Consider the following 56,523-nt stretch of genomic DNA (forward strand, 5'->3'; position numbering starts at 1 on the left):
CGCGCGGGTAGTCGTGGTGGCCCGCGTCGTGATGCTGCGCGTCGCGGTGGTGCGCGGCGCCGGTGCATCAGCCGCGGCGGCACCGCGCTGCTGCTCCTCGACCGAGGGGACCGACTGGACCACCGGAGCCGAGGGCTGGATCACCACCTGCGGCTGGGCAGCCGGAGCGGGTGCCGGGGCCGGCGTCACCATGATCGGCGGCGGCGTCACCTGCTGCGGGGCATCCTGCGCGAAGGCAGGCGTGGAAAGGATCGCGGCGCCGATGAACAGCGCGGCACGGGTGGTACGCATTACGGGTCTCTCCTTCATGTCGCAGGTTCAACAAATGGAACCCGTATTTCGTCGCGATGGAGGCTCTAAACTGCGGTGAACGGTTGGCCGAAGGCGATGAACGACGGTGTTCACCTGCGGTTAATTGCAGGTCTACGCGACACTTACGTCACCGGAAAAGGTTCCGCCCTCCTGTTTGACAGGATCCAACACGCTACCTATATCGCGCTCTCCACCACGGCTTCGGGAAATGATGCGTCGTCGCGCAACGCATCGGTCGAATTGGAGCTGTGGTCTCATAAGACGCTGAAAGCTGCCGGAACCCGAAATGGGAGTCGCGCGGCCTTTTCGCGTCTTTCCGCACGTCCCGGCCCCGGACAGGGGCACCGAAATCACGGCTGACGAGGCAAAACACAACCATGGCAACCAAAGCGATCGAAGGCGGCACGTTCAAGCGCCGCATCCGCAAGGTGTTCGGCGACATCCACGAAGTGGTGCAGATGCCGAACCTGATCGAGGTTCAGCGCGAATCCTACGAGCAGTTCCTGCGGAGCGATTCCTCGATCGGCTACATCTCGGGGCTGGAGAAGACCCTGCGCTCGGTATTCCCGATCCGCGACTTCGCCGGCACCGCCGAGCTCGACTTCGTCAACTACGAGCTCGAGCATCCCAAGTTCGACGTGGAAGAGTGCCGCCAGCGCGGCATCACCTATGCGGCCCCGATGCGCGTTACGCTGCGCCTCATCGTGTTCGAGGTGGATCCCGATACGGAAGCCCGTTCTGTCCTCGATATCAAGGAGCAGGACGTCTACATGGGCGACATGCCCCTGATGACGGGCAACGGCACCTTCTTCATCAACGGCACCGAGCGCGTCATTGTCAGCCAGATGCACCGTTCGCCGGGCGTGCTGTTCGACCATGACCGCGGCAAGACCCATGCTTCGGGCAAGTATCTGTTCGCGGCGCGCGTGATCCCGTATCGCGGCTCGTGGCTGGACTTCGAGTTCGACGCCAAGGACATCGTCAACGTCCGTATCGACCGTAAGCGCAAGCTGCCGGTGACGACGCTGCTGTACGCCCTCGGGCTGAACGGCGAGGACATCCTCAACTATTTCTACAACCGCGTGACCTTCGTCCGCGGTCCGAACGGCTGGCAGATTCCGTTCGCGCCCGAGAACTGGCGCAGCGCGAAGCCGATGTTTGACATCGTCGACGCCAAGTCCGGCGAGGTCGTGTTCCCGGCCGGCCAGAAGATCAGCCCGCGCGCTGCCAACAAGGCGCAGAAGGACGGTCTCGAGACCCTGCTGATCCCGACCGAGGAAATCTTCGGCCGCTACAGCGCGTTCGACCTGATCAACGAGAAGACCGGCGAGATCTATATCGAAGCCGGTGACGAAGTCTCGGCCGAGAACCTCGAGAAGCTGGACAAGGCCGGCATCGAGAAGCTCGAGCTGCTCGACATCGATCACATCTCGACGGGCCCGTGGATCCGCAACACCCTCGCCGCCGACAAGGCCGAGGAGCGCCAGCAGGCGCTGTCGGACATCTACCGCGTCATGCGCCCCGGCGAGCCGCCGACGCTAGAGACCGCAGAATCGCTGTTCGCCGGCTTGTTCTTCGATCCGGAGCGCTATGACCTCTCGGCCGTCGGCCGCGTGAAGCTCAACATGCGCCTCGACCTCGACGCCGAGGACACCGTCACGACGCTGCGCACCGAGGACATCCTCGCCGTGGTCAAGACCCTGGTCGACCTGAAGGACGGCAAGGGCGAAGTCGACGACATCGACAACCTCGGCAACCGCCGCGTGCGTTCGGTGGGCGAGCTGCTCGAGAACCAGTACCGCGTCGGCCTGCTCCGCATGGAGCGCGCCGTGAAGGAGCGCATGAGCTCGGTCGACGTGTCGACCGTGATGCCGAACGACCTGATCAACGCGAAGCCGGCCGTGGCCGCGGTTCGCGAGTTCTTCGGCTCGTCGCAGCTCTCGCAGTTCATGGACCAGACCAACCCGCTCTCCGAAGTGACGCACAAGCGTCGCGTCTCGGCGCTCGGGCCGGGCGGCCTGACGCGTGAGCGTGCGGGCTTCGAAGTCCGCGACGTTCACCCGACCCATTATGGCCGTATCTGCCCGATCGAGACGCCGGAAGGCCCGAACATCGGCCTGATCAACTCGCTCGCGTCGTTCAGCCGCGTGAACAAGTACGGTTTCATCGAGACGCCGTACCGCAAGGTGAACAACGGCCAGGTGACCAACGAGGTCGTCTACCTGTCGGCAATGGAAGAAGCGAAGCACACGATCGCCCAGGCTTCGGCCGAGGTCGATGGCGAGCACCGCTTCACCGAGGAGCTCGTCTCCGCCCGCCAGGCCGGCGAGTTCCTGATGGCGCTTCCCGAGACGATCACGCTGATGGACGTCAGCCCCAAGCAGCTCGTGTCGGTCGCGGCATCGCTCATTCCGTTCCTGGAAAACGATGACGCCAACCGCGCATTGATGGGCTCGAACATGCAGCGCCAGGCCGTGCCGCTGGTGAAAGCGGAAGCGCCTTTCGTCGGCACCGGCATGGAAGAGACCGTCGCCCGTGACTCGGGTGCCGCGATCGGCGCCCGCCGTGGCGGCATCGTCGACCAGGTCGATGCCTCGCGCATCGTCATCCGCGCGACCGGCGACGTGTCGGCGGAAGAGAGCGGCGTCGACATCTACACGCTGATGAAGTTCCAGCGCTCGAACCAGAACACCTGCATCAACCAGCGTCCGCTGGTGAAGGTCGGTGAGACGGTCAACGCCGGCGACATCATCGCCGATGGCCCGTCGACCGAGTTCGGCGAGCTGGCGCTGGGTCGCAACGCGCTCGTCGCGTTCATGCCCTGGAACGGCTACAACTACGAAGACTCGATCCTGATCTCCGAGCGCATCGTGAAGGACGACGTGTTCACGTCGATCCACATCGAAGAGTTCGAAGTCATGGCCCGCGACACCAAGCTCGGGCCGGAGGACATTACCCGCGACATCCCGAACGTCGGTGAAGAAGCGCTGCGCAACCTCGACGAGGCCGGCATCGTGTACATCGGCGCCGAGGTCGAGCCGGGCGACATCCTGGTCGGCAAGATCACGCCGAAGGGCGAGAGCCCGATGACGCCGGAAGAGAAGCTCCTCCGCGCCATCTTCGGCGAGAAGGCTTCGGACGTCCGCGACACCTCGCTCCGCCTGCCCCCGGGCGTTGCCGGTACCGTGGTCGAAGTCCGTGTCTTCAACCGTCACGGCATCGACAAGGACGAGCGCGCGATGGCGATCGAGCGCGAGGAGATCGAGCGCCTGAAGAAGGACTCGGACGACGAGCGCAACATCCTCAACCGCGCGACCTGGTCGCGTCTGCGCGAGATGCTGCTCGGTCAGGTCGCCACGGCGACGCCGAAGGGCCTGAAGAAAGGCGCGGCGATCGACGCCGATCTGCTCGACAGCGTGGATCGTCACGAATGGTGGAAGTTCGCCGTTCAGGACGACAAGGCCCAGAGCGATCTCGAGGCGGTGAAGGGCCAGTATGACGAGGCCGTGAAGCGCATCAAGGAGAAGTTCGAGGACCGCCGCGAGAAGCTGGAGCGTGGTGACGAGCTGCCGCCGGGCGTGCTCAAGATGGTCAAGGTCTTCGTCGCGGTGAAGCGCAAGCTGCAGCCGGGCGACAAGATGGCCGGCCGTCACGGCAACAAGGGCGTCATCTCGCGCATCCTGCCGGCAGAGGACATGCCGTTCCTCGAGGACGGCACGCCGGTCGACCTGGTGCTGAACCCGCTGGGTGTGCCTTCGCGCATGAACGTCGGTCAGATCTTCGAGACTCACCTCGGCTGGGCTGCCCGTAACCTGGGCATGCAGGTCGCGGCGTCGCTGCAGGACTGGCGCGAAGCCAATCCGAACGCAGTCGCGGGCGAAATGCCCTCGGCGGTCAAGGAGCGGCTCAAGGAGGTCTATGGCGACCATTATGCCGACGAGATCGAGGCGCGTAGCCCCGATCAGATCAGCGAGCTGATCCACAATGTCCGCACGGGCATCCCGATGGGCACCCCGGTGTTCGACGGTGCGCGTGAGGCCGATGTTTCGGCGATGCTGGAACTGGCGGGTCTCGACACGTCGGGCCAGTCGACCCTGTTCGACGGCCGCACGGGCGACACGTTCGACCGCAAGGTTACCGTGGGCATCATCTACATGCTGAAGCTCCACCACCTTGTGGACGACAAGATCCACGCCCGTTCGATCGGTCCGTACTCGCTCGTCACGCAGCAGCCGCTGGGTGGCAAGGCGCAGTTCGGCGGCCAGCGCTTCGGCGAAATGGAGGTCTGGGCCCTGCAGGCATACGGCGCTGCCTATACGCTGCAGGAGATGCTGACGGTGAAGTCGGACGACGTGGTCGGCCGCACCAAGGTCTATGAAGCGATCGTCAAGGGTGACGACACCTTCGAGGCCGGCATCCCGGAGAGCTTCAACGTGCTCGTCAAGGAAATGCGCTCGCTGGGCCTCAACGTCGAACTCAAGAACGACGAACCGGGCATCGACGAGGACGGCGTCGCGATCGCGGCAGAGTGAGGGTCCGGGCGCTGCCTGACGGTGGCGCCCTCCCCTTCACCCAGAGAATTTTACCCTCCTGAGGGAAAAAGAAATGAACGAACTGACCAATTTCGCGAACCCGGCCGCCAAGCCGGAGACCTTCGACCAGATCCAGATCGGTATCGCGTCGCCGGACCGCATCCGCAGCTGGTCCTTCGGCGAGATCAAGAAGCCCGAGACGATCAACTACCGCACGTTCAAGCCCGAGCGTGACGGCCTGTTCTGCGCGCGCATCTTCGGTCCGATCAAGGATTACGAGTGCTTGTGCGGCAAGTACAAGCGCATGAAGTACAAGGGCATCGTCTGCGAGAAGTGCGGCGTCGAGGTCACCGTCTCGAAGGTCCGCCGCGAGCGCATGGGCCATATCGAGCTGGCCGCGCCGGTCGCGCACATCTGGTTCCTCAAGAGCCTGCCCTCGCGCATCGGCCTGCTGCTCGACATGCAGCTCAAGCAGCTCGAGCGCGTGCTCTACTTCGAGAGCTACATCGTCACCGAGCCGGGCCTGACCCCGCTCGAGAAGTTCCAGCTCCTCACCGAGGACGAGCTTCTCGACGCGCAGGACGAGTATGGCGAGGACGCGTTCTCGGCCGGCATCGGCGCCGAAGCGGTCAAGATCATGCTCATGGATCTCGACCTGGAAGGCGAGCGCAAGGAGCTGCTGGAAGAACTGGCGGTCACCAAGTCCGAGCTGAAGCCCAAGAAGATCATCAAGCGCCTGAAGGTCGTCGAGAGCTTCATCGACTCGGGCAACCGCCCCGAGTGGATGATCCTGGACGTCGTTCCGGTCATCCCGCCCGAGCTGCGCCCGCTGGTGCCGCTGGACGGCGGCCGCTTCGCGACTTCGGATCTCAACGATCTGTATCGCCGCGTGATCAACCGCAACAACCGCCTGAAGCGCCTGATGGAGCTGCGTGCGCCGGACATCATCGTCCGCAACGAAAAGCGCATGCTGCAGGAAGCCGTCGACGCGCTGTTCGACAATGGCCGCCGCGGCCGTACGATCACGGGCGCCAACAAGCGTCCGCTCAAGTCGCTGTCCGACATGCTCAAGGGCAAGCAGGGCCGCTTCCGCCAGAACCTTCTCGGCAAGCGCGTCGATTATTCGGGCCGCTCGGTCATCGTGACCGGTCCGGAACTCAAGCTGCACCAGTGCGGCCTGCCGAAGAAGATGGCGCTCGAGCTGTTCAAGCCGTTCATCTACGCCCGTCTCGACGCCAAGGGTCTCTCGATGACCCTCAAGCAGGCGAAGAAGTGGGTCGAGAAGGAGCGCAAGGAAGTCTGGGACATCCTGGACGAAGTGATCCGCGAGCACCCGGTTCTGCTGAACCGCGCGCCGACGCTTCACCGTCTCGGCATCCAGGCGTTCGAGCCCGTGCTGATCGAGGGCAAGGCGATCCAGCTGCACCCACTGGTCTGCTCGGCCTTCAACGCCGACTTCGACGGTGACCAGATGGCCGTCCACGTCCCGCTGAGCCTCGAGGCCCAGCTGGAAGCGCGCGTCCTGATGATGTCGACCAACAACATCCTGAGCCCCGCGAACGGCAAGCCGATCATCGTGCCATCGCAGGACATGGTGCTGGGTCTCTATTACCTGTCGATGCTCAAGGAAAACGAGCCCGGCGAAGGCATGCTGCTGGGCGACATGGCCGAAGTGCACCAGGCGCTCGAGGCCGGCGCGGTCACGCTGCATACCAAGGTGATCAGCCGCGTCCCGCAGACCGACGAGGATGGCAAGCAGTACCTCAAGCGCTACGAGACGACCCCGGGCCGCATGCTGCTGGGCGAGACGCTGCCCAAGTCGCACCGCGTGCCGTTCGAGACCGTCAACCGCCTCCTCACCAAGAAGGACGTGGGCGACGTGATCGACGAGGTCTATCGTCACACCGGCCAGAAGGAGACCGTGCTGTTCGCCGACGCGATCATGGCACTGGGCTTCCGCCACGCGTTCAAGGCAGGCATCTCGTTCGGCAAGGACGACATGATCATCCCGGACGCCAAGGTTGGCCTGGTCGACGAGACCCGCGCGCTCGTGAAGGATTACGAGCAGCAGTATCAGGACGGCCTGATCACGCAGCAGGAGAAGTACAACAAGGTGATCGACGCCTGGAGCCGTTGCGGTGACCAGGTGGCGGCGGCCATGATGGACGAGATCAAGGCAGTGAAGAAGCTGCCGAACGGCCGCGAGGCCCCGATCAACTCGATCTACATGATGGCACACTCCGGTGCGCGTGGCTCGCAGGCGCAGATCAAGCAGCTTGCCGGCATGCGCGGCCTGATGGCCAAGCCGTCGGGCGAGATCATCGAGACGCCGATCATCTCGAACTTCAAGGAAGGCCTGACCGTCCTTGAATACTTCAACTCCACCCACGGCGCCCGTAAGGGTCTCGCGGATACGGCGCTCAAGACGGCGAACTCGGGGTACCTGACCCGCCGTCTGGTCGACGTGTCGCAGGATTGCGTGATCATGGAGCTGGACTGCGGCACCGAGCGGGCGCTGGAAATGCGCGCGATCGTGCAGGGCGGCTCGACCATCGCGTCGCTTGGCGAGCGCATCCTGGGCCGCACCACGGCCGAGGACGTTGTCGACACCAAGACCGGCGAGATCGTCATCCCGACGGGCACCCTGCTCGACGAGGCGGCGGTCGCGAAGATCGAGGCGCTCAACATCCCGGGCATGAAGATCCGCTCGCCGCTGGTCTGCGAAGCCAAGATCGGTGTCTGCGGCAAGTGCTACGGGCGTGATCTCGCCCGCGGTACGCCGGTGAACATCGGCGAGGCCGTCGGCGTCATCGCGGCGCAGTCGATCGGTGAGCCGGGCACGCAGCTGACGATGCGTACCTTCCACATCGGCGGCGCGGCGCAGCTCAACGAGCAGTCGAACCTCGAAGCCCCCGTGGACGGCAAGGTCGAGTTCCGCGACGTGCGCATCATCGAAGACCAGCGCGGCCGCCGCGTTGTGCTCAGCCGTTCGGCCGAGCTGGCGATCGTGGACATGGACGGACGCGAGCTCGCCGTGCACAAAATCCCGTACGGCGCGTACGTGCTGTTCGACGACGGCCATATCGTCTCGAAGGGTGACCGGATGGCCGAGTGGGATCCGTTCACCATGCCGGTGATCACGGAAACCGGCGGCGTCGTGAAGTACCAGGACCTGATCGAGGGCAAGACGCTCACCGAGCAGACCGACGAAGCGACGGGCATCGCCCAGCGCGTCGTCACCGAGTACCGTGCGGCGACCAAGTCGAAGGAGGATCTGCGTCCGCGTCTTACCCTGACCGGCGACAACGCCGCCGAAGCTGCCCGCTACATGCTGGCTGCAGGCGCGGTGCTCTCGGTCGATGACGGTGCCACGGTGCGGGGCGGCGACGTGCTTGCCCGTGTTGCCCGCGAGTCTGCCAAGACCCGCGACATCACCGGCGGTCTGCCGCGCGTCGCCGAGCTGTTCGAAGCCCGCAAGCCCAAGGAAAACGCGATCATCGCGAAGGTCTCGGGCCGTGTCGTGTTCGGCAAGGACTACAAGGCCAAGCGCAAGATCGGTATCCAGCCCGAGGACGGCGGCGAGGTCGTGGAGTATCTGGTTCCGAAGTCGAAGGTGATCGACGTCCAGGAAGGCGACTACGTCAAGCGTGGCGACAACCTGATCGGCGGCAGCCCGGATCCGCATGACATTCTCGAGGTGCTCGGCATCGAGCCGCTCGCGGAATATCTCGTGTCGGAAATCCAGGAAGTCTATCGACTGCAGGGCGTGAAGATCAACGACAAGCACATCGAGGTGATCGTTCGCCAGATGCTGCAGAAGGTCGAGATCATCGAGAGCGGCGACACCACCTTGCTGGTGGGCGAGCAACTCGATCGCTCGGAGATGAACGAGGTCAACGAGAAGCTCGCTCCGGGCCAGCTGCCCGCGGCCGGCAAGCCGATCCTGCTCGGCATCACCAAGGCGTCGCTGCAGACCCGCAGCTTCATCTCGGCGGCGTCGTTCCAGGAGACCACCCGCGTCCTCACCGAGGCGGCGGTCCAGGGCAAGCAGGACACGCTGATCGGCCTCAAGGAGAACGTGATCGTCGGCCGTCTCATCCCGGCCGGCACCGGTGCGGGCATGAACCGCCTGCGTGTCGCCGCGACGAGCCGCGACGCCGCCCTCCGCGTTCAGCAGCGTGCGCTGCAGAACGCACTGGTGGCGCCGAACTCGGCCGCCGAAGAGCGCGAAGCCGAGCACGCCCGTTCGGCACGTGACGCAGAAGGCACCGGCAGCGACCCGCTCGCTTCGGTCGTTCCGAGCGGCCACGGCACCGATGCGGACGCCGGCGAGTATCTGAACGAGGCGGAGTGATCCGCGTCGCCAGACGCTCCCAGCGCTGACTGGAAACACCGCCGTCCGGGCAACCGGGCGGCGGTTTTCTTTTGGGCAAGGCGAGCCGGGCGGTTTGCGCGGTCGCCCGGTTGCACCGCGATTGCCAATGTCACGAAGCTCTGGCGACAATGCAGGCGGGGCGGCGGCATTGCTGGAGAGAGACTTGCTGCGACACCTCCCCACCGCGTTGCTCCTGCTCGGCCCCGTGCCGATCGCGGAGGCCCTCCCCGCCCCGGCCACGCAAAAGGCCGGGCGATGCTCGATGGACTCGCTGCCCGAGCCGCAGAAGCGGCGGTTGATCGACGGCTATGTCGCGCGCCACAAGACCCAGGGCAAGGCGCGCGCCGATGCCTGGGCCAAGGCGCAGGAAGATGCGATCTACAGCCAACTCGTGGCGCAAGGCGCCTGCCCCGCCACCCGCGGCCCGGCCCAGGCGGCCAAGGCCCCTGCGCGGACGGCCAGGAAGGCGATCCTCAACAAGCAGGGCCAGCCGTGCCGCAGCATCACGGTGGAGAATCAGGTCTTTCCCGGATTCGGCGGCGAGCCGATGCGGATGGCGCTGGTCCAGGTCTGCAAGGACTGATCCGTCGCAAAGGAAAAGCCGCCGCCCGGATATCGGGCGACGGCTTGCTTCTTGTCCGAAGCGCGAAGGCTTACTTCGCGGCCGCGGATTCGCCGGGTGCCAGGAACTTGATCGCGGTGCCGGTGGCGTTGGTCTTGCCCCAGCTCAGAGCACTAACGTGCGAATCGCCGTACTTGGCGTTGATCACCGCATCGGCACCCAGCTTCTCGGCGCGCTCCCAGAGCTCGCGGTAGATCTTGCCCTGCGACGCTTCCTTGCTGAAGATCGTCGCCTTGCGGATGCCGGCCTTTACCTCGCCGAGCACCTTGTAGGGCCGGTCCGGCAGGTCGGTGGCGAACACCGGCACACCTACGTCCTCGTTGACGACGACATAGTGCTTGTCGCCCTTGTGCTTGTCTTGGGCCGAAACCAGCGACGGCGATGCTGCCAGAACCGCCACGGCAGCCAGTGCCGAGAGACGCGTGAATTTCATGATTCCCCCCTTTGAATAACCCGAATCCCCTTCGGGCGACTCAAATCTGCCTTATGGTTTCGACTTCGACAAGCACTTGCCAAATGCTTCGCGAGAAGGAATATTTTCCGCGGGGGGACTTATCATGATCTTGAGCTTTATCGCCATAACGGGGCTTTCTACTGCCGCGCAGGACGTTCCCGCGACGGGCGACACGCGCGTCTCCGCAGTCTTGACGGCGCCCGCGCCTTCGGTGCTGGTGACTCTGCCGCGCGACACTCCGGTCGAGCTGATCGCGACCCGTGAAGTCAGCACCGCCGATGCCAAGCCGGGCACGCCGATCAAGCTCCAGGTCAGAGCGGCCGTGCGGGTCGGCGACCGGGTGGTGATCCCGGCGGGAACGCCCGCCTGGGGCGAAGTGGTCAGCGCGACGGACGCCGGCGGGCTGGGCAAGTCCGGCAAGATGACCTCGCGGCTGGTGCGTATCCAGCTGGGCGATATCGCGATCCCGATCGAAGGCGATATCAGCAGCAAGGGCCGTACGGGCTCGGTTGCAGGCGCGGTGTTCGCCGGCGGGGTGATGGGCCTGTTCCACCGCGGCAACAATGCCAAGATCAAGGCCGGCGAGGTCGTCAGCAGTTTCGTGGCGGAAGATATCGTCCTCGATTTTTCGGGGCCTGCCGTGCAGCGCGCATCGGCGACGCCGCCTGCGCAGACTGCTGGCACATGATGATCGCCGCGCTGATCCTGGCGCCCTTGCTCGCGGCGGCGCCGCTCGGCAAGTGCGAGCGTGACCTGACGCTCGTCGGAGGCACGCCGATCCGGTTGCTCACCGCCGAGCGGCTGTCGAGCAAGCATGCCGCGACCGGTGACATGGTGGCGCTCGCCGTCGCCGACGACGTCAGGATCGACGGGTTTGTCGCGATCCCGGCAGGCACGCCGGCAAAGGGGCAGATCGCCGACGCAAGCGGCACCGGCGGGCTCGGCACCTCCGGCAAGCTGACGCTGCGCCCGCTCTATCTGCAGTTGGGCGACACGGTCGTCAGACTCGACGGGCAATCCGCGAAGGACGGCGGCATGCCTGTCGGCACGGCGGTGGGCATGATCACGGTGAGCGTGTTGTTCAGCGGGAAGAGCGCGGAGATACAAGCGGGCGCGTCGATTGGATCGTCCGTCCGGCGCACGGTCATGCTGCACGTGGCGCTGCCCGAAGCCTGCTGAACGCATCTCGCGAATTTTCCTCTCCGATGTCGATTCCGCTGATCCTCGTTCGGATGACGGAAAGCGAAGGTGAGGCCTAGTCGCGATCCAGTTTCCACGCCGCATCGAGATAGCGGTCCGCCGCCGCCTTGAGCGCCGGCTCCTTCTCGAATGCCTCGGCGGGCAGCGGCGCGATGCCGAGCCCTTCCATTACCACCCACAAAGCGAATTTGCGCGAAGGCTCCTGCTCCACGCCGAAATCGATGCGTAGCCGCTCCTCGCCGCGCTCGCGCACGGCCGCGTCCAGCGCCTCGGGTTCGTCGGTGTCGAAATAATGCGTGAGCAAAGCGTCGAGGTCCATGCGCCCTACTTCGGCGCATGGACCTCGATCTGCAAGCGGATGGCCGTTACGCCGCCATTCCGCTCGCAAGCCATGCGGCGCATCCGGGGCCGAGCTCGACCCGCGCCATTGCTTCGTAGTTCGCCACGTCCCGTGCGGTCAGCACGTCGCGCCAGCGGCCATTGGTGCCCTTGTTGATGAAGGTCTCGGCACCGCCATCCCAGAACATGCCGCCCAAGGGCGCGGCCTTGGCGGCATTGGCCTTCATCCAGTCGAAGCCGCAGTGGCGCAGGATGCGCGGGAAGCTCCCGGCATCGATTTCGATCTCCAGGAAGTCCGCGATCCTGCGGATCTCGCCGGCCAGGTCGCGCTTCATCGCCTCGAAATGGACGAGATGGACATTCGGCAGCTCGCGCACCGCCCACCAGCTGCGGACATTCTCCCAGAACGACCAGAAGGGCGCACCATCGCCGTCGAGCCATTCGCGGAAATACTCCGCCACGTCCGGATTGGCGCGCGCGATCGGCGGCCCGACCCGGCCTGGGGTGTCGTTGAGCGCGGCGTACCAGGCGCCGGTAGCGTGGAAATGATGGTTGTGCAGGCTCCACGCCACGTCGCGTCCGTCGCGCGCAACATAGAGATACTTGGCCTTGTCGCTGAAGCGCAGCGCGTCGACCGGCAGATGCGTCTTCAGGATGCGGCGATGCGTCTGCGCCTCGAGCGCGGCGAGCTTGCCGAGCACCGGCCCTACACGCAGATCGACCCAGGGCGAGATCTCGGCGACCGACACGTCGGGATCGCCACCGAACACCAGCTGCGCGACGATCTGCTGCGTCCAGGTGGTGCCCGCCTTGGCATAGGTCGATACGATCACGTCGTCGTCGCGAAAGGCCAGGTCGTTCCAGATCGTCGAATCGACATGATGGTTATGCAGCTCGCGCAGCTTGCGCGGCAGCGTCGCCGGAACTGCTGCCGGCGCAAAGGTCACGGGCATTCGTGCTGGTCCTTCAAAGATCGAAGGGCGGTGATCTATGAGCGTAATACACCAGCGTCAATTCTCAATTTACGCCAAGTCTTACGAAGATCAACGCACATCATATCCAAATGTTATGCCGATATATTAGACATTCCGAACCGGCGCGCGGGTGACATCCATATTAAAAATCGGCAATTTATCTTTGAATTCTCACCGTTTTGGATCAGAACTCCAGCGTCGCACGCAGCGTCACCACGGTAACACGCTGCGCACCCGCATCGCCGCCGCGATTCCAGATGAACTGCAGATCCGGCTGCAAACTCAAGAACTTGGTGAGTTTGTCCGAATAGGTCAGCTCGATCGCATTCTCGGCGGCGGCGGTGTGCACGCCGTCGCCGCGCAGCAGGTCGCGATAGCCGGCCGAGAGATAGGCCTGGTTCACGCCGAACGAGAACTGGCTGTCGTCACGCCCCGGCACGACATGGGCGACCCGTAGCCCGCCCTGCCAGCCACCCTTGTACGGCGTGGTCTTGCCCTCGGAGATGCCGGCGCGGACGAAAAGGCTGGTCGCGAACGGCCCATCCTGGTTCCCCAGCGCCTTTTGCGCGATCACATAAGCACCACGTGCATCGCGACGGATGGGGTCGCCGGCGCCGGTCACTTCGGCGATGTCGTCCTGGCGCTGGGTATAGCCCCAGGCGCCGATCGCGAACTTGTTGCCGTCCTTCTCCACGCCCGCTTCACCGATCAGCAACGCGCCGTGATGGAAGTCGAGCGCCGAACCGCGATCGTCTCCCAGCGCACCGGCAGTGGCGTTGAGCACCGCGAAGCGCGCAAAGCCGGCGCCGCCGAAGCGCTGCTCGAGCCGTACCGCCAGCGCAGTCGTCGGGAAGATCGAAGGACCGTTGGGACCCGTCGCCGCGATCTCCGATCCCACGCCGAAGGCGGGTGCGATCAGCAGGCCCGAAGCATCGCTCGCATAGAATTCGCTGTTGAGGTCGTAGAGGCCGGCGCGCAGCGTGGAGCGGCTGCCCAGCTTCTGCTCCACCCAAATCTCGAACAAGCGCAGCTTGGGGTTGGCGACTTCGATATTGTCGATGCCCTGCAGCGTGCCGGCCACGTCATTGGGTCGGTCGCCCAGATTGTTTAGCACGTCGATATGAAAGCTGGCGCCGGTCCAGCCGACCAGCTGCCCGAGATCGCCATTCGCCTCGACGTTCAGATCGTCGAGACCGAAGCTGCGCATGCCGCGCCCGTCCGCCGCGACACCGGACAGATCGACGCGATAGGTCGCAGCCAGGTCGATCGCCGGCTCCTTCGCCTCCTGCGCCTGCGCCGAAGCGGCACAGAGAAACAATCCCAGAGCCGGCAGGCCCCCGCCAAGTGTCGCACGCATGTCGTAAGCCCCAAAACCCGTCATCCCCGAGAAACAATAATAGAGGGCTCGGACCCGATGCGGTTCGGACGCCCTATAATTGGCCTGAAGAGGGGATGCCGGGGCATTCCGTGCGGAGATGCTTGTGAAGATCACCTCGCTCAACAAGGCAACCACCCAGGCGGCTGCGATCCTGATCGGCATCACCGCCGTTTCGGGCGGCACCGGGCTGTTCGTCGCGATGAAGCAGAACAGTGCGATCGCCGAGCAGACGGCCGCCGCCGGTCTTCTCCAGAACCATATGGAAGCCGACATGATGCACGACGCGGTTCGCGCCGATGCACTAAATGCCCTTGTGACCGGTCAGGGCTCGGCGCGCCAGGAAGTGCTCGACGATCTCAAGTCGCACCTCGCCACGCTCTCCAGGAATATCGACGTGGACGCCGCCTTCCAAGGCGAGGATAGCATCGTAGCCGCCACCAGCAAGCTCAAGGCCCCGATGGACGCCTATGCCGCCGCCGCGCAGAAGATCGTCGATGCCGCCGGCACCGATGCGAACGCCGCGCACGCCCAGCTGCCCGCCTTCATGCAGCAGTTCCACGCGCTCGAAGAGTCGATGGAGGCCGCGTCCGAAGCGATCGAGGCGCATGCCACGCAGGTTGCATCCAGCGCGGCGACAATGGGCATGATCGCGATGATCATCCTGACGATCACGCTGCTCGCCGGCATGGGCGCGGCGCTGCTGCTCTCCCGCGCCGCGCGGCGCCTGCTCGTCCAGCCACTGCTCGATCTCGCCGGCACGATGCGCGCGCTCGACGGCGGCGACCTGTCGGTCACGGTGCCGCACACCACCCGCGAGGACGAGCTGGGCGGCATGGCCCAGGCGATCGATGCCTTCCGCGACAAGCTCAAAGCCGCGGAGGCCGCCAAGGAAGCCCAGACCCGCCTGATCGTCGACACCATCGGCACCAGCCTGGACGCGATGGCGCGCGGCGACCTCAGCGTCGAGGTCACTGCCGAGCTGACCGGCCCCTTCGCAGCGCTGAAGCGCAGCTTCAACGATGCCGCGCACGGCCTGCGCGCGCTGATCGGCAATGTCGTCACCGGCACCGAGAATATCCGCACCGGCGCCAACGAGATCGCCTCGGCCTCCGAGGATCTCGCCCACCGTACCGAGCGCAACGCCGCGACGCTGGAAGAGACCAACGCTGCCGTGAACGCCATCGATCACCGCCTGAAGTCGATCGCGCTTTCCGCCAGCGAGACGCTGTCGCGCGCCGACGGCGCCATCGCCGTCGTCGGCAATGGCCGTGCAGTCGCCGACGAAGCAGTGCAGGCAATGGGCCGCGTGAGCGACAGCGCCAAGGGCATCGACAGCGTCATCGAAGGCCTCGACAAGATCGCCTTCCAGACTCGCGTTCTTGCGATGAACGCCGCGGTCGAGGCCGGCCGCGCCGGCGAGGCGGGCCGCGGCTTCGCCGTCGTCGCCGACCTGGTCAGTGCGCTCGCAATGCGTGCCGAGGAAGAAGCCGGCCGCGCCCGCGACCAGCTCACCCACACGCAGGCCGAAGTCGTCACCGCGGTCGAAGCCGTGATGAAGGTCGACAGCGCGCTCGCCGATATCTCGGGCGATGTCGGCCAGGTCCATGCCCTGATCGGCACCATGGCAGAGGACAACAACGCCCAGAGCCACGCGATCAGCCAGGTGAGCGAGGCGATCGGCGACATGGATCGCGGGACGCAGCAGAACGCCGCGATGGTCGAGCAGACCTCGGCCGCCGCGCGCAACCTGACGCAGGAAGTCGATGCGCTGGCCGACAGCGCCGGCAGCTTCACGATCGAAGCGCCGCACGGCCGCAGCACCGCCCCGGCGGCACGCGCGACGGTGACCGGCTCGACGGTCCACTAGGCGAATCGGCTTTCCAGGCTCTTCCTTCCTCTCCCCTTCGGGGAGAGGGCTTATACGCCCGTCGTTGCGCACCCGTTGCGCATGGGCGGCGGCAGGCCTATCTGCGCGCCCATGGCAACCGAACTCTACGATCTCACCGTCCCCGTCTTCCTGCGCGGCTTCAAGGCGATGGCAGCGTTCCTCGACAAGGCGCGCGCCTGGGCCGACGAACAGGGCATTCCGCACGAGGAACTGCTCACTGCGCGGCTGGCCGACGACATGGCGCCGCTCACCGGCCAGATCCAGCGCGTCAGCGATTCCGCCAAGTTCGCGATCGCCCGGCTCGGCCAGGTCGAGGCGCCGGCCATGCCCGATACCGAAGCGAGCTTCGACGAGCTCCAGGCGCGGATTGCCGCCACCGTCGCATTCCTCAAGTCGATCCCGCGCGAGGTGATCGACGGCCGCGAGGACGCCGATGTCGAAGTGAAGACGCCCAGCCGCAGCTTCCACTTCCAGGGCCTGCCCTATGTCACCGGCTTCGTGCTGCCGAACTTCTATTTCCACATGACCGCCGCCTATGGGATCCTGCGCCACAAGGGCGCGCCGGTCGGCAAGATGGACTATCTGGGAGGCATCTGATGATGCGCGTCGCGGTGATCGGCGCGGGGGCGATTGGCGGCACCCTCGCCGCCTGGCTGGCCCAGACGCACGACGTGACGGTCTGCGCGCGTTCGCCGCTCGACGATCTCGAGGTGGAGACGCCCGAGGGTGTGATCCGCGCCGCCCCGACCATCCTGACCGATCCTGCCCAGGCGAGCGAAGTCGATTGGGTGCTCTGCACCACCAAGACCTATGACTGCGCCGGCGCGGCCGCCTGGCTGCCTGGACTGATGGGCCCCACCACGCGGCTCGCGGTGATCCAGAACGGCGTCGAGCAGCGCGATCGCTTCCCACAGGTGCCCGCCCAGCGCACGGTTCCGGTGATCATCGACCTGCCCGCTGAACGAAGTGCCCCCGGCCGCATCGTCCAGCGCCGCAACGGCACCATCCATGTGCCCGAGGGTGAGGCTGGCGAGGCACTGGTCGCATTGTTCGCCGACACGCCGATCGACGCGCAGACCACTCCGGATTTCACCACCGCCGCCTGGCGCAAGCTGGCGATCAACTGCTCGGGGATCGTCAGCGCGATCACGATGCGCCCCGCCGAAGTCGCGAACGACGAAGCCGTGGCGGACGTGATGCGCATGCTGGTGCGCGAGTGCATTGCGGTGGGTCGAGCCGAGGGTGCGGACCTCAAGGAGGGGCTGGCCGACAAGGTCGTCGAGTGGACCAAGCGGGCGCATCCACAATCGGTCAACTCGCTCCACGCCGACTTCGCCGCCGGACGCCTTACCGAAGTCGATGCCCGCAACCGCGTGATCGTGCGTCTGGGCGAGAAGCACGGCATCGACGCGCAGATGAACCGCGCCCTTGCATCCCTGCTGAGCGCGGCGGGCTCGCGCTAGATCTCCACGATCCGTGTGCCCAGCCGCGCGGCTTCCTCACGGTCATGCGTCACCATCAGGATCGGCAGGCCCGCCGTGTCGCGCAGCCGCTCGATCAGCGCCATGATCTCCTCGCGCCGCGCCCGGTCGAGCGATGACAGCGGCTCGTCGAGCAGCAGGAAGCGCGGGTTGGAGAGCAAAGCCCGCCCGATCGCCACGCGCCGCGCCTCCCCGCCCGAAAGCGTCCGCGGCCAGCGGTCGAGCAGATGGGCGATGCCGAGCAGCGCTATCGTCTCGTCCACGTCCAGCCCTTCGCCCTCACGCCAACCGTAAAGCAGGTTCGCGCGCACCCTGAGATGCGGAAACAGCCGCGGCTCCTGGAACACATAGCCGGCGCGGCGCCCCGCCACCGGCACATCGATTCCCGCCGCCGCCTCGAACAGGGTCTCGCCACCCACCCGGACATGCCCGGCATCGGGCTCGACCAGCCCGGCGACCATGTTGAGCATCGTCGTCTTGCCCGCCCCCGACGGCCCGAACAACACGGTCAGTCCGTCGCCCGCCGCGATCCGGCAGGCGATCTCGGCCTCGCCCAGCCGCTTGCTCAGGTCGAGGTCAAAGGACATTCAGCCCCCTGCCGGTCCGCCGCACGATGATCTCCGACGCCAGCAACGCGCCCAGCGACAGCAGCACCGAGATACCCGCCAGCCGCAGCACCTGTCCCTCGCCGCCCGGCATCTGCAGCGCCGCATAGATGGCGAGCGGCAGCGTCTGCGTCTCGCCCGGCACATTCGATACAAATGTGATGGTCGCCCCGAACTCGCCCAGCGCCCGCGCGAATCCCAGCACCACGCCGGCCACCACCCCGGGCAAGCTGAGCGGCAGGGTCACGCTCGCGAACACCCGCCAGCGCCCCGCGCCAAGCGTCGCCGCCGCTTGCTCCAGCCGCCGGTCGACCGCCTCGATCGACAGCCGCATCGCGCGCACCATCAGCGGCAGTGCCATCACCGCGCTCGCAATCGCCGCGCCGGTCCAGCGGAACAGCACGGAGACCCCGAACCAGCTCTCCAGCCAGCCCCCGATCGGCCCGGTCGTTGCAAAGGCGAGCAGCAGCAGCCAGCCCGTCACCACCGGCGGCACCACCAGCGGCAGATGCACCACACCGTCGAGCAGCAATTTCCCCGGAAACCGCCCCCTTGCCAGCAGCCAGGCCAGCGCGAATGCCACCGGCAGGCAGGTGAGCACCGCCACCCCACCGACCTTGAGCGACAGCCAGACGATACCCCACAGCTCCGGCGTCACAGCGCCAGGAACCCAAAGCGCCGGAAGATCGCCCGCCCCTCGCCGCTCAGCAGGAAGCGGCGGAACGGCTCGGCATCGGGGCTGCTCGCCGCCTTCAACCTGGCGAGCGGATAGCGGATCGGCGGATGGCTGCCATCGGGCAGCACCCGCACCACCTCGACCCGCGCAGAGGCCCGTGCATCGGTCGCATAGACGATCCCGAACGGTGCCGCCCCACGCTCGACGAACGCCAGCGCCGCACGCACGCTCTCCCCGCGCACCACCCGCGCCGCCACCGCGTCCCACGCCCCCAGCGCCTGCAGCGACGCCCGGGCATAGCGCCCCGCCGGCACCGCATCCGGATCGGCCAGCGCCAGCGGACCGCCGCCCAGCAGGCGGGCAAGCGGCACCCGCGCGCCCACATCGCCCTTCGCCCCCCTGGGCCGCACCACCACCAGCCGGTTGCCGAGGAACGCCGCGCGCGTGCCCGGCACGATCAGCCCGCGCTTCTCGATATCGTCCATCCACGGCTCGTCGGCCGAGACGAACAGGTCCGCCGCCGCCCCCGCCGTGATCTGCCGCGCCAGCGCCGAGGATGCCGCGAACGAGCAGACCGGCCGCACCCGCCCCTTCGCCGCCCAGGCATCCGCCGCGGCCGTCATCGATTCCTGCAGGCTCGCGGCCGCCAGCACCAGCGGCGCCCGCCCCGCCGGCCCCGCCAGCGCCGCGCGCGGCATCACCGCCGCCGCGCCCATTCCGGCGAGCAGCGCGCGCCGGTCGATCCGCCTGTCCACCGTCATGCCCCCTGCCTGACACTCGCCATGCCGCGAGGCAAGCCGCCTCGCCGGACCGCGCATACCCGAAATCGCGCCTGCGCGCCTTTAAAACTTATCTGGAAAATAATCTCTTTCCTACACGAACCTATTTGGTCATATCCTGAAAGATGCAGAACCGAGTCCCCAGCAATCCGATCGTGCCGGACTTCACGCCGGTACCCCGCAAATATCGCCATGACGGCTGGACCGCCGAGCGACAGCGCGCCTTCATAGACGCGCTCGCCGCCACCGGCTCGGTCAAGCATGCCTGCAAGCGGATCAACATGACCACCGTCGGCGCCTATTCCCTCCGTCGCCAGCCCGGCGCCGACGAGTTCCGCGCCGCCTGGGAAGCCGCGCTCGATCACGGCGTCCAGAACCTGGTCGATGTCGCCATCGAGCGCGCGTTCGAAGGCGTCCCCATCCCGATCTTCTACAAGGGCGAGCAATGCGGCGAGAAGCGCTGGTACAATGACCGGCTGCTAATGTTCATCCTCCAGCACCACCTGCCGGGCAAATACGGCGCCGCGGCCCTTCCCCGCGGCACCCGCCACCCGGACACGATCGCACGGGAAGCCGCCGAGAATTGCCCGGTCTGCCGCGCGCGCGCCGAGGCGGAAGCAGAGGCCGCCAACGCCCCGCCCGGCGAGAGCGCGGAGGATAAGGCCTGGCTCGACCGGGCCCTCATGGGTTATTTCTTCAAGGTCCAGGCCGAACGCCAGCACCGCCTCGCCGGCGAAGTCGTCGCCGCCGACTTCACCCTGCGCCAGCTCACCCATATGGAGCTGATCCTCGATTGCGGCGGCCGCGGCATGGCGCTGATCGACGCCTGGGCGAACCCCGGCCGCGCCGGCGGCAAGCCCGAGGTCTGGGCCAGCTCGACCAGCCGCATGCTCGACGACATCCGCCGCAAGACCTGGGAGGAAATGGGCGAACCGCTACGCCCGGCGCTGCCGCTGGGCGAGGCCGTGCCCTGCGACTCGCAGCAAGGCGGCCCCACCCACGCGGCACGCGAAAAGGCCCGCCGCGCCTGCGAGCGCCGGATCGCCGAGGCGCAGGCGGAATGGGAGGCGGCTGCGACGGAGGAGGGGTGGATGGCGTGGAAGGAGGGGCGTGGGTGATGACGGCTTTTGGGCCGTGAGGCGACCGGCCACTTTCAAGCGGAGCCTATCGGAGTGCTGCCGTTCCAGAGCGGAGCTTGGGTGGCAGCTGTCGCCGACATAGCTAACATCCTCCGGTTAGATCGCCTTCACGGAAGCCGTCATCGATTCATCTTCGAACGAGTCTCAGCAGCGGCGCATGACGGACGTGAAAAGACCTGCAGACAACCAAATGACGATCTATGAAAACAGAAAGTATCGAGGGGCTCGGCATGCCCTCGGTATCGATCAAGCATAAAAGTTCTTTTGTGCTGGCGGGGATGACCATATGGTTGACGCATCGCAGCGCCGGGGAAGGGAGGGGTAATTCGTGTCTGTTCTCGACATTCCGCTTCGCAAAGCTTTGCAGCTGTTCTTCGCAGAGCCGAAGTTACGTCGTTCAATTCTGAAAAATGATATTAGACTCGATATCAAAAAAGGAGCTGGCGGCTCCAGAAGTCAGGGAGGAGATTTCTACCTCCCCTTCTGGTCAGACGTAAAAAAACACATTTCCGATCACGCGGACCTAAGTGACCTCACCGCAGGCCGAATAGCTTCCAATAAGAACTTCGAGAGATTATATCCATTATTAAAAGATGGCGTGCTTAATCTTCTGAATGAAAAGTTGCGTTGGTCGAACGAGCCACTGGAAATCATTCCTCAAAGCGTACACGGTAACCTACGAATTGAGCAACTTGGTGGCTTAATTCGTATACGAGACGCAATCCACGCGCGCGTCCGGAAGAAGTATACGCGCGTCGTATATCCATACTTCAGCGAAGAGCCGGCACTCACAGAAGAAGGGGGAAGGCTGGGATTATGGGTAATGCAGCAAGCCCTCACGAAACTTGACCCAAATGACATGCGTATTATCGACCCGCTTCGTCGGGTATTTTTCTCTCCAGAAACGACGCCGTTGAGAGGTGATGAGGATATGGTCTTTTACGAACGGTATAAGTCGCTCATCAACGAATGGGAGCGTCTCAAACTAGAGTGATCTTTCAGGTCACCTTGCTGACACAGCCATTGTTCTCTGCTTGGGATTATCCTGTAAAGGCACTCTACGTTCAAAGACTCGATTGAGATGGGTTTTGGCCGGTTGCCGACAAGCCGGTTTTGGACTGCCAGAAGCACAAAGCAGCCTTCGGTCGGAAAGTTGAAGCGCCGGTTAGATACACAGCTGGTCGTCTGGACGACCTTAGATGGGGGCCGTAATCTGACGCCCGGTCATCACAGCCCAGCCGACGTTCCGTCAACTTGGGTTCGTCTATAGATCGGCAAATACCGTGCCTTGCGAGACAACGGGCTCCGCGCGAATTAAAATACCTACTCCTGCGGCCCCGGTGTCGGGGTCAGTGGTTGAACAGGCTGGGTGGTCGGCGTCTGCTGAGCGATACTAGCCGCCCTGCCGCTCATTATCGCCAAGCGGTATGCAGCCAAAGCCGCTCCAATCAGGAGCACAACCGCGTACACTGTGAGGAAATATCCGACGAGACCGGCAAATCCGGTTAGGATTCGCTTTAGCGCCGTGGTCCAGTGTGGAGGGAAGGCCAGCATCCCAACGAGATCGACTACAAGCGTCGACTTGTTCATTAGCGCAAATACGATCGCAGCAGTCTGGATTAGAATGAAGTGCAGGAACGTAGCGTTAACCATTCGCAGAACGGTCGGACTGCCGTCGGTAGTCGGCGCATTTAGAGCAGCTAGAAGTCGCTCATCGGCTAAACTAAAAATCAAAGCATAAGCGCCGAGGCTAAACCCTAGGAGGTTGGGCAGAAGACTAAGGGGAAGATCAATCCAGTCAGGTCGAAGCCAAGCCGAGTAAGACGCGCTGGAGACCAAGGCAGAAAAGTGAAACAGCGGCGAAGACAACAGGTCTTTCCACCCGCCGTAGTCAGACCAATATCGTGAAAGGGCGCCCAAGAGACCCTTGTAGCTGGCGGGAAGTCTCATCCTTGATTGGCTTCCATACCGCGACGAAGGCGATCAAACGCTCCCGCTTCGCTCTCCACCTCGGGATCATAGCGTGTCTGATCGATGCGCGGGTTGTCGCGTGTCGAAATCCTTACATGCCCATCGCCATCATATCCCTTGGCCTCAACCTCCCCATTCGCCAGCGCGGCCGTTCCCAGCCGTCGCAGGCTAGGCGTTTCCTGGAGCGCACCGCCAGGTGGCGCCGTGTAAGCTATCTCGATCCGCTGAGCGTGAGCAGCGGCCAATTGATTGTCGATCTCCCTTCAAGATCGTCGTCCCAGATGTCTGGGTTCGGGCGGTCAATGATAAAGCGCACGCTTTTGAGGCGGCGCAATTTAAAGATGCGATCCAGCGATGTCCTATCTTGCAGAATGCTTATCTTGATCGGGCCAAACTGCTCGATAATGAGCCGGTCGTCGGAAAGACCGCGAAATATCGCCTCCGCGCTGTTGGGCGTAAGCTGACGACCGCCGCTATACTGCTCGAACGTCAGAATGTGTTTTCTGACGTTCATCGTGAAGCGAAAAGCTGAGGAGTTCGGATGCGCGTTGGCCGGGATGCTTATCTTTTTCAAAAGATCGGGATCGGCATCCTCAAGGCTGTTTTCATCGAACCATTTGCTGTCTGGGTCGATCTTTGTGAAGGTGCGAAGGAAACCCTTGATCAAGCCCTCCTCAATGTTTCTTCTATCAAGAAGAGTGATCATACCGAACCTATCGCCGCGAATGCGGACCGGCAATCTCAGATCGTAAAGCGCTTGAAGGTATTCATCGTATAGCTCAGGAGAGTGCGGATGCAGCCGAATGTTTAGTGCGCCAACTGCTAGCTTCAGTTCTCTTGCCACAGTGCCCCCGTATTGCCCTTTCTTTTAAGGCTAGGCCACCGCTCCTTTACCGGCAAGCGGTTTGCTAAGTAACCGGTGAAACGCGGACCTTTCCCAAGGTCAGTCGTTCCTTCGCCCCTCGCAAGATGAAAAAAGGCAGCTTTGGGGATCACGATGCGGGCACGCGAACGTCCATATCTAGGGCGCAAAGCAGTCACCGCTCGGCGAGAAGAAATAAGCGCCGCTGCAAAGCCGCGCCGCCGATCGACACGACCGAGTACGCGCTCGGCCGGTCGTCGGCCGGGAGTTCGGCTGATCCTCGTCCAGGGCGGCGATTGCTGCGCAATCCCCGTCCTGGCCTAGGGCCTCACTCCTCCCCCATCCGAAGCGCCGCAATAAACGCCTCCTGCGGGATCTGCACGCTGCCATACTCCCGCATCCGCTTCTTGCCTTCCTTCTGCTTCTCCAGAAGTTTCCGCTTACGCGTGATGTCGCCGCCATAGCATTTGGCGGTCACGTCCTTGCGCATCGCCGCGATCGTCTCGCGGGCGATCACCTTGCCGCCGATCGCGGCCTGGATCGGGATCTTGAACAAATGGCGCGGGATCAGGTCCTTCAGGCGCTCGCACATGCCGCGGCCGCGTGTCTCGGCGGTGCCGCGGTGGACGATCATGCTCAGCGCGTCGACCGGCTCGGCATTGACCATGATCGACATCTTGACCAGGTCGCCCTCGCGATAGCCGATCTGCTCGTAGTCGAAGCTGGCATAGCCGCGCGAGATGCTCTTCAGCCGGTCATAGAAGTCGAACACCACTTCGTTGAGCGGCAGCTCATAGGTGAGCTGGGCGCGGCCGCCGACATAGGTCAGGTCGCGCTGGATGCCGCGCCGGTCCTGGCAGAGCTTGAGGATCGAGCCGAGATATTCGTCGGGGACGTAGATCACCGCCTTGATCCACGGCTCCTCGATCTCGTCGATGCGGTTGGGATCGGGCATGTCGGCGGGGTTGTGCAGCTCGATCGTGCGCGCCTCGGCCTCGCCGGCGGCCTTGGACAGCTTGAGGCGGTAGACCACGCTCGGGGCAGTGGTGATCAGGTCGAGGTCGTATTCGCGGGTCAGGCGCTCCTGGATGATCTCCAGGTGGAGCAGGCCGAGGAAGCCGCAGCGGAAGCCGAAGCCGAGCGCGGCGCTGGTCTCCATCTCGAACGAGAAGCTGGCGTCGTTGAGGCGCAGCTTGGAGATGCTCTCGCGCAGCTTCTCGAAGTCGGCGGCGTCGACCGGGAACAGGCCGCAGAAGACGACCGGCTGAACTTCCTTGAAGCCCGGCAGCGCCTCGAGCGCGGGGCGCTTGGCGTCGGTCAGCGTGTCGCCGACGCGCGCCTGGGCGACTTCCTTGATCTGCGCGGTGATGAAGCCGATCTCGCCGGGGCCGAGGTCGGGGAGTTGCTCGATCTTGGGGCGGAAGGCGCCGACGCGGTCGATCAGATGGGTGGTGCCGGCGGCCATGAACTTGATCTGCTGGCCCTTCTTGATCGTGCCGTCGATCACGCGGACCAGGATGACGACGCCGAGATAGGGGTCGTACCAGCTGTCGACGAGCATCGCCTTGAGCGGGGCCTCGGCATCGCCGGTGGGCGCGGGGATGCGCTCGACGATCGCGTCGAGGATCTCGTCGATGCCGATGCCGGACTTGGCGCTGGCGAGGACGGCGTTCGAGGCGTCGATGCCGATGATCTCCTCGATCTCGTGGCGCACCTTTTCGGGCTCGGCCGAGGGGAGATCGATCTTGTTGATGACCGGGATGATCTCATGGTCATGCTCGATCGACTGGTAGACGTTCGCGAGCGTCTGGGCTTCCACGCCCTGCGCGGCGTCGACGACCAGGAGGGCGCCCTCGCACGCGGCGAGGCTGCGGCTCACCTCATAGGCGAAGTCGACATGGCCGGGGGTGTCCATCAGGTTGAGGACATGCCCCTTCCACTCAAGGCGCACGGTCTGCGCCTTGATGGTGATGCCCCGCTCCTTCTCGATGTCCATGTTGTCGAGGACCTGGGCCGACATCTCGCGCTCGGAGAGTCCCCCGGTGCGCTGGATCAGCCGGTCGGCCAGGGTCGACTTGCCATGGTCGATGTGCGCGATGATGGAGAAGTTGCGGATCTTGGAAAGTTCGGTCGCCATAATCCGCGCCCGTTAGCAGCTTGCACGCGAAAGCCAAAGCGCTCGAAATGCAGCGCTTGCGCCTTCTGCAATTCCGTCGGCGCGCTTTTGCCGCTATCGGGGCCGCTGTTGCAAAGAGAGAGGGGAATAATGGTCTCCAAGACTTCGTTCGTCGTGAAGGCACTCATGGCTTCGGCCGCGTTGCTCGGTGCCAGCCAGGCCTATGCCCAGAGGCAGGCCAAGCCAACCAAGGGCCAGAAGATGCAGGACGCTGCCGTCAACGACGTGCCGCACTGCACGCGCAAGCTCGGCACGCTTTCGATCGTCGATGGCGACGATCCCCGCGGCTGGACGCAGTATCAGCTCGCCCCGCCTGCCAAACTGCTGCGGGTGCTCGTCCAGCGCTCGGGATGCTTCAACATCGTCGATCGCGGTACCGGCCTGCAGGCCGCGGCGCGCGAGCGTGACATCGGGGGTGGCCTGGGGCTGCAGCGCGGCTCGAACGTCGGCCAGGGCCAGATCAAGGCGGCCGATTATGTACTCGTCGCCGAAGTCGCAGGCGCCAACAGCAATGCGAGCGGCAGCGGCGTGGGCAGCGCGATCGGCGGCCTGATCGGCGGCCGTACCGGCGCAGCGATCGGCGGCGGCATCAAGTCGCGCAAGCTCGAGGCGAACACCGTGCTCTCGCTGACCAATGTCCGCACTACCGAGACGATCGCGGTGGAGGACGGCTATGCCGCCAAGAACGACATCTCGTTCGGCGTGGGCGGCGGCCTAGGCTTCTTGGGCGGTGCGGCCGGCGCAGTCGGCGGCGGCTATGAGAACACCGATATCGGCAGGATCGTCACGCTGTCCTTCATCCAGGCCTATTCCAAGATGGTCACGGAGCTCGGCCTGGTCCGGCCGGGCGACGCAGGCACGGCCCAGGCCGCGCCGATGAAGACCTTCACCGCGCAGGCTCCCGTTGCGATGCGCACCACGCCGGCTGCCACCGGCAAGATCGTCCGCACGATCCCGGTGGGCGGGATCGTCTACCCAACGGGCAACAAGAACGGCCTGTGGTGGGAAGTCGCCGACGAAAACGACAATGTCGGCTGGGTGCTGAACACCAAGCTGGCTCCCTCGAACTGAGGCGGGAGGCGGGCGCCGAGCGCGTCCGCCCCCCTTCCCTGCGGTTCGCAGGGAGCGATGCAGGAACCGCCGGCGTCGCGGCGGATTGCATGCACATGACTCTCCGCATCGGCACAGCCGCTTGGGCCCTGCCGCGCGACGTGCGCGACGGCTTCCCGGCAGGCGCGAGCAATCTGGAGCGCTATGCCCAGCGCCTGAACGCAACCGAGATCAACTCAAGCTTCTACCGCCCGCACCGCCGCGCGACCTATGAACGCTGGGCGGAAAGCGTGCCGGAGCATTTTCGCTTCGCGGTGAAGCTGCCCAAGGCGATCACGCACGAGGCCCGGCTGGTGGATTGCGAGGCGCTGCTCACGCGCTTTGCAGAAGAAATCGGTGGACTCGGCGAGAAGCGCGGGCCGGTGCTGATGCAACTGCCGCCAAGCTTCGCCTTCGACCCGGTGCCAGCGGACCGGTTCTTCCTGCAACTGGGCGAGATCGTCGGTGGCGCCACGGTGATCGAGCCGCGCCATCCGAGCTGGTTCACCCCCGACGCAGAAGCCTTGCTGGTCGAACGGCGCATTGCCCGGGTCGCCGCAGATCCCGCACCGGTGCCTGAAGCGGCGGAACCACGCGGTTGGCCGGGCCTCGCCTATTTCCGCCTGCACGGCAGCCCGCGCATCTATTGGTCGAGCTATGATGCCGAAGCGCAGGTGCGCTGGCTGGCCCGCGTTCGCACTGCCGAAGCCCCGGAAAGCTGGGTGATCTTCGACAACACCGCAAGCGGCGCGGCCACGGCCGACGCCCTCGACTTCGCAAAGGGGACGGGCCCGGCGGGGTTGCAATCCGCCAGGCCCGACTGACTTGCCGGTAAGCGAGGGTGCTTAGCGGGTCCGGCCGGTCAGCGACACGCCGATGACGCGCGGCTCGTTGAGCACGGCAGCCATATAGTTTTCGATCACGCCCTTGAGGTTCTTCTCGTTCGTGATGTTGCGGGCAAAAGCCGCGACTTCCCAGGTGCCGTTGCCACCCGTGTAGCCGAGCTTCAGACCGCCTTCGAAATTGCCGTTCGAGTAGAACTCGTCGGTCTTGTAGAGCACGTAGTTGGTGTAGCCCTGCAGGTTCCAGTCGGTGGCGATGAACACCTTGCCGCTGTCGCTGATCGGCACGTCGTACCGCGCCGTGGCGTTGAGGTTATATTCCGGCGCGTTCGGCAGCGGGTTGCCGTCGATCTGGGCGAAATAGGCCGGCGAACCGAACACGGTGCGGGTCACGATCGGATCGTTGACCGTGCAGACCAGAACGCCGTTCAGCGCGCAGGCCTGGGCATAGACGCGCTTGTCCTTGATCTCGGTGTGGAGCCAGCTGGCGCCCAGCGAGATCGCCAGGTTGCGCACCGGATGCAGGTTCAGCTCGGCCTCGACGCCGTACGCTTCGGCCTTGTCGGCATTGAACAGCACGCCGTTGCCGTTCGAGTCATTGCCGTTCAGCTGGATGTCGTCGACCGTGTAGTAGAAGCCAGTCAGGTTGAAGCGGACCTTGTTGTTGAACAGGCTCGACTTGAGGCCGGCCTCATATGACAGGATCGTCTCCGAGTTCGCAGTGGTGAAGTCCGAGTTGAACACCGCCGAGCGGCCTTGGATGGTCGGGCCACGGAAGCCGCGGGCGACACGGGCATAGAGGCTCAGATCGTCACTCGCCTCATAGAGTGCGCTCACGTCCCAGCTGGGCTGCGTGTCCGACATACGGACATGGCGGCGACCCGGATACGTCACGGCGCCCGTCGCGCTATCAGCGATCTTGAGCAGGTCGGTGGTCTTGGTGTCCTCGGTCACGCGCGCGCCGGCGGTGAGGCGGAAGCGCGGCGTCACCTGGTAGCTCACCTGGCCGAACAATGCCCAGCTGGTGTTGACGTCGTGCAGGCGCACCCAGTTGTTCGGATTGCGGGCCGGCGTCGTCAGGAACCAGGCGCGCTGGTAGAACTCGGTGATGTCGCGGCTGTCGAAATACATGCCGCCGACCTGCCACTTGAAGGCGCTGTCGCCGTTGCTGGCGAGGCGGACTTCTTGCGTCCACTGATCGAGATCGGCCAGACGGCCCATCGACTGGCCATAGCCATTGGCCACGCCACCGACCGGGAAGTCGGCTGCTGCGCCGCCATCGGTGTCGCCGCGGCTATAGCCCGAGCTGGTCTCGTACGCAGTGATCGAAGTCAGCGTGGCGAAGCCCAGGTCGAAGGCGTTGTTCCACGACATGCCGTAGGTGTCATAGTCCTGCGGATTGTCCATCGCCTCGTCGAAGCGGACCGTTGTGCGCGAGACGTTGCTGACGTCGTTCGAGCCCTTCTTGAGCGCCTGGCGCAGGAACAGGGTCGAGGTGCCGTTATAGTTGCGCATGTGCGCCGAGAAGAGCGAGGTCCAATCCTCGGTCGGCTTCACCAGCAGCTGGATGCGGGCGTCGCGCTCGTCGAAGCCGCCCATCGCGTTCTTGCGCGGGCCGACGGTGCCGTCGGCGCTGGGGCCGGCATAGGCATTGTCGACATAGTCGTCGCGGTGCTGGATCAGGCCGGAAACGCGAACCGCGACATTGTCGGCGATCGGGCCGCCGATGCCGGCATCGAGGTTGATGCTGTTGTAGCTGCCGTAGGACAGCGTGCCGCGCGCATCGAGGCCGTCCAGCGTCGGGCGGACGGTGTCGAACTTGACGATGCCGGCAGTGGTGTTGCGGCCGAACAGCGATCCCTGCGGGCCGCGCAGCACTTCGACGTGATCGAGGTCATAGACCGGGTTCGACTTGAGCACGACATGCTCGAGCACCACGTCGTCCTGGATGATCGACACGGGCTGCGAGGCGCCCAGGTAGAAGTCGATATTGCCGAGGCCGCGGATGTAGAAGCGCGGGAAGATGCGACCGGTGGTCGTCTCGGCATAGAAGCTCGGGACCTTGCCCGACAGGGCGAGCAGCGTGTCGTCGCCGGCTGCGGTGAAGTCACGCGCGTCCTGGCCGCTGATCACGCCGACCGAGACCGGGGTGTTCTGCAGGCTTTCCGGGCGGCGCTCGGCGGTGACGACGATCTCGGTCTCGGGACCATCGTTCGCGGCGGTGGTGGCGGTGTCCTGCGCCTGGGCGGTGCCGCCGATCGTCAGCGCGCTGAACGCGGCGCCGAGGAAAAGGGCCGTCTTCTGGATTTTCATCTTGGTGTTCCCTGGTCGGTATCCGGCGCACGGCAGCGGCCACGATCCCGCATTCGGAGCCGCGCCGTCACCTCGCCTGATATTCTGGTTTTTGAGGGCTTATCACGCCCTCTGCAGGGGCGCGGTTAGGATCGGATTGTGTACGAGTTGTGACAAGATTGCGGAATTTTTCGCACCTGCAACATCAAACTGTGGACAAGTCGTCCGTCAGATCCACCTGAGCTGCCTTGATCGCTGCGATCGCATTGGCATAGCGCGCCTCGCCCGCGCCCGAGACGAGCGCCCAGCGCAGGCCGCGGCGCTCCAGTTCGGCCTTGCTCAGGTCGAAGAACCGCTGGCGCAACTCGGGCGTGCCGAACATGCGCGTGCCGTCGGCGATCCAGGGCAGATCGATGTCGAATAGAAGATAGAGGTCCGCCGTGCCCTGCCACGCGTCGAACCAGGGATCGCGGCGGCCGAACAGCATGTCGGCCCAAACCGCGGTCATCAGCGGATCGGTATCGAGCACCAGCGGCTTGAGGCCGGCGGCGACCATCGTGCGGGTACCGGCATCATGCGTCTTGGCGATCTCGAGCAGGTCCTGCATCGAGAAGACGATGCCGCGCGCCTCGGCATATTCCCGGCCATATTCCTCCACCACTTCGCCCCCGAGATGCTCGGCGATACGCGGGGCGAGCGTGGACTTGCCGGTGCTCTCGGGCCCGTGGAGGCAGATCGTGCGCAGTTTCATGCAGTCTTCTTGATCCAGTCGAGGAGGCCCCGGATCGCAAGGACCAGGAGAATCGCATAGAGGATGGCGGTAGGCCAAATATCCTTAACGGCGAACAAAGGCACCGCGAGCAGGTCGGCCGCGATCCACAACACCCAGCTTTCCCATTTGCGGCGCGATTGCAGGATTTGCGCGGCGATGCTGATCACCGCGATGCTGCCGTCCCACCAGGGATAGGCCGCATCGGTGTGGCTGTGCATCAGCCAGCCCCAGCCGGCAGTGGCGACCACGCAGGCGATCGCCCAGATCAGCCGCTCGCGTGCGGCAAGCCGCTCGACCCGCACTTCGCCGGTATCGGCTTGCGAGCGGGCCCAGTTCCACCAGCCATAGAGGTTGAGCGCAAGGTAGAAGAGCTGGAGCAGCGCATCGCTGTAGAGCTTCTCGCCGAAGAATATCCAGGCGTAGAGCGACACCGCCACCAGCGCGAAGGGGTAGTTCCACATGCTTCGGCGGACCACGAGCGCCACGTTCACGAGCACAAGGACAGCGGCGACAATCTCGATAGGGCTCACCATCCCCGCCTAGCAACAACCCGAGGCATCCGTCGAGAGGGAGGCTTGCCCTCCCCGTCCCTGCCGCTAGGTTGAGGGCTTGGATCACGGGAGGAGAGGCCCATGCGTCATGTCGCGGTGATCGGTTCAGGTCCGGCCGGCTATTATACTGCCGAAGCCTGCCAGAAGGTGTTTGGCGACGAAGTACGGGTCGATATCCTCGACCGGCTGCCGGTGCCCTTCGGGCTGATCCGCACCGGGGTGGCGCCCGATCACCAGTCGATCAAGGGCGTCTCGCGGCGCTATGAAGCGGTGGCGCTGACCGACAATGTCCGCTTCGTCGGCAATGTGACGCTGGGCAAGGACGTGTCGCTCGACGAATTGCGCGACCTCTATGATGCAGTGGTGCTCGCCACCGGCGCACCGCATGACCGCAAGCTTGAGATTCCGGGCGCCGAACTGCCCGGCGTGGTCGGATCCGCCGCCTTTGTCGGCTGGTATAACGGCCATCCCGATTATGCCCGCCTCAACCCGCCGCTCGACGGGGCCGCGGTGGTGATCGGCAACGGCAATGTCGCACTCGATGTCGCGCGGGTGCTCGCCAAGGCCGAGGACGAGCTGGAGGGGTCGGACATCGTCGCCCATGCGCTCGACGCGCTGCACGGCTCGCATGCCCATACGATCACCCTGCTAGGTCGCCGCGGGCCGCAGCAGATTGCGATGACGCCCAAGGAACTGGGCGAACTCGGCGACCTGGCGCATGCCACGCCGGTGGTCGATCCCGCCGACTTCCCGCCGGTGGAGGATGACGGCGTGCTCGATCCCGGGCAGCGCAAGGCCGTGGGACATCTGCGCCGCTATGCCCAGGGCATGCCCGAGAAGCAGATCCGCATCGTCTTCGACTTCTTCGCCATGCCCGTGGCGATCGAAGGCGCCGGCAAGGTCGAGCGGGTGATCGTCGAGCGCACCGCGCTGGGCCTGGACGGCAGCTCGCACGGCACCGGCGAGACCTATGCCATCCCCGCCAGCCTGGTGATCAGCTGCATCGGCTATCGCACCCCGCCGATCGAAGGCGTGCCCTATGACGACAAGGCGGGGCGATTCGCCAATGTCGATGGGCGGGTGCTGCCGGGCCTCTATGCCGTGGGCTGGGCGCGCCGAGGGCCGACGGGGACGATCGGCACCAACCGGCCCGACGGCTTCGCCATTGCCGAGAAGATCGCCGAGGATATCGGGGACAGCTCGGGCAAGGCCGGGCGGCCGGGGCTCGATGCGCTCCTCGCCCAGCGCGGGACCGATGTGGTCACATTCCGCGACTGGCAGAAGATCGACACCGCCGAGATCGCCGCCGCGCGTGTCGGCTCTCCGCGCGAGAAGTTCGTTTCGGTCGATGCGATGCTGGGCGCGCTGAAAAGCTGATTCAGCGGTTGCGCGGCGTGATTTGCGTGGTTATAGGCGCCCCCTCGCAGTCGGGGTTCGCCTCGGAGGCGCCGGTCGGGGAATAGCTCAGCCTGGTAGAGCACTGTCTTCGGGAGGCAGGGGCCGGAGGTTCGAATCCTCTTTCCCCGACCAATTTCTTTCCCGCTACATCAGCACTTTACGTGATGTGACCACCAGGGGTCACAGAGCACTTGGGTGCGCCTCCATCAGCTGCTAGGCGCCCGCCCATGCTTTCCTTCCGCGACATCACCATCCGGCTTGGCGGCCGTGCGATCATCGAGAACGCCTCTGCGGCGATCCCGCCCAAGGCGCGAGTCGGCTTCATCGGCCGCAACGGCGCCGGCAAGTCGACGCTGATGAAGGCGATCGCCGGGATGATCGAGACCGACAACGGCTCGGTCGACATCCCGCGCAGCGCCCGCTTCGGCTATCTCCGCCAGGACGCGCCGAGCGGCACCACCAGCGCCTTCGACACCGTGCTGGAGGCCGATACCGAGCGCGCCGCGCTGCTGCTCGAAGCCGAGACGCAGACCGATCCCGACCGCCTGGGCGAGATCTATGAGCGGCTCGACCAGATCGACGCGTACGAGGCCCCTGCCCGCGCCGGGCGCATCCTCAAGGGCCTGGGCTTCGACGAAGCGATGCAGGCGCGGCCGATGGACAGCTTCTCGGGCGGCTGGCGGATGCGCGTGGCGCTGGCGAGCCTGTTGTTCCTCAACCCCGACATCCTGTTGCTCGACGAGCCTTCGAACCACCTCGACCTCGAAGCGGTAATGTGGCTCGAAGGCTTCCTGCGCGCCTATCGCGGCACGATCCTGTTGATCAGCCACGAGCGCGACCTGCTCAACAATGTCGCCGACCATATCCTCCACCTCGATCGCGGCCAGACCACGCTCTATGTCGGCGGCTATGATGCGTTCGAGCGGCAGCGGGCCGAGCGGCTCGCCCAGCAGGCGGCGGCGCGCGAGAAGCAGGTTGCCGAGCGCGAGAAGCTCCAGGCGTTCGTCGATCGCTGGCGGGCCAAGGCGAGCAAGGCCAAGCAGGCACAGAGCCGCGTCAAGGCGCTGGAGCGGATGCAGCCGATCGCGGCGGTGTCCGAGGATCCGAGCATGCGCTTCGACTTCCCCAGCCCGGTGGGCCTGCGCCCGCCGCTACTGACGCTCGACCATGTCTCGGTGGGCTATGAGCCCGGCAAGCCGATCCTCTCGCGGCTGGGCCTGCGGCTCGACCCCGACGACCGCATCGCGCTGCTCGGCCGCAACGGCAATGGCAAGACCACGCTGGCCCGCATGATGGCCGGCGAGCTGCCGGTGATGGACGGCGAGATGACCACCGCCACCAAGCTGACGGTCGGCTATTTCACGCAGTATCAGGTCGAGGAGCTCGACCCCGACGCCACGCCGATCGAGACGATGGGCAGGGTGATGAAGGGCGCGACGCCGGTGCAGGTGCGTTCGCAGCTGGGCCGCTTCGGCTTCTCGGGCGACAAGGCGCTGACCAAGGTCGGCAAGCTTTCGGGCGGCGAGCGGGCACGGCTGGCGCTGGCGCTGGTCACCCATAACGCCCCGCATCTCCTCATCCTCGACGAGCCGACCAACCACTTGGACGTCGATACCCGCGAGGCGCTCGTCCAGGCGCTGGCCGACTTCAAGGGCGCGGTGGTGCTGGTCAGCCATGATCGGCACATGCTCGAGCTCGTCGCCGACCGGCTGTTCCTGGTCGATGGCGGCACCGCCCGCGAGTTCGACGGGACGATCGACGAATATGCGGCGTTCGTGATCTCGGGCAAGGAGCCGATGCCCTCCGGTGGTGCCCCCGCCGCGCCGGTGGACAAGAAGGAAGAGCGCCGCGCGGCTGCCCAGGCGCGCGAGGCTTCGGCTGGCCTGCGCAAGGCAGTGAAGGACGCCGAGGGCGAGATCGCCAAGGTGCAGAAGGCCTTGGCCGAGATCGACGGCGCCTTGGGCGGCGTTGCCCCGCCTGCCCTCAAGAACCTGTCGATGAGCGAGCTGATGAAGCGCCGCGGCGAGGTCGAGGCGCAGCTGGAAAAGGCCGAGGCGGCCTGGCTGCGGGCGAGCGAGACGCTGGAATCGGCGAACTGAACACTTCCGATCGCGGAAGTTGGCTAGGTTTAGGCGGTTCGGGCCTTCTGGCGAACGGTAAACTATACGCTTTTGCGAGAGCGCGAAGGTTGTGCGAGCGGACGCTTGGGCACGCGGAAGTTTGCGCGGGTGCGGTTTGCGGACGATTCAAAGAGCGGCCTTTCGGCGGACCCTTGGAACATTAGCAGAACATTTGGTTGTAGGAAACACGCCGTCATCCCGGCGGAAGCCTGGATCCAGAGCCACGAGCGAGACGGCGGGGAAACCCTGGGCCCCGGCTTTCGCCGGGGTGACGATGGGTTACTTCTTCTCCACCCACTTGTCGTAGGTCGCCAGCGCTTTGGCGGGGCCGTTATTGTACCAGCTGTACCCGTTCCTGCGCTCCTGGCTCAGCTCGTTGACGTCGGTGTGGATGCTGCGGTCGCGGTCGCCGAAGATCGGCTTGCCGGTCTGGATGTCGTAATAGCGCGACCAGATCGGGCCGGCGCCGGGCTTGGGGACGAGCTTGCGACCGTCGGTGCCCTTTTCGAAGGCGACGCCGTTGATGGCATGCGCCTTGAGCCACGCCGCGCCGTCGCCGATCGCAGCTTCCACCGAAGGACTGCGCCCCGCCTGCTTCATCAGGAAGATCAACAGGTCCGCGCTCTCATCCGAGGACAGAGCGGCCGGTTCGAAGTTTCGGGCACCCGCCGGCGCGAGCGTGAGGGCGTCATGCTGCTGGCCCCAGATGGTACGCTTGCCGCCGACGATGACCTGGGTCTTGAGGATCAGCTGGATCGCCTTGTTGCAGGCAAGCTTGGCCTCGATAGCGAGCGCTTCGGACACGAAGGCGTAGTCGCCCTGGCGGCGCGCGACATCGGCGAGCACCGTCACCACCGAGGAAAGCGCATCGTCGTTGAAGGTGAGCGCGTCGTGATAGCCGCCCTGGAGCGGGTAGATCTGCGGCCAGCCACCATTGGGGAACTGTGCGTTCAGAAGATAGCGCACGCCCTTGAGGAAGCTCTCGCGGTAGATGTTACCTTCGGTGCCCGGAACAGCCGCTTGCACGCGGGCGAGGAAGCGCAGCTCGGACGTGGTGGCGTTGTTGTCGATCGTGCCGACATAGCTCCACTCCTCATTGTCCCCAGTGCGCGCATTGGCGGGCAGATGTTCCACCGGAACGTAATGCTGGCCCTTCACCCGGGCCGGACCATCGCGGTCGACATTCTTGCCCCAGCCGCCGGCGGGAGTCTGGAAGCTGACGATATTGTCGGCGACCTTGCGGGCCTCGGGCTTGCCGTACCACTCGGCCGGCTGCTTCGCGTCCATACCGCTGCCGCCCGACTTGCCCGGCGGCGGCGGCGCGGGGATCTCGGCAAGGCCCTGCCGCTCGGCGGCGAGCGCGGCCTTGTCGGCGGCGAGCAGTTCGGTCGATCGGTCGAGATAGACGTTCCAGGCGCGCTGCTGGGCGACGGGAAGTGCGGCGATCCGCGCCTTGGTGATCGGTTCGGCGGGGGTCATCTGGCCGATAACCTCTACCGCCGCATATGCCACCGGTGTCATCGCCAGCCCTGCAAGCAGGCCGATCTTTGCGATACGAATCATATCCCCTCCCGATTTTGGTTTGGGCGCAGGATAGCGGGTTGGTCGGGAAGCGCTAGAGGGGCCAATGTCCCCTTCCATCATCCCGGCGAAAGCCGGGACCCAGGGCCACGAGCGACGCGGCAGAGAAACCCTGGGCGCCGGCTTTCGCCGGGGTGACGGAATGGAGCGCGGGATCCGCTGCAGGAAATGCAAAGCGGGCGAGGAGTTGCCCCCTCACCCGCCGCCATGACCCTGAACTGACGCGCCTACTCGTAGCGCAGGGCATGAACCGGATTGGTGCGCGCAACGCGGAAGGCGTGGGCGCCGATGGTGAGGACCGCGATCAGCAATGCGGTGAAGCCCGCCAGCAGGAAGGGCACGGGTCCAAGCGATATCCTCCCATCGAACTGGTTGAGCCAGCCGCGCATCGCCCACCAGGCGACCGGCCAGGCGATCAGGTTGGCGATCACCACCGGCCGCGTGAACTGCCAGACGAGCAGCCGGATGATGTCCGCGGTGCGCGCGCCGAGCACCTTGCGGATGCCGATCTCCTTCGTGCGGCGTTCCGCGGTGAAGGCCGCGAGGCCGAACAGGCCGAGGCAGCCGACGGCGACGGCGAGCAGCGAGAACAGGCCGAACAGCTGGGCCCGGGCGTCCATCCGCTTGTAGGTGCGGCCCATGATCGCATCGGCATAGTCGCCGTCGAAGGGCAGTTCGGGCGCGAAGCGGCGCCAGGTGCTCTCCAGCCCCTTCATCGTCGCGATCGCATCGCCCTTGTAGCGGACGATCATCCAGAAGACGCTGTGGGTGTCGTAGACGAACATGATCGGCTCGATCGGCGTCTTCACCGTGCGGAAACGCGAATCCGCCACCACGCCGATGATCGTCAGCGGCATCGAGCCGCCATATTCCTCCTTGATACCGTATTGGATCGTCTTGCCGATCGCATCCTGCGCGCTGGCGAAGCCCAGGCGCTTCACGCCCGCCTCGTTGATGACGAGACTGCCGCCGCGCTTGGCCACTGCGATCTCGGCGGCGGGGTCCTCCGGCACCGGAGTGGTCATGTCGTCCGCCGGGCGATTGCGGTCATACAGGCGGCCGGCGACGGTGCGGATGCCCATCGCGTTGAAATAGCCGGGATCGACCCCGTAGACGCCGATGCTCACCGGCTCGTCCCGCCCGGGAACCGTGACCGTGGTGTTCGAGGTGTTGCCGGTGTTGACGCCGATGCCGGTGCGGCCGACAGCCTCGACCCCGGGGATCGCCTGAACTTCGTGGAGCAGCGCATCCTCGGTGCCGCGCAGGGACTTGGCCCCGACGCCATAGACCTGGATCAGGCCTTCGCGCTTGTAGCCGGGGTCGAGCGTGCGAGCGTACATCGTCTGCGAATAGACGATCGCGGTGCAGGTCATCAGCCCGATCGAGACAGCGAACTGGACGACGACGAGCGCGCTGCGCAGCCGGCCGGACCCTTCCGCCTCGGACGCGGACTTGTTGGCCTTGAGCACCTGGGCCGGCTGGAAGCGCGACAGATAGAGGGCCGGATAGATGCCGCCAGCGAGCCCGACCAGCAGCACCAGGCCGAGGACCGGCAGCAACAGGCCGTCGCTGCCGAAATAATGAAGGTCGAGATCGGCATCGAGGAAGGCCGAGAACCAAGGCAGCGCGATCTCGGTCACGGCCAGCGCGACGAGCATCGAGATGGCAGTGAGCAGCACGGATTCGCCGAGGAACTGGGTGATGAGCTGGCGCTTCGTCGCCCCCAGCACCTTGCGCAGCGCCACTTCGCGCGCGCGCTGGCTGGCGCGGGCGGTGGCGAGGTTGGTGAAGTTCATGCAGGCCATGATGAGGATCAGCAGCGCGATCACCGCGAAGGTGGCGATCGAGGTCCGGTCGTTGCCCGCCGTCATCGCCGAACCCTGGGCCTCGCCGAGATGGACGTCGCGGACGTTGACCAGCGCATATTCACGCTCGTCGCCGATATTGGAGCGGCGGCCATTGTCGATCTCATCGGGGATGTTGGCCTTTTCCCAGGCGTGCATCTGGCGATTGAGATCGGCGACGTTCACGCCCGGCCGCAGCTTCACATAGACCCAGCCGCCGGTCCAACCCCATTCGGTGAGGAAGCGCGGGTTCTCGCCCTGCGCATAGAGGCTCGGGAAATCGGCGCGCAGCAGCAGATCGAGATCCATGTGCGAGTTCTTGGGAAGATCCTTGAACACGCCGGTGATCCGGTAATCGGCCTTCACCCCCAGCGCTTCGATCGTGAGCGACTTGCCGAGCACGTCGGTGGTGCCGAACAGCTTGATCGCCTGCTTCTCGCTGAGTGCGGCGGTGCCGGGATGGACCAGCGCCTTGTGATCGCCGCGGGCCATCGGGAGCGGGATCGTGTCGAAGAACGGCGTGTCGGTCAGCCGGGCTTCGTCGGGCGAGATGGCACGGCCATCCTTGATCACGTTGATCGTCGCGCCGCCGCCGAAATAGGTGGCGCTCTCGATCTGCGGGAACTGCTTCAGCAGCGCCTGCTTGGTGACATAGGGGGCACCCTGGTTGTCAAAGCGATCGGCAGAGGCCTTGCTCTGATAGGTGCTCTGGAACTGGAAGATCCGGTCACTCGCCGGCATCCACTCGTCATAGCTGCGCTCATAGCGGACATAGAGCAGGATCAGCAGGCAGGCGGCCAGGCCGATCGCCAGGCCGAAGATATTGATGAAGGCATAGACCTTGTTCTTGCCCAAGGCCCTCAGGCCGACGGTCACGTAATTGCGCCACATGGGCTTTCTCCCCTCTCGTCGTTCAGGCGGCGCGGCGGCGCTCGTGCAGGACGCGGCCGTCGAGCATCGAGACGATGCGGCCGGCGTAATCGGCATGCGCGGGCGAGTGGGTGACCATCACGATCGTCGAGCCCTCGGCGTTCAGCGTCTGCAGCATGTGCATCACTTCCTCACCGTGCTGGGTGTCGAGATTGCCGGTCGGCTCGTCGGCGAGGATGAGGTTGGGGCTGGCGACGAGCGCGCGGGCGACGGCGACGCGCTGCTGCTGGCCGCCCGAGAGCTGGCTGGGGCGGTGCTTGGCGCGGTGGGCGATGCCGGTGCGGTCCATCACTTCGTCGACCCGGCGCTTGCGCTCGGCGGCGGGGACATTGTGGTAGAGCAAGGCAAGGTCGATATTGTCGCGCACCGACAGCTCGTCGACCAGGTTGAAGCTCTGGAAGATGAAGCCGATATTCTCCTTGCGGACATCGGCGAGCTTGCTCTCGGAGAGCCCGGCGACTTCCTGGCCGTTGAACTGGTAGCTGCCCGAGGACGGGCTATCGAGCATGCCGATCATGTTGAGCAAGGTCGACTTGCCGCAGCCCGACGGACCCATGATCGCGACGAACTCGCCCTGGGCGATCTCGAGGTCGATCGCGTCGAGCGCCGTCGTCTGCACCGTGTCGGTGCGATAGACCTTGGAGAGTTCGCGCATCTGCAGCAGCATCGGATTCCCTTTCTGGTTCGTCATTTGGTCAGGTCCAGGCGCGTCTTGTCGGTGAGGCCGGTATAGGGCGAGGTGATCACCTTCTCGCCGGGCTCGAGCCCTTCGAGCACCTCGACGAAATCGGAATTGCGGCGGCCCAGGCGCACATTGCGCTTCTCCGCCGAGCCGCCGCCGGGGGCGACGACGAAGACCCAGGCGCCGCCGGTGTCGTTGTAGAAGGCGCCGTTGGGGATCAACAGCGCGGGCGCCGGATCGCCGAGCGTCAGGCGCGCCTGCATCGTCTGGCCGCGCTGGAGCTGGGGCGGCTCGGCCGCGAGGAACTGGAGATCGACCTGGAACTGGCCGTTCTGCACCTGCGGATAGATCTTGGTGACCTTGGCCTCGAAGCGCTTGCCGGCCCAGTCGAGCGCCGCCTTCTGGCCGAGCTGGACGCGGCCGAGATAGAATTCGTCGACGCCGGCGATCAGCTTGTTGCGGCCGGGGCTGTCGATCTGGCCGACACGCTCGCCGCGGTTGAGCGACTGGCCGACCTGGACCGAGAAGCCCGAGAGCTGGCCGGCGACCGGCGCGCGCAGCTGGAGCGCGTCGAGATTGGCGCGGGCGATCGAGAGGCCCGACTGCATCGAGCGCGCTGCGGCCTGCTGTTGCGAGAGCTGGCTGCCCTGGAGGCGCGCGTCGGTGCTCTGGCTGCGCTTGAGGGCTGCGAGATTGCGCTGGCTCAGCTCGTAATCGGCCTGGGTATCGGCAAACTGCTTGCCCGAGACGAAGCCCTTGCCGGCGAGCGGGCGCTCGCGGTCATACTGGCGCTTGGCCTTCTCGTAGACCGTCTCGGCAGCGAGCACGGCACGCTCGTTGGAGAGGCGGGTCTGGGCGAGCGCCAGCTCCTGGCTGCGCATGTTGTTGATCTGCTGCTCGACCTCGGTCTGGCGGGCGAGCGTGGAGAGCTGGAGTTCGGCGTTCGAGAGCAACGCGATCGGCTGGCCGGCGGCGACGGTGGCACCGTCCTCGACCAGCATCTTCTCGACCCGGCCGCCCTCGACGGCATCGATATAGACAGTGAGGAGCGGCGTGACGCGGGCGCGCAGCGGCATGAAATCGTCGAAGGTGCCGCGGGTGACGCTGGAAATGGTCACGCGGTCGGCACCGATGGTCTGGCTGGCGCCCGATGGGGCGAACCACCAGAAGGCGACCGCCGCGAGCAAGGCGGCGGCGACGCCGAGCGCGATCTTGAGGGGCGTCGAGAGCCGGCGCGTCTCGACCACCTGGTCCATCCCGGAGCCGGAGACCGCTCCCTTGTCCTTGTGCATCCGCAAGATCGTCATGCCCCCATTCCTAGCAACAGCCATGCCAGCCGATTATCCCTCACGCGGATCACCGCAGCGCCGCTGGGCAAGTGTTCGATTCCGGACACGAGCGTCCGGAATCGAACGCTATCCGAAACGAAACCAGGCCGAGATCGAGCATCGCCCGCGCGCCGGCGGCGCCCAGCCGGAGGTCGAACCCGAAGCGGCCATGCGGCAGGACTGCGAGGAGAATCGCCAGCGCGGAGAGTGCCGCGAGCGCCTTTCCCTTGCTTGTTCCGTTCCGCAGCATGTGCCTGCCCCGCCTTTCGTGATGCAGCTGGTTCAGCACGAGCCGTGCCAAGTCGCCTTCTTCGTCACCCCGGCCTTGAGCCGGGGTCCCGCTTTTTCTGACGCCCGCAAGCTAGCGAGACCCCGGCTCGAGGCCGGGGTGACGGGGAGTTTGTCTGGGTCAGAGGGCAGTCCGGACAATCGCACCAGCTTGGCACGCAAATTGATTGTCCGCTTCCGCACAGTGGATGTACGGGAGTAGGCAGCATGGGCGATCCGGAATTCGAATTCTGCGTCGTGATCGACGACGACGAGGATATCCTGATGGCGTCGCGGCTGCTGCTGCGGCGCCTGTTCAAGCACGTCGAGGCGGTGCGCAGCCCCGAAGAGGCGCTGCCGCTGATTCAGGCGCGCACGCCCGACGCGGTGCTGCTCGACGCCAATTTCGCGCGCGGCGCCACCGATGCCTCGGAAGGACTGGCCTGGCTCGACAAGCTGCTCGCGGTCGATCCGGAGATGGTGGTGGTGATGATCACCGCGCATGGCGGGGTGCAGGTCGCGGTGGCGGCGATGAAGCGCGGGGCGACCGACTTCGTCTCCAAGCCCTGGTCGAACGACAAGCTGCTCGCAACGGTGCGGACCGCGGCATCGCTGCGGCGCTCGCGCAAGGCCGTAGGCGGCACGGGCACGGCCCCTGCCCCGGCGGTCCAGGCCGGCGCATCGCCCCTGCTCGGGAACTCGCCGGCAATGGCGCGGGTGCATTCGCTGATCACCCGCGCGGCGCCGACCGATGCCAATGTGCTGGTGCTCGGCGAGAACGGTACGGGCAAGGAGCTGGTGGCGCGCGAACTGCACCGCCAGTCGCTGCGCGCGGACCAGGTGATGCTGACCGTGGACCTGGGCGCGATCAGCGAGGATCTGATCGATTCAGAGCTGTTCGGCCATGTGAAGGGCAGTTTCACCGATGCGCGGACGGACCGGGTGGGCCGAATCCAGGCAGCGGACGGGGGCACCTTGTTCCTCGACGAAATCGGCAATCTGCCGCTGCGGCTGCAACCCAAGCTGCTCACGGTGCTCGAGCAGCGCCAGGTGACGCCGGTGGGCGCAAACAAGCCGGTGCCGGTCAACATCCGCGTGATCGCCGCGACCAACCTGCCGCCCGAGAAGCTGCGCGACGAGGGGCATTTCCGCCAGGATCTGCTCTTCCGCCTCAACACGGTGGAGATCGACCTGCCGCCGATGCGCGAGCGGCGCGAGGATCTGCCGCAGCTGATCGACCATTATCTCCAGCATTACGCCAAGCGCTACGGACGGCCCGTGCCGGCGCTTAGCCCGGCGTCGCGGATGCTGCTGCTCGAGCATGACTGGCCGGGCAATGTCCGCGCGCTGCGCCACGCATTGGAGCGCGCAGTGATCCTGGCGCGCGAAGGGGCGCTGGAGCCCGAGGACTTCTCGCTGGTCCGTGCGATGCCGCGGATCGCGCCGGCCGCGGTGGTCGCGCCCGCCGCCGTGCCAGGGCCCGCCGACGACCTGAACCTGGAGCGGGTCGAGCGCCGGCTGGTCGAGGAAGCGCTGAAGAAGCACGGCTACAATATCTCGCTGGCCGCGGGCGAGCTCGGCCTGTCGCGCGCCGCCCTCTATCGCCGGATGGAGAAACATGGGCTTTGACCGGCGCTTCACGCTCGGCCTGATAGCCTGGATCGTAGCGCTGACGGGCGCGCTGACCGCGGTGGCGCTGGCGTTCGTGACGCCGGGCCTGGGCGCGGCGCGACTGGTGGCGCTGCTGCTGGTCGCAGGTGCGGTGTGGGGGCTCTGGTGGCACGTATCGCGCACCAATTTCGCAGTGGCGCGATTCATCGACGCGCTGCGCTTCGACGACACCTCGGCCCGGTTCGGCGGCGCGCGTGGCGGTGGGTTCGAGGAGCTGGGCAAGTCGCTCGACAGCGCGATGGACCGGCTGCGGGCCCGCCAGGCTGCGACGGCGGCGGAGATGCGCTTCCTCGAGGCGCTGGTCGACGACATGCCGGTGGCGCTGCTCACCGTCGACGGCGCGGGCCAGGTCGCGCCGGCCAACAAGGCGGCCCGGCGCCTGTTCCGCGATGCGCCGGGGCGACGCGCCGCGGATTATTCGGTCTATGGCGCGACGCTGGCCAAGCGGCTGGAAGGCGGCGATGCGGCGGCGGAGATATTGCTGCTGGCGATCGAGGGGCGGACGCAGCGCGTGCTTGTCCGCTCGGGAACGCTCGAACGGCTCGGCCGCAGCATTCGGGCAGTGACGGTGCAGCCGATCCAGGGCACGCTCGACGCCGTGGAGATGGCCGCGCAGACCGACCTGGTGCGCGTGCTGACGCACGAGATCCTGAACTCGCTGACCCCTGTCACCTCGTTGGCGGCGACGGCGGCGGACCTGCTCGACGATCCCGACCTGGCGAGCAATCCGCGGATCGGCGATGCACGCACGGCGGTCTCCACGCTGGCGCGGCGCGCGCATGGGCTGGGGCATTTCATCGAAGCCTATCGCGCCGTGGCGAATACCCCCGACATCCAGCGCCAGACCTTCGCCGCCGGACCCTGGGCCGAGGAACTAGGCCGCATCTTCGCGGCACGCGCGCCCGAGCTGCCGCTGGCGATTGACGTGCGCCCTGCCCGGCTGGCGATCGACGCCGACCCGGACTTGCTCGCCCAAGTGCTGATCAACCTGCTGCAGAACGCAGCACAGGCAATGACCGGACAGGAATGCCAGCCGGCGCTGGCGCTGCGACTGTTCGCCGAGCGCGAGGCGCTGGTGATCGAAGTGGAGGACAATGGCCCGGGCGTACCCCAGGGACTGCGCCAGGACGTATTCCTGCCCTTCTTCACCACCCGTGCGGCGGGCACGGGCGTGGGGCTGAACCTGGCGCGGCAGATCGTGGTGGCGCATGGCGGGAGCATCGAGATCGTCGATGCGCCTGGGGGTGGGGCGCTGTTTCGGATATTGTTGTAGGCCTAGCTCGCCTATTCCCGTCATCCCGGCGAAAGCCGGGACCCAGGGTCGCAAGCGACACGACAGAGAAACCCTGGGCCCCGGCTTTCGCCGGGGTGACGAATAGTGGCTCGGGTGACGGCTTTAGTTTTTGGCGGCCACAAACCCCGGCGCCTCGGGCGGCACGCTCGCCCCGCGCCAGCGCTCGACCACCCCCACCGCGATCTTGCCGTCGGTACGCAGCACGCGCTGGATCAGCACGGCGGCCTGCTGGCTGGTGGTGCCGATCGTTACGCGGGTGCGGACCCAGAAGGTGCCCGAGCGGAAGCTGGTGCCCCAAGGCAGCGACAGGTTGAGGTCGCTCAGGTCCTTGAGCGTTAGCTTGCCGTTGCGCAGGCGGATCTCGGCCAGGCGCTGGGCGGCGAGCGGGTCGCGGAACAGGACGCGCAGCATCTCCGGATCGGCGGCGTTCAAGTTGATCGATGTGGTGCCGGGCAGCGCCGTCACCAGCTTTTCCATCCGCGCGGTCGCCTGCGGATCGAAGCCGGCAAGGCGGATCGGGCGGACATCGGTGAGCGGGCCATAGAGGCGGATATAGGCGATCGCCTTGACCGTATCCTCGGGGGACAGGCCGACATCCTTGGCGATCGTCTGGAACAGCACGATCGCGCCGGCATCGCCTGCACGCAGCGCGTTGAGGTTGAAGCGGCCCTCGGCGTCGGCGATGGCGAGATCGAAGGTACCGCCCTGGATCGGGGCGCCGCTCTCCGACAATTTGGCCCAGGGCTCGGTGAGATCGTCCTCATTGGGCGCGGCGACCATGTCGCGGCGGAGCGCCACCACGGCGGAGAGTTCGCCGCCGCGAACGACGGCCAAGGCACGCGCCGCCTCGCGGGTTCGCAGCGCCCGATCGAGCGCCAATTCTTCGCGATTGATTAGCAATAGCACAAGTCCAGACGCGATCGCGACGAACATCAGCACATTGACGAGGATCATCCCCGCTTCGCTTTCGCGGACCCGTTTCATTCCTTGGGATACTCCGCCTGATCGGGGAGCGTGACCACGCGGCGCAGCGCGCCGGGCGTGCCGCCGGGCCCTGCGGCCTGCAACTCGATCGCAATGGCGCGCGGCCATTTGTCCTTGTCTTCGTCTTTCATTGGCCAGCGATCGGCCCAGGCGCTGCCATCGAAGAAGCGCCAGCGGACGTCGGCGACGCCGGCGATGACGGACTGGACCATCGCTCCCGAGCCGCGAACGAGATTGCCGTTGGCCACCGAATATTGGAGCGGCACCGCGGGGCCGCCGAAACCGGGTGCGGCGCGGGTGAAATTGAGCTTCTCGCCGCCGCCCGAGACCTGCCCGCGCGAGATCTGGTCGATGTCGCTGGAGACCACGAACATCGCGCGCTGGAGATCGGCCAGGCGATCGAGGCGCTTCTCGGTGCGGCCCTGGACCTTGATGATGCCATCGACCAGCGCGAGGCCGGCGACGGCGATCAGCGCGAACAGGCCGAGCGAGATCATCAGCTCGATCAGGGTGAAGCCGCTTTCGCTCCCCTCCCCTTCGTCATCCCGGCGGAAGCCGGGACCCAGGGTCACAGGCGACGCCGCTCTTGGCTCTGGGCCCCGGCTTTCGCCGGGGTGACGGAAGAAAATATCGGTGCGCACAAGACCTAGGAGCCCGAGCTCGCCGCCACGGGCTGGTAGCCGGTCGGGCCGGCGACGACGATCGCGAAGTCGCGGGCGACCGAGCCGTCGGTACGGAAGCGGACCGGGCCGGTGACGCCGTGGAAGCCCTTGGCGTCCATCAGCCCCTCGATGCTCAGCCGGTTGTCGGCGCGCAGGGCGTTGGCGATGCCGGCGGCGTCATAGGCCAATGCGGCGATCGTGCCGGGCTCGCCGCCGTTGCGCGCCTGGAAGGCGGCGGCGAAGGTGCCGAAGGCGTTCGGGTCCGGGCTGGCGAGCCAGGCGCCTTCGAGCGCGGCGAGGGCCGCCGGGCGATTGTCGAGGCCCTGGAAGGTGCCGAGCAGCTGGACGCCGCTATCCTTGAGCGCACGGGCGGCGGCGAGGACGGCTTCGCCGGCGCCGGGCAGGAGTATGGCGTCGGGCACCTCGCCCGCATTGGGGAGCGGCTGGCCGGGCTTGACCTGCAGAATGCGCACGGCGATGCCGAGTTCGGCCTCGGCCCTGCCGGCGGCGAGCGCGGCGGCGGCGGCCCAGGGCGAGCCGTCGTCGATCATCGTGACCGACTTCACGCCGCGGCCGCGCGCATAGCGCAGGATCGCGGTGGTCACCTGCCCCGCGGTGATCCCGAAGATCCAGGTGCCGGGCGCGCGCAGAACGCTGTCGTTGCTGAAGGCGATGACAGGGATGCGGCCGGCGACGGCGCCGGAGACGGCGGGGACTTCCTCGGCGCTGAGCGGCCCGAGGATCAGCGCAGGCTTGAGCTTGAGCGCCTGGGCTGCCGCCGCGGCGGCGCCGGTGGCGGTGCCGCCCGTGTCGAAGCTCTGCACATAGGCGCTGTTTTCCGCGAGCAACGCGGCCTGCCGCATGCTAAGCCCCAGCCGCGCTCGCGGGCCCGTGAGCGGCAGCAACAAGGCGATCGGGCGCTTGTCCTTCTTCTTGTCCGCTGCGAACACGACAGAGGGAAGCACGACCGATGCCGCTGACGCGACCAGGCCTGATTGCAGCGACTTCAGCAGGGTCCGTCGATCCATTGCCGACTCTGGGAATTGAGGGCGGGGCACGGCGCTCTATTATCCTCTTCGTCCTGCTCGGCATAGGGGCGTATCTGCTCGCGCTGATCGTGACGATGCCGGCGAGCGTGATCTTTCCCAACGGCACCTGGCGCACCGGCGTGGCGGGGACGGTTTGGGCCGGCGAAGTGGGTGTCGCCGGCGGAGCGAGCTTCTCGTGGAAGATGGCGCCGCTGCGCTCGCTGACCAGCCTGGGCTTTGCCGCGGACTGGAAGGCGACGGGGCCGAACACCGACCTGGGCGGGCAGATGCTCCAGCATATCGGCGGGCGGACGGTGCTGGACCATGTCAGCGGATCGGCGGATGCCAGCCTGATACGGGCGCTGCAGCCGAACCTGCCCTTCACCTGCAACCTGGCGATGCAGGTCGAGATGCAGCGCATCGCCACCGGTGGCGGCGCGCGGATGGCGGATGGCAAGGTCACCACCGATCCGGGCAGCTGCCGTGCCAAGAATGGCGGCGGACCGGTGGCAGTCCCCGCGCTGCTGATCACTGCCGAGCATGTCGGCGACCGCACGACGATCCGGGTCGCGCCTTCGGCCCAGAGGATGAGGATGCTGATGACCGCAGTGTTGGGCGAGGACGGGTCGCTCGACATCTCGATGACGCCGGACGGGGCGGCGGTGCTGCCGTTCGTGGGGCTGCCGGCTGGGGCGCGGATCCAGGGGCAGATGTGACGCGCTAGCGTCCGTCAAAGCCCCACAAGGTTGTTCAAATTGATGATCGGCAGCAGGATCGCCAGCACCATCATCAGCACCAGCCCGCCCATCACCAGCAGCACCAGCGGCTCGACCAGAGCGACGAGCGTGGAGACGAGCGCGTCGAGCTCGCGCTGAAGCTCGTCGGAGGCGCGGCCAAGCGCGGGGGCGAGGCGACCCGAGCTTTCGCCCGAGGCGACGATCGCGACGAGCATCGAGGGGAAGACCCCCGCCTCGGTCATCGCGGCGCGCAGGCTGATGCCCTCACGGACACGGGTGGCGACGCCGACTGCCTTTTGGCGGACCCAGAGGTTGGGCGTGACCGCGGCAGCGGCGTGGAGGGCATCGACCAGCGGGACGGCGCTACCCACCAGCGTCGCGAGGCTGCCTGCGAAACGTGCGGCGCTGAGCTGGCGGCTGAAACGGCGGAACGGGCGATTCTCCGAGAAGAAGCGATCGATGCGCAGCCGATTGGCGGGGACGCGGGCCCAGCGGAAGAAGAGCAGCGCCGCGACGGCGAGGCCGAGCAGCAGGTACAATCCAAAATTCTGGAGGAACCAGCTCACCGCGATCAGCAGCCGGGTAAGCAACGGCAGGTCGGCGCCGCGCGAGACGAACACCTTCACGATGTCCGGCACGATATAGACGAGCAGCAGCGCCATCATGCCGAAGGACACGAGCGCGAGCAGCGCGGGGTACATCAATGCCAGTTGCAGCTTCTGGCCATTGGCCGAGCGGTTCTCGACGAACTCGGCGAGGTGGTTGAGCACGTCGGGCAGCTTGCCCGAGGCCTCGCCCGCGGAGACCGAGGCGCGGTAGAATTCGGGAAAGGCCTTGGGGTGCTGGGCGAGCGCGGCGGCGAAGCTGCGGCCGTCTAGGATCGCGGCGCGGACGTCGAGGAGGAGCGAGTTGATGGCCGCCTGTTCGGACTGGGTGGCAACGAGGCGCAACGCTTCCTCGATCGCGATGTCCGAGCCGACGAGCGTGGCGATCTGGCGGGTGACGGTGGCGAGCGCCTTGGCCGAGAGACCGGGGCGGCGCAGGCGCGGGAGCTGGATGCTGCCGAGCATCGCGCCCTTTTCCGCGGCGACTTCGACCGAGAGTGGCAGCAGCGCCCGCTCGCGCAGCAGCGCGCGGGCCGCCGAGGGGCTGGAGGCTTCGATGATGCCTTTCTTCGAGGCGCCTGCCTTGTCGGCGGCGCGGTAGGCATAGGCGGGCATTTAGCGAGCCCTACCCATCATCGTCGTCCCCGCGAAGGCGGGGATCCAGGGTAACAGGCGATTCCGTTCTTGGCTCTGGATCCCCGCCTTCGCGGGGATGACGGAAAAAGGAGCGGCGGTGAGGATGCTCACCCTTCCTCCCTCACCACCCGGGCGACTTCTTCCACCGTGGTCACGCCACCCTCGATCTTCGCCAGCCCATCATCGAGAAGACTCGGATTCTCCTTGCGGGCATGCACCTCGAGATCGGCTTCGGACGCGCCGTCATGGATCAGCTTCTGGAACTTCTCGTCCACCGCGACGACTTCGTAGAGGCCTGCCCTCCCCCGATACCCTTCGTCGTGGCATTCCGCGCAGCCGACCGCGCGCCAGAGCTTCTTGCCGGGTGCGAGCGCGCCGCCGAGAAGAAGCGAATCCGCTTCGGTCGCCTCGTCCTGCCGGGCGCAGTTGGGACAGAGCTTGCGTACCAGGCGCTGGGCGCAAAGGCCGACGACCATCGGGGCGAGGAGATAGCGCTCGACGCCCATGTCGATCAGGCGGGTGACCGAGCCGACCGCACTGTTGGTGTGGAGCGTGGAGAGGACGAAATGGCCGGTCATCGACGAGCGCACGGCGACCTGGGCAGTCTCCTGATCACGGATCTCGCCGACCATGATCACGTCGGGATCCTGGCGCAGGATCGCGCGCAGGCCGCGGGCGAAGGTCATGTCGGTGCGCGCATTGACCTGGGTCTGGCCGATGCCCGCCAGCTCATATTCGATGGGATCCTCGACCGTCATGATGTTGCGCTTGCGGTCGTTGAGCTTGTGGAGCGCGGCGTAGAGCGTGGTGGTCTTGCCCGAGCCGGTGGGGCCGGTGACGAGCAGCATGCCGTGCGGGCGCTCGAGCAGGCGGCTGAACACACCCCGGTCACGCTCGCTCATGCCGAGCACTTCCATGTCGAGGCGCAGCGAGCCCTTTTCGAGCAGACGCATTACGACGCGCTCGCCATGCTGGGTCGGGATGGTCGAGACGCGGGCATCGACGTCGTGGCCGCCGATGCGCAGCGTCACGCGGCCGTCCTGCGGGATACGGCGCTCGGCGATGTCGAGCTTGGCCATCACCTTGATACGGCTGACGAGAAGCGGCGCCAGCGCACGAGGCGGCTCGATCATGTCGCGCAGCACGCCGTCGATGCGGAAACGGACGACGAGGCGCTTTTCCTGCGTCTCGATATGCACGTCCGACGCGCCTTCGCGCACGGCTTCGAGCAGGAGCGCGTTGATCAGGCGGATGACGGGCGCGTCGTCGCGGGTGTCGAGCAAGTCGTCCACCGACGCGGCGCTGTCGGCGAGCGCGGCCAGGTCCATGTCGCCGAGATCGATGTCGGCGGCGGCACCTGCACCCGAATAGGCCGCGCTCAGGGCAGCGTCGAATTCCACGTCGGGCACCGAGACGAAACGCGCGCCGGGCGCGAGGCGCTGGACTTCGAGCAGGCCATCGAGTGCGGCGCCGGCCTTGTGGACGCATTCCACGCCGGCATCGGTGAAGCGCAGCAGCACGCCGTTGCGGCGGGCGAAGCTGTAGGGCAGAGTCGCGGGCGCATCGTCGGTGAGGATCAGCATCTCGTTCATGCGCCGAAATCCACGGTGGCGCTGACCTGGCCGGCATTGGGGCGGCGCTGGATATCGACGCGGCGGACGCGCAGGCTGCTGGTCACCGAGAGATCGGCGAGCCAGGCCATGACCGAATCATAGCTGCCATCGGCGATCGTCGCGCGGACCCCTCCGGACAAGGGCGCGACGGTGGCGGTGAGGCCGAAGCTGGGGGCCGAGCCGGTGACGACATCGGCCGGCGAGCCCTGGCGGCGCTGCGGCTGGTTGGCGCTGAGCGTGCCCGCTGCCCGTATCCGCGCCGTGAGCGTCTCATAGGTGCGGATGTCCTGCAGCGCGGATGCGCGGGCGGACTGGAGTGGCTTGACCACGCCGAAGATCAGCACCAGCGCCGTGAGGAACAGGGCAAGACCGCCGACCATGATGCGCTCGCGGCGGCTGAGACCCGACCACCACGCATCGAAGCGGATCAGCGCGGCATCGAGTGCCGGCATGCGGGCGAGAATCAGTCTCATGCGGCACTCGCCGTAATACGGATCGCGCCTTCGGGCGAGCGCACGACCTGGGCCCCTACCCCCGCAGACTTGAGCGAAGCCTCGATGCGGGCGGCCAGGGTCGCGTCGCCATTGGGATCGAGATCGAGCGTGAGCATGCGGCCCTCGAAGGTCATGGCGCGGACGACGAAGGCGCCCGAGAGCGGCCCGAGCGCGCCCGAAACGCGGGTGACGAGCGGCAGGAAGAGCTGCGGCACCGGCGCGCTACCGCTGCTGGGCAGCAGGCCGGTGACCGAATTGGCGAGATCGTCGCCCAGCGCAACGCCGGGTGCGGCTAGCGCGGCGGCGGCCCGCGTCTCGGCCTCACGCCTGTCGGCGATGCTGCGGAGCATGACCGTGTCGCCGATCGAAATGAAGATGTGCGCGGCAACGCCGAGCGCTGCGACCCAGGCGAATTTTCGCCACAGGGGCGAGCCGCCAGCCCTGCGCACTGCATAGGCGCCCTGGCGCAGGTTGAGCGATTCGATCGCAGCGGCGGCAGCGGGGCCGAAGCTGGCGGGATCGAGCGCACCGGCCTGCCTTTGCATGTCGTCGGGTAGCGTTTCGCCATAACTGGTGACCGGCGGCTTGCCCGCAGCTTCCCAGGCGGGGCGGAGCAAGGGCGCGGGGACTTCGAAGCCGGTGCCTTCGGCCTCGCGCACCGCGGCGCGGCCGGCGGATTGCGACACGGCCCAGCCCTCGGCCGGGCGCGGCAGGGTGAGCACGTCGGGGACCATCGCGGCATGGCCGATGCCGGAATCCTCGGCCTGCGCGATCCAGCGTGCCATGACTTCGTGGCGGACCACGCCGACCAGATAGCGGCCTGGCGCGACCCGCTCGCCAAGTGCCAGATGCACCGAATCGACCGGCTCGGCGATCCGGTCCTCGATCGCGAAGGGAAGCGCCGCCACGCGCCGGGCATGACTGGGCAACGGCAGATCGACCGCGAGCAGCCGCACCTGTCCGGTGGGGACGAGAATGGTTGCGGGCCAGTCCCGCACGGTTATGATCAGGCGGTCCCCTGCCAATGTCCACATGCCTGCGGCGGGAGGTTCGGATGGGTCGGGCGCACCCAGTGTGTTCGGGCTCATTGTCACATTTGCTTCATGGGCAGGACGCATGGGGCGGGGATGCGCATAGTTTTGAAACAGTTCCATGACATCGCACCTAAGGTGCGCAACCGCAAGCACGCCGTGCCCGATGGCGAGGCCGGCCTGACCCTGATCGAAATGATGATCGTGCTGGTGATCATCGCGATCGTGGCGGGCCTGATCGCGATGAACGTGATGGGCCGTCCGGACGAGGCCAAGGCGACCGCGACCAGGAGCAATATCTCGACCATTTCGGGCGCGCTCAAGATGTACCGGCTAGACAATGGCGATTACCCGACCACCGAACAGGGCCTGAAGGCGCTGACCGAGAAGACGACCGCGCCGCCGGTGCCCTCGACCTTCCCGCAGGGCGGCTATCTTTCGGCCCCCGCGCTCGATGCCTGGGGCAAGCCGTACGAATATTCCTCCGAAGGCGGCGGCTTCACGATTCGGTCGCTCGGCAAGGACGGCAAGGTCGGTGGCGAAGGCGTGGACGCGGATATCGAGGGCAAGGGCTGACCCAAATGTGGGGGGCCGATATCTCTGCACGCCGATCCTCCGAAGAGGGCATGACGCTCATCGAGATGATGATCGTGCTGGTCATCATCGGCGTGATGGCGGGCGCGGTGGCGCTCGGCATGGGATCGGTGACGCGCGCGCCGAGCGTGGAGACCGAGGCGCGCCGGCTGGCGACCCGGCTGCAGGCCGCGGCGGACGACGCGATGCTCGGCGACCGGACCATCGCCTTCACCGTGCGCAAGGACGGCTATGGCTTCGCGGTGATGAGCGCCGACGGAAAGATCCTGCCGAAGACGGATGACGCGTTCGGTTTCCACCAGCTGCCGGGCGGCATGGTGATGACGCTCAGCGTGAAGCCGCCGGTGATGCTGGGCGTCGATGGCGCCGGGCGACCGATGCAGGCGGTGATCGCGAGCGGGTCTAAGCGCTGGACGGTGGTGTATGACGGGATGACCGTGCGGGCGTTTCCCGCCGTGGTGCTGAGGCTGTGAGGGATTTGGGAACGCGGGGCCGCGATGGCGAGACCGGCTTCTCCCTGATCGAGGCCCTGGTCGCGCTCGCCGTGCTCGCCATCGCGACCGTCAGCCTGATGCGCGCGGTCGAGGCGCATATCGATTCGACGCGAGCGATGGAGCGCCGCACTACGGCCATGTGGGTGGCGGAGAACCGGCTTGCGGAGCTGGAAGCGGGTGCGCCGGGGAGTGAGCAGGTGGAGATGATGGGCCAGCAATGGCGGATTGCGGTCGATCGGCGGCGGACCGACGATCCCGAGATCGAGCGCGTCCGTGTCGAGGTGTTCGCGGGCGCCGAGAAGAGCGCGCTTGCATCGCTCGACGGGTTCGTGGACGGACGGAAGCTGTAATGGCTGCCCTCATCCTTACGCCGCGCCAGGCGCGCATCGGGCTCGACCTGTTCACCGGCGCCGTCGTGGTCTCGGTGGCAGTGGCGCTGGCCGGGCTGACCTGGCGGATCGCCGGCCATGCCGGCACAGGCGCGATCACCGTGCCTTCGGGCAACACCGGCCCTGCGGTGGCACCTGATATCGGCCCGGCAGTGGCGCTGGCGCCGTTCGGCAAGCCTTCGGTTTCGGAGGCCGGCCAGGCGACCGCCCTGCCCCTCGAGCTCAAGGGCGTGATTGCAGCTAGTCCGGCGGAGCTCTCTACCGCGTTCATCTCGCTGAGCGGCCAGCCCGCCAAGGCCTATAGGGTTGGCGACACCATCAACGGCGCGTCGGTCCAGGCGATCCTGCGCGACCGGGTGATCCTGGCCAATGGCGGGCGGAACGAGTTCCTCGCCTTCCCCGATCCGACGCTGACGCCCGAGCAGCGCCAGGCGGCCGCGGCGGGCCAGACCGCTGCCCCCGTCCCCGCCCCGGTGGCGCCGGGCGCCGCTCCCGCGGCCGGTCCGCCACCGGTCCGTAGCGCTCCGCCTGCGCCGCCCCAGGCGACGGTAGCCGGCATCCTCCAGCGCTTCGATGCGACGCCGGTTTCGGGCGGCTATCGCATTGGGGAAAACGGCCCGCCCGGCATGGTGGCGGGCGACGTGATCCAGTCGGTCAATGGCGCCTCGCTGTCCGATCCCGCCGCAGCCCAAGGCGCCTTTGCGGCCGCCCAGGCGAGCGGCTCCGCCCAGATCCAGGTCCTGCGCGACGGGAAGCGGCTGACGCTTTCCGTGCCGCTCCGCTAGAAAGTGCCCCTGTGAAGATTCGCTCCGCCATTGCCGCCCTCGCGCTTACCGGGATCGCTCTCGATACGGTCGCCCTTGCCCAAACGGCACCTGGTTCCGCGCCGCCTGCCCCCGCGCCGCAGGACGCCGGGACCGGCGACGTGGTGATCAACATGCGCGGCGTGGAGATCTCCGACGTCGCCGACCAGATCTCGCGGATCACCGGGCGCACGCTGATCCTCGACCCCGCCGTGAAGGGCGTGGTGACCGTCACCTCCTCGACCCCGCTCTCGCCCTCGGGCGTGTGGGAGCTGTTCCAGTCGGTGCTGCGCGCCAACGGCTTTTCGGCGGTGCGTTCGGGCCGGGCCTGGCGGATCGTGCCGGCGGCCAACGCCGTGCGCGACGGCGGTATCCCGAGCCGCGGCGCTTCCGGCCAGGAGCTGGTGACGCGGATGGTGCGGCTGCAGAACGTGCCGGCGGCGGACGTCGCCCGCGTGGTGCGCCCGCTGGTCGCGACCTTTGGCAGCGTCGAGCCGCTGAGCACGCCCAACGCGGTGGTGATTACCGATTATGCCGACAATGTCCGCCGGGTGGAGGCGATTGCCCGCCAACTCGATGGCGGCAGCGGCGCGACCTTCATCACCATGGCGCTGAAGAACGGCAATGCGGTCGATGTTGCTGCCTCGCTCCAGTCGGTCCTGGGCGAAGGCACGCGGGTGGCCGCCGATGCGCGCAGCAACACGGTGATCGTGCGCGGCACGCCGGCTTCGGTCGCCGAGGCGCGCAAGATGCTGATCTCGCTCGACCAGCCGGGCGGCGCGACGCCGATCACCCGGATGTTCCGCCTGAACTATGCCGATGCCGAGACGGTCACCGACGTGCTGCGCGGCGTGCTCGGCCAGGGCAGCAGCGCCGACAATCCGGTGGCGTCGAGCCTGGGGGCTTCCAATCCGTTCGCGCGGCTGAGCCAGGGCAACGGCAGCAACGGCAATCTCTCGGCGCTGTCGAACAGCGCAGCGTCGACCAGCGGCGGGGTAGGCAGCGCGATGCAGAGCGCCAATACCAGCGGCACGGCGATGCAGGCGGTGCAGACGCAGACACCCAAGGGCTTCTCGACCTCCGAACTGACCGTGCAGCCGGCGCCGGAGCTCAACGCCGTCGTGATCCGCGGCACCTCCGCCGCGATCGCCTCGATCGAGCCGCTGATCGCCGATCTCGACGTGCGCCGCCCGCAGGTGCTGATCGAGGCCGCGATCGCCGAGATCACCGGCGACGATGCCGAGCAGCTGGGCGTGCAGATCGGCACCAGCGGCGCGGTGCTCGACCAGGTGAAGGGCGCGGCGACCTCGTTCGACCAGTCCGGCGCGTCGCTCGGCACGATCCTCAAGGCACTGGGCGTGCCGGCGGGATCGGTGATCGGCAACGGCCTGAACGCCAATATCGCGATCGGCGACGATTTCTCGATCCTGGTCCAGGCGCTGGGCACTTCCAGCCGGGCGAACCTGCTCTCGACGCCGCAGATCACTGTGCTCGACAATGTCGCGGGCGAGTTCGTCTCGGGTCAGAACGTGCCGTTCCTGACAGGCTCGATCCTGACCAACTCGACGACGGTGAACCCGTACACGACGATCGAGCGCAAGGATGTGGGCATCACCCTGCGCGTGCTGCCGCGAGTGAATGCGGGTGACACGATCCGGCTGCAGGTGAACCAGGAAGCCTCGTCGATCGCCACGGCGCAGACCGCGGCGGCCTCGGACCTGGTGACCAATCGCCGCGCGATCACCACCACGGTGCTGGCCGACAATGGCCAGACGATCGTGCTCGGCGGCCTCACCGCCGACGATTATACCGACACCCGCCAGCAGGTGCCGATCCTGGGCGACATCCCCATCGTCGGCGAGTTGTTCAAGAGCCGGCGCGAGCAGCACCAGAAGCGGACTTTGTTCATCTTCCTCAAGCCGACGATCCTGCGCGACGGCGCCGATGCGGCGGCGGCTTCGAAGGACCGCTACAACCGGCTGCGGGCGGACGAGATCGCCAATGCCAAGCGCGGCAGCCTGCTGCTCGC

At 66.4% G+C, this 56,523-nt stretch carries 48 protein-coding genes and 1 tRNA gene (2 of these 49 cut by a window edge); 23 read left to right on the forward strand and 26 right to left on the reverse strand.

The genetic code is table 11. The features are described 5' to 3' along the window. Positions 1–291, reverse strand: the beginning of a protein-coding gene (locus tag AC1RPL_RS04810; RefSeq protein WP_493068114.1) for a hypothetical protein. 1,005 nt of this gene lie to the left of the window's left edge; the window shows 291 of its 1,296 coding nt (coding positions 1–291); it begins with the start codon at positions 289–291; the stop codon falls past the left edge of the window. Positions 292–689: 398 nt separating this feature from the next. On the opposite strand from AC1RPL_RS04810, the gene rpoB reads away from it, so the two are divergent. The 3 genes from rpoB to AC1RPL_RS04825 all read left to right on the forward strand — a co-directional run bounded on the left by rpoB (position 690) and on the right by AC1RPL_RS04825 (position 9,802). Then, on the forward strand, positions 690–4,844 hold the full coding sequence (gene rpoB / locus AC1RPL_RS04815) for a DNA-directed RNA polymerase subunit beta (RefSeq protein ID WP_493068115.1): 4,155 nt from the start codon (positions 690–692) through the stop codon (positions 4,842–4,844). Positions 4,845–4,917: 73 nt separating this feature from the next. Next, positions 4,918–9,198, forward strand: coding sequence for a DNA-directed RNA polymerase subunit beta' (gene rpoC, locus AC1RPL_RS04820; RefSeq protein WP_493068116.1), 4,281 nt, complete (start codon positions 4,918–4,920; stop codon positions 9,196–9,198). Positions 9,199–9,382: 184 nt separating this feature from the next. Further along, positions 9,383–9,802 carry a hypothetical protein gene (locus AC1RPL_RS04825; RefSeq protein WP_493068117.1) on the forward strand — a complete coding sequence of 140 codons (420 nt, stop codon included), beginning with the start codon at positions 9,383–9,385 and terminating at the stop codon, positions 9,800–9,802. 70 nt (positions 9,803–9,872) lie between these two features. On the opposite strand, the gene AC1RPL_RS04830 is transcribed toward AC1RPL_RS04825, so the two are convergent. After that, positions 9,873–10,274, reverse strand: coding sequence for a heavy metal-binding domain-containing protein (locus AC1RPL_RS04830; protein WP_493068118.1), 402 nt, complete (start codon positions 10,272–10,274; stop codon positions 9,873–9,875). 124 nt (positions 10,275–10,398) lie between these two features. Between AC1RPL_RS04830 and AC1RPL_RS04835 the strand changes: the two genes are divergently transcribed. Both AC1RPL_RS04835 and AC1RPL_RS04840 read left to right on the forward strand, forming a co-directional pair. After that, positions 10,399–10,983 carry a hypothetical protein gene (locus tag AC1RPL_RS04835; protein ID WP_493068119.1) on the forward strand — a complete coding sequence of 195 codons (585 nt, stop codon included), beginning with the start codon at positions 10,399–10,401 and terminating at the stop codon, positions 10,981–10,983. Continuing rightward, the gene (locus AC1RPL_RS04840; protein ID WP_493068120.1) at positions 10,983–11,474 is read left to right on the forward strand and encodes a hypothetical protein; all 492 of its coding nucleotides are present in this window, start codon (positions 10,983–10,985) and stop codon (positions 11,472–11,474) included. The genes AC1RPL_RS04835 and AC1RPL_RS04840 overlap by 1 nt, the downstream gene beginning before the upstream one ends. A gap of 76 nt (positions 11,475–11,550) precedes the next feature. Here the strand turns inward: AC1RPL_RS04840 and AC1RPL_RS04845 are convergent, their stop codons facing one another. The 3 genes from AC1RPL_RS04845 to AC1RPL_RS04855 form a co-directional block, all read right to left on the reverse strand. Next, positions 11,551–11,814 (reverse strand): hypothetical protein, encoded by a 264-nt coding sequence (locus AC1RPL_RS04845; protein ID WP_493068121.1) that lies wholly within the window; start codon positions 11,812–11,814, stop codon positions 11,551–11,553. A 46-nt stretch (positions 11,815–11,860) separates the two neighbouring features. Further along, positions 11,861–12,787 (reverse strand): sulfotransferase domain-containing protein, encoded by a 927-nt coding sequence (locus AC1RPL_RS04850; protein ID WP_493068122.1) that lies wholly within the window; start codon positions 12,785–12,787, stop codon positions 11,861–11,863. A 205-nt stretch (positions 12,788–12,992) separates the two neighbouring features. Next, on the reverse strand, positions 12,993–14,165 hold the full coding sequence (locus AC1RPL_RS04855; protein WP_493068123.1) for a carbohydrate porin: 1,173 nt from the start codon (positions 14,163–14,165) through the stop codon (positions 12,993–12,995). Between the two features lie 118 nt (positions 14,166–14,283). Here AC1RPL_RS04855 and AC1RPL_RS04860 point away from each other — a divergent pair, with 118 nt between their 5' ends. The 3 genes from AC1RPL_RS04860 (at position 14,284) to AC1RPL_RS04870 (ending at position 17,537) form a co-directional block, all read left to right on the forward strand. Then, the gene (locus tag AC1RPL_RS04860; protein WP_493068124.1) at positions 14,284–16,053 is read left to right on the forward strand and encodes a methyl-accepting chemotaxis protein; all 1,770 of its coding nucleotides are present in this window, start codon (positions 14,284–14,286) and stop codon (positions 16,051–16,053) included. 111 nt (positions 16,054–16,164) lie between these two features. Continuing rightward, the gene (locus AC1RPL_RS04865) at positions 16,165–16,671 is read left to right on the forward strand and encodes a DUF1993 domain-containing protein (RefSeq protein WP_493068125.1); all 507 of its coding nucleotides are present in this window, start codon (positions 16,165–16,167) and stop codon (positions 16,669–16,671) included. Further along, entirely contained in the window at positions 16,671–17,537 is an 867-nt protein-coding gene (locus AC1RPL_RS04870) for a 2-dehydropantoate 2-reductase (RefSeq protein WP_493068126.1), read from the forward strand. Before AC1RPL_RS04865 ends, AC1RPL_RS04870 begins: the two co-directional genes overlap by 1 nt. Here AC1RPL_RS04870 and AC1RPL_RS04875 read toward each other — a convergent pair. The 3 genes from AC1RPL_RS04875 to modA are packed head-to-tail and all read right to left on the reverse strand — an operon-like array spanning position 17,534 to position 19,552. Further along, the gene (locus tag AC1RPL_RS04875; RefSeq protein WP_493068127.1) at positions 17,534–18,142 is read right to left on the reverse strand and encodes an ATP-binding cassette domain-containing protein; all 609 of its coding nucleotides are present in this window, start codon (positions 18,140–18,142) and stop codon (positions 17,534–17,536) included. The two genes, AC1RPL_RS04870 and AC1RPL_RS04875, sit on opposite strands and share 4 nt — an antisense overlap. Then, entirely contained in the window at positions 18,132–18,818 is a 687-nt protein-coding gene (gene modB / locus AC1RPL_RS04880) for a molybdate ABC transporter permease subunit (RefSeq protein ID WP_493068128.1), read from the reverse strand. Before modB ends, AC1RPL_RS04875 begins: the two co-directional genes overlap by 11 nt. Continuing rightward, positions 18,815–19,552, reverse strand: coding sequence for a molybdate ABC transporter substrate-binding protein (gene modA / locus AC1RPL_RS04885; RefSeq protein WP_493069081.1), 738 nt, complete (start codon positions 19,550–19,552; stop codon positions 18,815–18,817). The genes modB and modA overlap by 4 nt, the downstream gene beginning before the upstream one ends. A 188-nt stretch (positions 19,553–19,740) precedes the next feature. On the opposite strand from modA, the gene AC1RPL_RS04890 reads away from it, so the two are divergent. After that, positions 19,741–20,733 (forward strand): hypothetical protein, encoded by a 993-nt coding sequence (locus AC1RPL_RS04890; protein WP_493068129.1) that lies wholly within the window; start codon positions 19,741–19,743, stop codon positions 20,731–20,733. A 349-nt stretch (positions 20,734–21,082) separates the two neighbouring features. After that, positions 21,083–21,748 (forward strand): hypothetical protein, encoded by a 666-nt coding sequence (locus AC1RPL_RS04895; protein ID WP_493068130.1) that lies wholly within the window; start codon positions 21,083–21,085, stop codon positions 21,746–21,748. Between the two features lie 952 nt (positions 21,749–22,700). On the opposite strand, the gene AC1RPL_RS04900 is transcribed toward AC1RPL_RS04895, so the two are convergent. From AC1RPL_RS04900 to lepA, 3 genes are all read right to left on the reverse strand, one after another. Continuing rightward, entirely contained in the window at positions 22,701–22,970 is a 270-nt protein-coding gene (locus AC1RPL_RS04900) for a DUF4747 family protein (protein ID WP_493068131.1), read from the reverse strand. Next, positions 22,937–23,569: a DUF4747 family protein gene (locus AC1RPL_RS04905; protein WP_493068132.1), complete on the reverse strand. Its 633-nt coding sequence runs from the start codon at positions 23,567–23,569 to the stop codon at positions 22,937–22,939. Before AC1RPL_RS04905 ends, AC1RPL_RS04900 begins: the two co-directional genes overlap by 34 nt. A 346-nt stretch (positions 23,570–23,915) precedes the next feature. Then, positions 23,916–25,724: a translation elongation factor 4 gene (gene lepA, locus AC1RPL_RS04910; RefSeq protein ID WP_493068133.1), complete on the reverse strand. Its 1,809-nt coding sequence runs from the start codon at positions 25,722–25,724 to the stop codon at positions 23,916–23,918. A gap of 129 nt (positions 25,725–25,853) precedes the next feature. Between lepA and AC1RPL_RS04915 the strand changes: the two genes are divergently transcribed. After that, the gene (locus tag AC1RPL_RS04915) at positions 25,854–26,834 is read left to right on the forward strand and encodes a CsgG/HfaB family protein (RefSeq protein ID WP_493068134.1); all 981 of its coding nucleotides are present in this window, start codon (positions 25,854–25,856) and stop codon (positions 26,832–26,834) included. Between the two features lie 95 nt (positions 26,835–26,929). After that, a complete protein-coding gene (locus tag AC1RPL_RS04920) occupies positions 26,930–27,676 on the forward strand; it encodes a DUF72 domain-containing protein (protein WP_493068135.1) in 747 nt (248 codons plus the stop codon). Between the two features lie 21 nt (positions 27,677–27,697). Here AC1RPL_RS04920 and AC1RPL_RS04925 read toward each other — a convergent pair whose 3' ends face one another. The 3 genes from AC1RPL_RS04925 to pnuC form a co-directional block, all read right to left on the reverse strand. Beyond that, positions 27,698–30,007 (reverse strand): TonB-dependent receptor, encoded by a 2,310-nt coding sequence (locus tag AC1RPL_RS04925; protein WP_493068136.1) that lies wholly within the window; start codon positions 30,005–30,007, stop codon positions 27,698–27,700. A 184-nt stretch (positions 30,008–30,191) separates the two neighbouring features. After that, on the reverse strand, positions 30,192–30,737 hold the full coding sequence (locus tag AC1RPL_RS04930) for an AAA family ATPase (RefSeq protein WP_493068137.1): 546 nt from the start codon (positions 30,735–30,737) through the stop codon (positions 30,192–30,194). Beyond that, entirely contained in the window at positions 30,734–31,291 is a 558-nt protein-coding gene (gene pnuC / locus AC1RPL_RS04935) for a nicotinamide riboside transporter PnuC (RefSeq protein WP_493068138.1), read from the reverse strand. Before pnuC ends, AC1RPL_RS04930 begins: the two co-directional genes overlap by 4 nt. 99 nt (positions 31,292–31,390) lie before the next feature. On the opposite strand from pnuC, the gene AC1RPL_RS04940 reads away from it, so the two are divergent. From AC1RPL_RS04940 to AC1RPL_RS04950, 3 genes are all read left to right on the forward strand, one after another. Then, positions 31,391–32,686: an FAD-dependent oxidoreductase gene (locus tag AC1RPL_RS04940; RefSeq protein WP_493068139.1), complete on the forward strand. Its 1,296-nt coding sequence runs from the start codon at positions 31,391–31,393 to the stop codon at positions 32,684–32,686. A 76-nt stretch (positions 32,687–32,762) separates the two neighbouring features. Beyond that, positions 32,763–32,839 (forward strand) — tRNA-Pro (locus AC1RPL_RS04945). A 95-nt stretch (positions 32,840–32,934) separates the two neighbouring features. Continuing rightward, positions 32,935–34,806, forward strand: coding sequence for an ABC-F family ATP-binding cassette domain-containing protein (locus AC1RPL_RS04950; protein ID WP_493068140.1), 1,872 nt, complete (start codon positions 32,935–32,937; stop codon positions 34,804–34,806). Between the two features lie 300 nt (positions 34,807–35,106). Here AC1RPL_RS04950 and pelA read toward each other — a convergent pair whose 3' ends face one another. The 5 genes from pelA to AC1RPL_RS04975 form a co-directional block, all read right to left on the reverse strand. Beyond that, complete coding sequence (gene pelA / locus AC1RPL_RS04955; protein ID WP_493068141.1) at positions 35,107–36,390, reverse strand: pectate lyase; 1,284 nt, start codon at positions 36,388–36,390, stop codon at positions 35,107–35,109. A 245-nt stretch (positions 36,391–36,635) separates the two neighbouring features. Further along, positions 36,636–39,143, reverse strand: a complete 2,508-nt coding sequence (locus AC1RPL_RS04960) for an ABC transporter permease (RefSeq protein WP_493068142.1) — start codon at positions 39,141–39,143, stop codon at positions 36,636–36,638. 22 nt (positions 39,144–39,165) lie between these two features. Then, positions 39,166–39,873: an ABC transporter ATP-binding protein gene (locus tag AC1RPL_RS04965; RefSeq protein WP_493068143.1), complete on the reverse strand. Its 708-nt coding sequence runs from the start codon at positions 39,871–39,873 to the stop codon at positions 39,166–39,168. Continuing rightward, positions 39,870–41,171 (reverse strand): efflux RND transporter periplasmic adaptor subunit, encoded by a 1,302-nt coding sequence (locus tag AC1RPL_RS04970; RefSeq protein ID WP_493068144.1) that lies wholly within the window; start codon positions 41,169–41,171, stop codon positions 39,870–39,872. The genes AC1RPL_RS04965 and AC1RPL_RS04970 overlap by 4 nt, the downstream gene beginning before the upstream one ends. Before the next feature lie 49 nt (positions 41,172–41,220). Beyond that, positions 41,221–41,493 (reverse strand): hypothetical protein, encoded by a 273-nt coding sequence (locus AC1RPL_RS04975; RefSeq protein WP_493068145.1) that lies wholly within the window; start codon positions 41,491–41,493, stop codon positions 41,221–41,223. Between the two features lie 194 nt (positions 41,494–41,687). Here AC1RPL_RS04975 and AC1RPL_RS04980 point away from each other — a divergent pair, with 194 nt between their 5' ends. After that, complete coding sequence (locus AC1RPL_RS04980) at positions 41,688–43,088, forward strand: sigma-54-dependent transcriptional regulator (protein WP_493068146.1); 1,401 nt, start codon at positions 41,688–41,690, stop codon at positions 43,086–43,088. Next, positions 43,078–44,403, forward strand: a complete 1,326-nt coding sequence (locus AC1RPL_RS04985) for a sensor histidine kinase (RefSeq protein ID WP_493068147.1) — start codon at positions 43,078–43,080, stop codon at positions 44,401–44,403. The genes AC1RPL_RS04980 and AC1RPL_RS04985 overlap by 11 nt, the downstream gene beginning before the upstream one ends. Positions 44,404–44,526: 123 nt before the next feature. On the opposite strand, the gene AC1RPL_RS04990 is transcribed toward AC1RPL_RS04985, so the two are convergent. From AC1RPL_RS04990 to AC1RPL_RS05000, 3 genes are all read right to left on the reverse strand, one after another. Further along, positions 44,527–45,408 (reverse strand): type II secretion system minor pseudopilin, encoded by an 882-nt coding sequence (locus AC1RPL_RS04990; protein ID WP_493068148.1) that lies wholly within the window; start codon positions 45,406–45,408, stop codon positions 44,527–44,529. After that, positions 45,405–45,980: a PulJ/GspJ family protein gene (locus tag AC1RPL_RS04995; RefSeq protein WP_493068149.1), complete on the reverse strand. Its 576-nt coding sequence runs from the start codon at positions 45,978–45,980 to the stop codon at positions 45,405–45,407. Before AC1RPL_RS04995 ends, AC1RPL_RS04990 begins: the two co-directional genes overlap by 4 nt. A gap of 74 nt (positions 45,981–46,054) precedes the next feature. Then, entirely contained in the window at positions 46,055–47,098 is a 1,044-nt protein-coding gene (locus AC1RPL_RS05000) for a penicillin-binding protein activator (RefSeq protein ID WP_493068150.1), read from the reverse strand. On the opposite strand from AC1RPL_RS05000, the gene gspN reads away from it, so the two are divergent. After that, positions 47,098–47,814 carry a type II secretion system protein N gene (gene gspN / locus AC1RPL_RS05005; RefSeq protein WP_493068151.1) on the forward strand — a complete coding sequence of 239 codons (717 nt, stop codon included), beginning with the start codon at positions 47,098–47,100 and terminating at the stop codon, positions 47,812–47,814. The two genes, AC1RPL_RS05000 and gspN, sit on opposite strands and share 1 nt — an antisense overlap. Before the next feature lie 14 nt (positions 47,815–47,828). On the opposite strand, the gene AC1RPL_RS05010 is transcribed toward gspN, so the two are convergent. The 4 genes from AC1RPL_RS05010 to gspL form a co-directional block, all read right to left on the reverse strand. Then, a complete protein-coding gene (locus AC1RPL_RS05010) occupies positions 47,829–49,055 on the reverse strand; it encodes a type II secretion system F family protein (protein WP_493068152.1) in 1,227 nt (408 codons plus the stop codon). Positions 49,056–49,183: 128 nt separating this feature from the next. After that, complete coding sequence (gene gspE, locus AC1RPL_RS05015) at positions 49,184–50,659, reverse strand: type II secretion system ATPase GspE (protein WP_493069082.1); 1,476 nt, start codon at positions 50,657–50,659, stop codon at positions 49,184–49,186. 5 nt (positions 50,660–50,664) lie between these two features. Continuing rightward, positions 50,665–51,162 (reverse strand): type II secretion system protein M, encoded by a 498-nt coding sequence (locus AC1RPL_RS05020; protein ID WP_493068153.1) that lies wholly within the window; start codon positions 51,160–51,162, stop codon positions 50,665–50,667. Then, positions 51,159–52,217: a type II secretion system protein GspL gene (gene gspL, locus AC1RPL_RS05025; RefSeq protein ID WP_493068154.1), complete on the reverse strand. Its 1,059-nt coding sequence runs from the start codon at positions 52,215–52,217 to the stop codon at positions 51,159–51,161. Before gspL ends, AC1RPL_RS05020 begins: the two co-directional genes overlap by 4 nt. A 93-nt stretch (positions 52,218–52,310) precedes the next feature. Between gspL and gspG the strand changes: the two genes are divergently transcribed. The 5 genes in view from gspG to gspD are tightly spaced (at most 11 nt apart) and all read left to right on the forward strand, a layout consistent with a single transcriptional unit that may run on beyond the window. After that, the gene (gspG, locus tag AC1RPL_RS05030; RefSeq protein WP_493068155.1) at positions 52,311–52,790 is read left to right on the forward strand and encodes a type II secretion system major pseudopilin GspG; all 480 of its coding nucleotides are present in this window, start codon (positions 52,311–52,313) and stop codon (positions 52,788–52,790) included. Positions 52,791–52,795: 5 nt separating this feature from the next. Continuing rightward, positions 52,796–53,281, forward strand: a complete 486-nt coding sequence (locus tag AC1RPL_RS05035) for a prepilin-type N-terminal cleavage/methylation domain-containing protein (RefSeq protein ID WP_493068156.1) — start codon at positions 52,796–52,798, stop codon at positions 53,279–53,281. Further along, the gene (gene gspI / locus AC1RPL_RS05040; RefSeq protein WP_493068157.1) at positions 53,278–53,652 is read left to right on the forward strand and encodes a type II secretion system minor pseudopilin GspI; all 375 of its coding nucleotides are present in this window, start codon (positions 53,278–53,280) and stop codon (positions 53,650–53,652) included. Before AC1RPL_RS05035 ends, gspI begins: the two co-directional genes overlap by 4 nt. Further along, the gene (locus AC1RPL_RS05045; protein ID WP_493068158.1) at positions 53,652–54,476 is read left to right on the forward strand and encodes a type II secretion system protein N; all 825 of its coding nucleotides are present in this window, start codon (positions 53,652–53,654) and stop codon (positions 54,474–54,476) included. The genes gspI and AC1RPL_RS05045 overlap by 1 nt, the downstream gene beginning before the upstream one ends. Before the next feature lie 11 nt (positions 54,477–54,487). Further along, on the forward strand, positions 54,488–56,523 hold the 5' portion of the coding sequence (gene gspD / locus AC1RPL_RS05050; protein WP_493068159.1) for a type II secretion system secretin GspD. 46 nt of this gene lie beyond the right edge of the window; the window shows 2,036 of its 2,082 coding nt (coding positions 1–2,036); its start codon is at positions 54,488–54,490; its stop codon lies off the right edge, out of view.

It is taken from the genome of Sphingomonas sp. GW821-FHT12D09, assembly GCF_058807215.1.

Bases quoted from the DNA above. Each gene is read 5' to 3' on its own strand.
- AC1RPL_RS05035 (WP_493068156.1), top strand. From the start codon at position 52,796: ATGTGGGGGGCCGATATCTCTGCACGCCGATCCTCCGAAGAGGGCATG.
- gspL (WP_493068154.1), bottom strand. From the start codon at position 52,217: ATGTGGACATTGGCAGGGGACCGCCTGATCATAACCGTGCGGGACTGG.
- AC1RPL_RS05000 (WP_493068150.1), bottom strand. From the start codon at position 47,098: ATGGATCGACGGACCCTGCTGAAGTCGCTGCAATCAGGCCTGGTCGCG.
- AC1RPL_RS04915 (WP_493068134.1), top strand. From the start codon at position 25,854: ATGGTCTCCAAGACTTCGTTCGTCGTGAAGGCACTCATGGCTTCGGCC.
- pelA (WP_493068141.1), bottom strand. From the start codon at position 36,390: ATGATTCGTATCGCAAAGATCGGCCTGCTTGCAGGGCTGGCGATGACA.
- lepA (WP_493068133.1), bottom strand. From the start codon at position 25,724: ATGGCGACCGAACTTTCCAAGATCCGCAACTTCTCCATCATCGCGCAC.
- AC1RPL_RS04845 (WP_493068121.1), bottom strand. From the start codon at position 11,814: ATGGACCTCGACGCTTTGCTCACGCATTATTTCGACACCGACGAACCC.
- rpoC (WP_493068116.1), top strand. From the start codon at position 4,918: ATGAACGAACTGACCAATTTCGCGAACCCGGCCGCCAAGCCGGAGACC.
- AC1RPL_RS04850 (WP_493068122.1), bottom strand. From the start codon at position 12,787: ATGCCCGTGACCTTTGCGCCGGCAGCAGTTCCGGCGACGCTGCCGCGC.
- rpoB (WP_493068115.1), top strand. From the start codon at position 690: ATGGCAACCAAAGCGATCGAAGGCGGCACGTTCAAGCGCCGCATCCGC.
- AC1RPL_RS04920 (WP_493068135.1), top strand. From the start codon at position 26,930: ATGACTCTCCGCATCGGCACAGCCGCTTGGGCCCTGCCGCGCGACGTG.
- AC1RPL_RS05020 (WP_493068153.1), bottom strand. From the start codon at position 51,162: ATGAGACTGATTCTCGCCCGCATGCCGGCACTCGATGCCGCGCTGATC.
- AC1RPL_RS04965 (WP_493068143.1), bottom strand. From the start codon at position 39,873: ATGACGAACCAGAAAGGGAATCCGATGCTGCTGCAGATGCGCGAACTC.
- gspE (WP_493069082.1), bottom strand. From the start codon at position 50,659: ATGCTGATCCTCACCGACGATGCGCCCGCGACTCTGCCCTACAGCTTC.
- AC1RPL_RS04930 (WP_493068137.1), bottom strand. From the start codon at position 30,737: ATGAAACTGCGCACGATCTGCCTCCACGGGCCCGAGAGCACCGGCAAG.
- AC1RPL_RS04925 (WP_493068136.1), bottom strand. From the start codon at position 30,007: ATGAAAATCCAGAAGACGGCCCTTTTCCTCGGCGCCGCGTTCAGCGCG.
- AC1RPL_RS04830 (WP_493068118.1), bottom strand. From the start codon at position 10,274: ATGAAATTCACGCGTCTCTCGGCACTGGCTGCCGTGGCGGTTCTGGCA.
- AC1RPL_RS04985 (WP_493068147.1), top strand. From the start codon at position 43,078: ATGGGCTTTGACCGGCGCTTCACGCTCGGCCTGATAGCCTGGATCGTA.
- modA (WP_493069081.1), bottom strand. From the start codon at position 19,552: ATGGGCGCGGCGGCGGTGATGCCGCGCGCGGCGCTGGCGGGGCCGGCG.
- AC1RPL_RS04840 (WP_493068120.1), top strand. From the start codon at position 10,983: ATGATCGCCGCGCTGATCCTGGCGCCCTTGCTCGCGGCGGCGCCGCTC.
- AC1RPL_RS04860 (WP_493068124.1), top strand. From the start codon at position 14,284: ATGCTTGTGAAGATCACCTCGCTCAACAAGGCAACCACCCAGGCGGCT.
- AC1RPL_RS04865 (WP_493068125.1), top strand. From the start codon at position 16,165: ATGGCAACCGAACTCTACGATCTCACCGTCCCCGTCTTCCTGCGCGGC.
- AC1RPL_RS04960 (WP_493068142.1), bottom strand. From the start codon at position 39,143: ATGTGGCGCAATTACGTGACCGTCGGCCTGAGGGCCTTGGGCAAGAAC.
- AC1RPL_RS05010 (WP_493068152.1), bottom strand. From the start codon at position 49,055: ATGCCCGCCTATGCCTACCGCGCCGCCGACAAGGCAGGCGCCTCGAAG.
- pnuC (WP_493068138.1), bottom strand. From the start codon at position 31,291: ATGGTGAGCCCTATCGAGATTGTCGCCGCTGTCCTTGTGCTCGTGAAC.
- AC1RPL_RS04940 (WP_493068139.1), top strand. From the start codon at position 31,391: ATGCGTCATGTCGCGGTGATCGGTTCAGGTCCGGCCGGCTATTATACT.
- gspG (WP_493068155.1), top strand. From the start codon at position 52,311: ATGCGCATAGTTTTGAAACAGTTCCATGACATCGCACCTAAGGTGCGC.
- AC1RPL_RS04835 (WP_493068119.1), top strand. From the start codon at position 10,399: ATGATCTTGAGCTTTATCGCCATAACGGGGCTTTCTACTGCCGCGCAG.
- AC1RPL_RS04890 (WP_493068129.1), top strand. From the start codon at position 19,741: ATGCAGAACCGAGTCCCCAGCAATCCGATCGTGCCGGACTTCACGCCG.
- AC1RPL_RS04855 (WP_493068123.1), bottom strand. From the start codon at position 14,165: ATGCGTGCGACACTTGGCGGGGGCCTGCCGGCTCTGGGATTGTTTCTC.
- AC1RPL_RS04980 (WP_493068146.1), top strand. From the start codon at position 41,688: ATGGGCGATCCGGAATTCGAATTCTGCGTCGTGATCGACGACGACGAG.
- AC1RPL_RS04970 (WP_493068144.1), bottom strand. From the start codon at position 41,171: ATGACGATCTTGCGGATGCACAAGGACAAGGGAGCGGTCTCCGGCTCC.
- AC1RPL_RS04950 (WP_493068140.1), top strand. From the start codon at position 32,935: ATGCTTTCCTTCCGCGACATCACCATCCGGCTTGGCGGCCGTGCGATC.
- AC1RPL_RS05045 (WP_493068158.1), top strand. From the start codon at position 53,652: ATGGCTGCCCTCATCCTTACGCCGCGCCAGGCGCGCATCGGGCTCGAC.
- AC1RPL_RS04875 (WP_493068127.1), bottom strand. From the start codon at position 18,142: ATGTCCTTTGACCTCGACCTGAGCAAGCGGCTGGGCGAGGCCGAGATC.
- AC1RPL_RS04990 (WP_493068148.1), bottom strand. From the start codon at position 45,408: ATGAAACGGGTCCGCGAAAGCGAAGCGGGGATGATCCTCGTCAATGTG.
- AC1RPL_RS04870 (WP_493068126.1), top strand. From the start codon at position 16,671: ATGATGCGCGTCGCGGTGATCGGCGCGGGGGCGATTGGCGGCACCCTC.